We start from the raw sequence: 57,671 nt of genomic DNA, 5'->3' as shown, positions 1-57,671 counted from the left end.
TGCAAGCAAGGGCATAAGCGGGTATCGGCAAACGACGGTAATGCGTCGCGCACCGCGCGCTTTGAGCATGGGAAGATAGCGGCAGAAGTGAATGGCATCGCCAAAGCCTTGCTCGCACCAGATCAGTATGGCCTTACCCGTTACATCGTCACCCTGCCAGGACGTTACGCGACCCGTCATCATACTTAAGGCCGGATGCGGAGCATTCCCCGCCCACCGAGCTTCATGCAAGCGCCAGCCCTCTGCATAGCGCCCCTGGCTCAGGTAGAGCTGTCCAAGGTTATTTCGAGCGGATGGATAATCGGGTTGAAGACTCAGCGCCCGTAGAAAACACGCTTCTGCGGCAGCAAGTTGCAGCAAATCGGCGTATAGGACACCCAGATTGGAATGAATCGCCGCGCAATCGGGCTGCAACTCGCGTGCATGCTGGTAACACGCCATTGCTTCCGAGGTGTGTCCGAGCTTGACCAGCACGCCCGCCAGATTACTGAGTGCATCGCCATTGTCGGGCAAAAGCTGGACAGTCAGCCGATGCCAATACACGGACTCATCGAGTCGCCCCAGCTTCTGCAGTACGAGTGCCAGATTTCCTGCCGCCAGAGGGTGTCCCGTATCGCGATATACATCACGAAAGCACTGCTCTGCTTCGACCAGGCGACCCGTCTGCATCCAGTCGATGCCCTGAGCGATCTCCCCTACAGGTTCCGGTGCAGGTTTGTTTGCGGTTTCCAGACTATCCATCAACCCATCCTGTCATCAGCACACCGGACTCATCCTAGCATCACGGAAAGCGGGGAATGCAGGCTCGGCAATGGCTGTCGCATTTATGCTTTGATACTGACCATGAAAAAGGGCAGTCCGCTTACGCGGCTGCCCTTGGCAAACTGCCTGTTCGAGAGACGTTTTTGTATTAGAACTTGGTACCGATACCCACACCGATCAGGGTCGGGTTGATAGTCAGGGTACCCAGATTGGCACCAGCTGCCTTCACATCAGTCTTCAGCCAGACCTTCTTGACGTCGAAGTTAACAAACCAGTCCTTGTTGATAGCGACGTCGAAACCGGCTTGCAGAGCGCCACCGAAGCTGTTCTTGTCGATATCGAGAGGGGTCGAACCAGCCTTCAGATCATTGCTGTAGAAGCGGGTGTAGTTCACACCGACACCCACGTAAGGACGGAAGTCAGCCTTCGGGCTGAAGTGGTATTGTGCAGTCACGGTCGGAGGCAGCACGCTCACCTTACCCAGGCTTGCACCACCAGCGGTCACTTCGTGACGCGAAGTACCCAGAATCAGTTCAGCACCGATGTTTTCTGTGACCATGTAGGTGAAGTCGAGTTCAGGAATGGTGTCCTTCTTCACATCGACATTCAGGGTCGACAGGGTGTCAGAGGTGCTTACGCTCGGGCCAACATTGACCACACGGCCACGGACCAGCAGGTCACCGGCATCAGCCATGGCAGCGGACATGGCAACAGTAGCGATCAGGGAAGCAAGGAATTTGGCCTTCATGTTTTTCTCCAGTAGGTTCGCTTTCCGTTTCGGTCAGCGCATGAGTGCACAATACGCCTTACCTGACCATACAACTTTGAGATAAATCAGATTCCTGCAAAATTGACTGTTTGTTCACTAACAATTCTGACCCGAGGTGAATGATCTCGTCGTCATGCGTTGCAGCCAGCACGATTGCGCGTCTGGCCACGTGCTGGATGTCTTCTATTAATACCGTGCGCGCAGCATGATCGAGCGCAATACTGGGTTCGTCCAGCAAGAGCACTGCGGGTTCTCCTGCCCATGCGGATACCAGAACAGCTTTTTTCCGTGTACCCAGCGATAACCCTGACCACGTAGAATTGAGATGATCAGACAATCCGTACCGGTCGGCGTGATCCAGCACAGACACAAGCGATGTACGTTTGAAACCCGCGATCAGTTCAAAGAAATCTGCTAACCGCATAGAAGGCCATGCATCCGGTTTGTCTGACGCGTACCCAATCCGTTGCTTCCAGTCATCTTGATCCGGTGTATACAGTAAGCCGTCCAGGCTCATTCGGCCTTCATGCATGGGCTGCAGACCCGCCAGCATCCGCAAACAACTAGATTTGCCCGCCCCATTTGCGCCGGTCAGCGCGTAGACACCGGCAGGTAAAGTCAGGCTCACCTGTCGGAAAAGCCAGCGATTATTGTAACGAGTGCCAACCGCATCAAGCCGAAGGATGGGGTGCTCAGAGGGCGTGTTCATACAGTCACTTTATAAAAATGCCGTGGCCGCCGCCCAGGCAAGCGCAATCTGCGGCGCAAAAAACGGGGCGTGGCTGGTGTGGCGTTCGTTCAGGTTGATCATGCCCCAAATCAGCAGCACATGCCCGGCAAGCATCCAGAGCGGTAGATGTACGCCCGACTGTTGCGAGGCCTGAATCACCACGGGCAACACTAATCCAACGGTAAGCCACGCCACAATCAGATGATCGTAGCGACGAATCGACCGCCAACCGCCGGGTAAAGCCTTCAACCAGTCCACGGCCAACGCCCTGTTGCGAGCCAGTGGAATCACCATCAGTGAGCAGACCCAGATCAAGAGTGCGATCAGGAGGCAGGTCAGTCCATGCACGCGCCCGGCAAAAGGGGTATGAATGACCATCCGAATCGCCATCGTACTCAGCGCACTCGCGATGAGACATAGATAGAGTGCTCCGCGTGAGTCGTGTAGCAGGGGCGCAAGACTAATGCGAATGCGAACAGAAGGTAGTTTGCTCAAACAAGCGAATGTCTCTGCCTCGAGGCTTGCAGGCGGAGCAGTCAGCATGGCCACCATGAGCGCAGCACCCATGGCTGGGATCACCAAAATTGAAAATGGACAAAACATGACTGTAGCCGATATCAGCGTCCATGCGGGCACATGCATGAGCATCCAGTGAATGCTGCCGATCAGCTTCGCCTCCTGTCGTCCAACAGGCAGTACGCTCATCCAGATATGAGTATTGATCCAAACGCGCTTCATGATCCCGCCCCAAGCCAGACAGGAAGCACAATAGATCAGCCAGCCTTTTGCCACACCCAGCCAGTCCAGAGTGAGCAATGCACCGACAGGCGTCGCCAGAATCTCAGGCGTCTGGATCAGCATGGATCCGAGAAAATCCGAACAAAAAATTGCACATATCAGCAAGATACGTGAATGCGTCTGTAAGGCTTCGCGCATCAGAGGCGCGGTTTGCCGCAATCGGAAGCGCAGTAACAGCCATCCGGATGCATAATTAAATTCTTTAAAAATCATTATGTTGTGAAAAATCAAATTGCATCTATCTGAGTAGATGATTATCCTAGCATTTTGGTCGGATTATTTCGGACGCCCGCATGTCCATTGTTATCAAGAACACTACTGATATTGAAAAGATGCGCATCGCCGGCCGACTGGCCAGCGAAGTGCTGGATTACATCACACCGCACGTCGTGCCGGGTGTCACCACCGAACACTTGGACAAGCTGTGCCACGACTATATGGTCAACGTACAGGGCTGCATCCCTGCTCCGCTGAACTACTGTCCGCCCGGCTACACCCCGTTTCCGAAGTCAATCTGTACCTCGGTCAATGCGGTGATTTGTCACGGTATTCCGGTCAACAAGCCCCTGAAGGACGGCGATATCGTCAATCTCGATATCACGGTGATCAAGGACGGCTATCACGGCGATACCAGCCGTACGTTCTGCGTGGGCAATGTCACGCCACAAGCCCGCCGCTTGGTGCAAAATACCTACGAATGCATGTGGATCGGCATCGACAAGGTCAAACCCGGCGCACGTCTGGGTGACATCGGTGCGGCGATTCAACAGCACGCCGAAAAGGCTGGCTATTCGGTGGTACGCGAATTCTGTGGCCACGGTATCGGTAAAAAGTTCCACGAAGAACCACAGGTGCTGCACTACGGTCGTCCGGGCACAGGTTTGGAACTGAAGGCTGGTATGATCTTCACCATTGAGCCGATGATCAATGCAGGCCGTAAGGACATCCGCGTCATGGCAGATGGCTGGACTGTGCTGACCAAGGATCGTTCTCTCTCTGCGCAGTTTGAGCATACGATTCTGGTAACCGATACAGGCTACGAAGTCCTGACCACCTCCGAAGGGGCACCTGCCCGTCCGGACTTTGGCGCACCAGCTGTAGCGGCCTAATCCGCGAACGCATGCCCGCACAAAAAGCCACCTCGCTGAGGTGGCTTTTTGCTTTGCAGGGAGTTCATCTCATCTGTTCTGTCCCATTTCCGGGACAGACGTTATCCCAGTTTCGAGACGGCAAGATCACATGCCGCCACGCATCAAGACCAATTCACATAAGAAACAATCACTTAACATCCTGGCACGCAAACTGCTGTATTCAGTCTGACTTGATACTTGCATACGCACACCATGGATATTCAACGCGCACCTGTTAAACGCCCGCTCTGGCGGCATCGTTCGTTTCAAATCGGCATCGCTGCGACCGCACTCGCCGGGGTGGTCATCGCGGGGTTGAATGCCAAGCCTGCCGGCATGTCTGTCGAGAAAGCATCCGTCAGTCTTAGTACCGTGGAACGCGGGCAGATGGTTGTGAACGTGCAGGGCAACGGATTATTGCGAGCACTCGATGTTCGCATGCTGGCTGCCCAGAGTGAAGCGCGGGTCGAGCGCGTGCTGGTGCAGCCCGGTACGCGCGTGGAAGCGGGACAACTGCTTGTTCAGCTGACCAACCCGGCGCTGAGCCAGCTGACAGAAGAAAATCGCTGGGCGCTGGAACAGGCTGAGGCTGAATTGCGCGCCACGCGTACCCAACTCGAAATGGAGCAGCTAAACCAGCAGTCCATGATCAAGACGGCAGAGTTCACCGAGGAAACCGCACGGCAAAAGCTCGCAGTACAGGCTGAGCTGATCAGACATGGCATGGTGTCCAAGCTCGATTATCAGGCCACCGAGCTCAACTTCAAGCAGCAGCACGAAAATCTGGCGCTGGCGCGCGAGCGCCTCAATCGCGGTGCGGCGAATCTCAAGGCACAGATCGAAGCACGCGAAGCCAATGTCGCCCGCCTGAAAAAGTCTTTGCAGCGCGCGCAGGACCTTCGCGATGCACTCTCAGTCAAGGCACCTGCAGATGGCATTGTGCAGGAGCTGAATCTGCAGCCCGGTCAGGCGGTTTTGGCAGGCATGGCACTCACCAAGCTGGTACGCCCCGGACAGCTCTACGCCGAATTGCAGATTCAGGAGGCGCAGGTACGGGACATTGCAGTCGGGCAAACCGGGCAAATCGATACCCGCGCAGGACTGATCGCAGCAGAAGTCATGCGGATTGCCCCAAGTGTTGCCAATGGCACGGTGAAGGTGGACATGCGCCTGACCGGAGCCCTGCCCCGCAGCGCCCGCCCGGATTTAAGTGTGGAAGGCAGCATTGATATCACCCGTATCAACGACACGATTCAGGTCGGTCGCCCTGTGTTTGCACAGGCAGACACACAGATGAATATCTATCGCGTAGATGCCTCCGGAATGGCCGAGCGCGTGCGAGTGTCCTTTGGAACCGCCGGCATCAATCGCATTGCCATCAAGCAGGGCTTACAGCCCGGCGACCGCATCGTGGTCTCCGACACAACCGCTTGGCGCGACTTTGACCGGGTCAAGCTCCGGTAAAGGAGCCGCGATGCTTAGCCCGCTTGCCTGGAGCCATCCCAGCCCCCAACCCGACACGTCGCCCGCGGGTCTTTCCGCTACCATGGCAACCGGCGCGCGTCTTTCGCAGTCTGAACATCCGCATTTTTGCGCAGGAGAAGAGACACCATGTCCAGCCACATCATTGAATTGTCAGGCGTCAGCAAATCCTTTCTGACCGATGAACTCGAAACACGCGCGCTCGATGACATTCATCTGAGCATCCTCAAGGGCGAATTTGTATCGATCAACGGCCCGTCAGGTTGCGGGAAATCCACGCTGCTCGGCATTCTGGGATTACTGGATGTCGCCACACAGGGCGCGTATTACCTGAACGAGCGCGACGTGCTGAAACTCAGCAATCGCGAGCGCGCACATGTCCGCAACCGGGAAATCGGCTTTGTATTTCAGGCGTTCAACCTGATTTCCGATCTGAATGTCGAAGAAAATGTGGGTGTACCCCTGCTGTACCGCGACGACCTGAGTCGCAAGGAATGCAAGGCGATGGTCGCAGAGGCGCTGGCCAAAGTAGATATGAGCCATCGTGCACGGCATTTCCCGTCGCAATTGTCGGGCGGTCAGCAACAGCGCGTAGCCGTTGCGCGCGCCATCGTCAACAAGCCGGGTTTGATTCTCGCAGATGAGCCGACCGGTAATCTGGATTCGCGCAATGCCGAACTGGTGATGAACCTGCTGCGGCAGATTCATGCAGATGGTGCCACGCTGTGCATGGTCACGCATGATCCTCGCTCGGCTGCGCTGGCCAAACGCCGCGTATCGCTATTCGATGGCCGACTGGTAGACGATCAAGTCGGTGAGTCGGGTATCGCCCCTGCGCACTCCTTGATTCTGGGGGTGTAAATATGTGGAATGATCTGCGCTATGCCTTGCGCCTGCAATTAAAGGCGCCCGGATTCTCCTTGCTGACCATTCTGACCTTGTCAGCCGGCATCGCCTTTGCAATTTATATGTATGCGGTCGCGCACGCGATCGGGTTTGCGCATCTTCCCTGGCCGAATTTCGAGCGGCTGGCAGCGATCAACGAATTATTCGATGGCCGCACCAATGGCGATCAAGTGCGCTACGCGGCCTTTGTCGAATTTCAGAAAAACCAGACGCACTTCGAGCAATTGCTGCCGGGGCAATCGCGCAATGCCTCAATCGGCACCGCACGGCTGGCGGAAAGCTTCCGGGTGTACTACACCTCGCCGGGCATGTGGGCGATCCACGGTGTGCAGCCGATCATGGGGCGCACCTTGCAAGGTGCAGACTCGGAAGCGGGCGCACCACTAGCCGTAGTCATCAACGCAGACATATGGAAAAAGCGGCTGGGTGGCGACGCATCGATCATCGGCAGCCACATCAAAGTCAATGGCGTAACCGGAACGATTGTCGGCATCATGCCTGCTGGCTTCCGTTTTCCTACGTCCGAACAGATATGGCTGCCATTCAAGCCGCCGGTTAAATACGCACCCGGTGACGATAACCGGGTGAGTGTGATGGGTTGGCTCAAACCCGACGCATCTCTGGATGATGCCAGCAATGAAATCGGCGTCATGGCCAAGCGGCAAGCTGCTGAATGGGGCAAAGCCAGCCAGAATCTCGGCGCGAAAATAGTTCCGTTTGTACATGGTAACTCACGCGCTGGCCTGGGCTTGTATCTGACATTAGGTGGTGCTGCCGGCTTGCTGCTGATGCTGACCTGGATCAATACCAGCAATCTCCTGCTGGCACGGAGCAACGAACGTCAGCAGGAAATCACCATTCGCGCAGCGCTGGGTGCGCCGCAGCACCGGCTGGTCCGGCAAATGGTCTGCGAGGGTCTGATTCTGTCACTGGTTGCTGCCGCCATTGCCATCTGCATTGCGGGCTGGACGCTGGACCTGAGCAGCAAGGCGCTGATGGATACACCCGGCGCACGCGATTTTCTGCCCTTCTGGTTCCAGTTTGGCATCGGCTGGCGGGAATCCATCGTGGCCATTCTGCTGGCTGTACTTACAACTGTCATGGTGGGACTGGTACCCGCGCGCAACGCCGTTAAGCTGGATGTCATGCAGGTACTGCGCGATGGCACACGGCACGGCCAGAGCAAATCCGGCAGCAAGTTCAGCAGCTTTCTGGTGATCGCCCAGATTGCCCTGAGCTGTACCTTGCTGGTGGCGGCATGTGTACTTCCGTGGAGCATTTACCAGATTGCCCGCGCCGACTACGGTTGCCGCACCCACGATATTGCGACGGCACGGTTGGCACTGAATGGCGTGGGCTCCACGTACACCACCGATGCCTTGCGCGCGCAATACTGGCAACGACTCGAACGTGGCCTGGCCGCGCAATCGGGGGGCCTGCGTCTGGCACTGGGTGACACCCTCCCCGGCGATGGCATGAGTATGGGTGCCCCCATGTACCCAGAAGCCATGGTGGTCAACAAGGGACATGAACCGGTTGCCGACCGCTATGTTGTGAACGGCGACTATTTCCGCACACTGGATATCAAACTGATTCAAGGCCGTACCTTTACCCAGGACGACCGTCTGGATACGCTGCCCGTTGCCGTTGTGGATTCCGCGCTGGCCACGTCCTTCTGGCCAAAGGCGTCGCCAATTGGTAAACGTGTATACGTGATGAATGACCCTGACAAGGCTGGTCACTGGGTCACAGTGGTAGGCGTGGTCACGCCCGTCCTGCACGGCGCGCCGAGTGGCACGAACGAGCGTGGATTGGGAACGCTTTTCCAGCCTATCTCACAATCTATCCCCACCGAGCTATCCATTGCCGTTGCAGGCCCGGACGTGCAAACCGCCATTCAGGGATTGTCGGCTGCCGTTCAACTGGCGGATAGTGCCATCGCCCCGTCCCGGCTGATGAGTTTTGACGAACTGCACGATGCCAACCAGGGCGGCTTCAATATTCTGGCGGCATGGTGCGTTGCGCTGGGTCTGATCAGTCTGTTACTTGCCACCAGCGGTATTTACGGCATGACTGCGCGTTCCGTCGCATTGCGTACCTGGGAAGTCGGTCTGCGTCGTTCGGTGGGCGCCAGCGATTCTGCCATCTTACGTATGCTGGTAAAACGTGGGGTGCGTCAGTTGCTGATTGGCCTGCCGACAGGCTTGCTGATGGGCTGGGGGGTCACCATTGCAATGCAGGAATTTCTCTATCGCAGCGAGCTGGCGATTCCACTGGCCATTGTGCTGATTGCCATGGTGATTTCCAGCGTACTGTTTATGGCCATCCTGATTCCTGCACGGCGAGCCATTGCACTCACACCCAACGCGGCACTGCGCTACGAGTAAGTCGGCCTATTTCGCCACAACGGCACCCGATCCCCAAGGAATCGGGTGCCTTTTGCCATCAAAATTTGTATGCTGGGACCATTGAAAGACATTTCATCAAACGTGACTGACCCCATCCTCATTTGCGACGACGACGTCGGCATTCGCGCCGCCCTCAAGCTGTTTTTCAAAAGCGAAAACTGGCCGTGCGAGGTCTGCGCCTCGCCAGATGCCCTGCTGGATGCCTTGCGCCAGCACGAAGCGTCGTTGGTGCTGGTCGATCTGAATTACACCCGCGATACAACTTCGGGACTGGAAGGACTTGACCTCATTCGCGAACTCCGGCGCGAGTGGCCTGATCTGCCCATCATTGCCATGACTGCATGGAGCACAGTGCAACTGGCAGTGGAGGCCATGCGTCTGGGCGCAAGCGACTTCATCGAGAAGCCTTGGGACAATCAGCGTCTGGGCAATATTGTCCGGCAACAGCTACGCATGCAGGCCTCACAGCATGAAAATATCCGGCTGAAGGCTGAAAATCGCGTGTTGCAATCAAGCAGCGGCGCACCCGACTGGATCGGGGAATCAACAGCCATGCAAGCTGTGATTTCACAGGCTTCCTCGGTTGCAGGCGCGGATGTCAATATCCTGATTACCGGCGAAAACGGCACAGGCAAATCGCAGCTGGCCGAATGGATACACGCCCATTCGCGTCGCGCCCAGGGCAGTCTGGTTCGCGTCAATATGGGTGCGATTCCGGACAGTCTGTTCGAGAGCGAATTATTCGGTCATAAGAAAGGTGCCTTTACCGATGCCAAAGAAGATCGCATGGGCCGATTCGAGCTGGCCGAAGGCGGTACGCTGTTTCTGGATGAAATTGGTAACCTGCCCCTCAACCAGCAAGCCAAGCTATTACAAGTGCTTGAAACCCGCCAGTTTGAACGACTGGGTAGCAGTCGCCCGCAACACGCCAATGTTCGCCTGATTACTGCCACAAATGCGGATCTGCCCGCACTCGTCACCCATGGACGATTCCGTCAGGATTTACTGTATCGACTGAACAGTATCGTGATTCACATGCCTCCCCTGCGCGAGCGTCACGAAGACATTCCCCTGCTGGCACGCCACTTCCTGCATCATCACGCCCGCCAGCATGGGAAACCCTTGCGCGAACTGGACGTACTCGCCATTCAGGTACTGCAATCGCACAGCTGGCCCGGCAATGTGCGGGAGTTATCTCATTGCATGGAGCGCGCCGCCCTGCTGGCAACTGGTGCAGTGATTCAAGCGGGGGATTTGGGCTTGGCGGTGCACGGTCCATCTACCACCACGCCAGCTGACGACGTGCTTGACTCGCTCTCGCTTGAAGATGCCGAAAAATGGCTCATCCGCATGGCGCTGAAGCGCCACGACGGCAATGCACAAGCGGCGGCAGAAGCACTGGGGCTGAGCCGGTCAGCCTTCTATCGTCGCCTACAGAAGTTCGGGCTCTGATCATGGCTCGCCGCCTGCGCACCGATACCCGCATCACCCTCCTGATGCTATGCGGCATGACCCTGCCGCTCGGGATCGCCTGCGTCAGCATCTGGACTCAGCCTTGGTCTGTTTATGCTCGACTGTTACTACTGGCGCTCCTTGTCAGCTTGTCTTTCATCAGTGTGTTTGCCGTTCGCCATCATTATGCATACCCGCTGCGGAATCTCGCCAATCTGGTCGAATCGATCCGGGTGGGTGATTATTCGATGCGCCTCAATCTCCCTCAGGAAGATGCGCTGGGCGAACTGGCTCGCGACATCAATGCTCTCGCCAGCACCCTGCAATCACAGCGCCTGCAGACCGACGCAGCCCATCGACTGGTGGATCGCATCGTGGCAGGCATGGATATCGCCATTCTCGCATTCAACCCGGATGGATGCCTGAAGCTTGCCAATCCCGCAGCGGCGCGTTTGATGAAGCTCCCGGACAATGCAAGTGCATTCACCGCCCGGGATCTGCAGGTATCCGACTGGATGGAGGATCAGCCCGAACGCATTGTAGAGCGCGCCTTTCCCGGCGGCTCCGGCAGCTGGCGGGTACGCCGGGATAGCTATCTGGTAGATGGAAGCACGCATACGCTATTACTGATTACTGATATGCGGGCGGTTTTGCGCGACGAAGAACAAAAGGCATGGCGACGCCTGATTCGTGTGTTCAGCCACGAGGTCAATAATTCGCTGGGGCCGATTGCCAGTGTCGGCAACACACTCAGCGCCCTGCTGAAAAGGGATGGGCTACACACCCATCAGGATGACATTGCGGAAGGATTGGCGATCATTGAAGATCGCGCCCGGCATCTCAGCGAGTTTGTACGACGCTATGCCGAACTCGCCAGACTGCCGGAGCCCGCCAAATGCATGTTCGATTTATCTGCACGCGTACGTCAGCTGCTGCCGCTGTTTACCGGTACAACACTGATCAGCGCACCGGATCAATGTCTCTTGTTTGGCGATCCGGCTCAGATTGAACAGGTATTGGTGAATCTATTCAAAAATGCGAGCGAAGCCGGCGCCAGTCAGATCGACATTCGCATTCAAACATCGCCACCCCGCATTCTGATTCAGGACAATGGTACCGGGATCGTTAATCCGCATAATCTTTTTGTGCCGTTCTACACGACCAAACCATCTGGTACGGGTATCGGACTGGTATTGTGCAGACAGATCATGGCCGCCCATCAAGGCGACCTCGTGCTGCGCAATCGAGAAGATCAGCCGGGCAGCGAGGCCATTCTCACGTTTCGACACCTGATTGATTTACCGCACGCTTGAACCACCCGCGCACGCCCTCATCTAAAGTGCTCGACTGATTGATCTGGATGCCACATGGCCAAGCCTCCGCGCAGTTCCCGTTTTATTGTCGCCGTCGTGGCACTGCTGCTCGGTTTGCACGCCTATATCGGCTGGCGCATCCTGCCCGTGCTGGCATTGCCGGATACGCTCAATGTGCTGGTGTGGATCGGACTGATGCTGTCGGCACTGGTGATTCCGCTAGGGCTGCTATCGCGCTTTATTGCCAAACCGCCCCTCTCCGACAAGCTGGCGTGGATCGGTCTGCTCCCCATGGGCTGGTTTTCTTCGGCCATTCTGCTGACATTTGTGCGCGATATCGTATTGCTAGGTGACGCGCTCTGGTCATCCCTCATGCGCACACCGACCTCGGCCACACTGCCGTACGACAGCGCAATCGGGGTGGTGGCGCTGGCTTTTATGGTTACCCTGATCGGCTATATCAACGCCCGCCGCGTCGCCACCGTCATCGACATTGTCGTGCCGATTGCCAATCTGCCCGAGGCCTTATCCGGATACACGCTGGTTCAACTCAGCGATATTCATGTCGGCCCCACCATCAAGCGCAACTACATCGAAAAGGTGGTCCGCCGGGTGAACAAACTGGACGCTGATGCCGTGGTGATTACCGGCGACGTGGTGGATGGCGATGTGGCGCACTTGCAGCCACATACTGCGCCACTTGCAGACTTGAAATCACGCGATGGCACCTTTGCAGTGACGGGCAATCATGAGTATTACTCGGGTGCACACCAGTGGATCGCGGAGTGGCAGCGGCTAGGCATACGGGTACTGATGAACGAGCATCAGCTCATCCGCCGGGGTGACGCAATCTTGGCGCTGGGTGGCGTACCCGACTACACCGCCCACCATTTCGACCGCAGCCACCAGAGCGATCCGGTGCGCGCCTTTTCAGACAGCCCAGACGGTGCGATTCGCGTACTGCTCGCGCATCAGCCGCGCACCATTCCCGCCGCCGAAGCAGCCGGTACCCATCTGCAGCTTTCCGGCCATACCCACGGCGGTCAGTTCTGGCCATGGAATCTGTTTGTGCCGCTACAGCAGCCCTATGTGGCCGGGCTGGTGAAGCACGGTTCGACATGGCTGTATATCAGCCGGGGGACCGGCTACTGGGGCCCGCCCAAGCGATTTGGTGCGCCGTCGGAGATTACGCGGATCAGGTTGGTGAGGGCTTAGCGTTACAGATCATCAATTACGATTCGCTCTCGCCGGCTCAATTACTCTCCATGTTATACTCTCCTTTAAACTATATAAAATGGCACTCATATTTTTTCGGGAGGCGCAGTGACTCGTTCGCGTAACACTTTACTCATTAAACTTTCCTTATCATCTTTCCTTTTCGTACTGTCTGCATGTGGAGGAGGAAATGGAAGTAACCCTACTTCATCTACTACTCCAAACACACCTACTTACTCAGTATCCATGACTATTCTTGGCTTAACAGAAAATAAAGCCATTACACTTTCACTAAATAATTTACCTTCCATCTCCATTAATAAAAATGGGAAATTCACATTTCCAACCTCACTTCCATCCGGCAGCAATTACTCCATTTCGATATTAACTCAACCAGACGAATTGCAATGCTCTATCCTAAAGGGCTCAGGAGCAATATCAACAACTGATATATCTAACATTACAATTGGCTGCACCCCGACACAACCGACCTTGGCTTTACTTGCAGGTGCAATTGGCGGCCCTGGATTGGCTGATGGAAAAGGCAGAGATGCGCGCCTTTTATCCCCATCATATGCAACAATGAGTCGAACTGGCTCCATTTTCCTGCGCGACTCCACATTACTTCGAAAAATCACATCGGATGGCCAAGTTTCGTACTATACAGGCTCACAGTACCCATTAGACTCCCTTGACTGCACTTTACCGCCACCGCCCACAGGAATGAATATTCCAAGTGGTGCGCCTCTCAAAGGAATGGCACCCTTCACTTATCACTATCAATCGCTCACCAGTCGACTTAAAGAAAGTGATACCACCGCAGCATACTGTGGTAGCCCGATAAACGGGCGAGGGATAGCCGCTCAGCTTGCTGCGTGGGGGAGCCTCGTTGTTGATAGTAAAGACAATGTCTACATAACCGATGCTTACAGCAATGCTATTCGTAGAGTTTCGTCAGATGGTTCAGTCACCACATATGCGGGGTCCATTACACAATCAGGCAATACAGATGGCTCCGCAGCAACTGCCAGATTTTCGAGCATCGGAAACTTGCACATAGATTCAAATGACAACATTTACTTAGAGAATGCAAATTGGAGCCTCAACGTCTCGCAAATGCGAAAAATATCCCCAAGCGGCGAAACCAGCACTCTCAATTTAAAACTTGATCGCAATTACTATCTCGCAGATGAAGATGGTACATTTTACTCATTCCAATTCAATAGCAAAGATGTCTATAAATTCGACAAAAATGGCAATTCAAATTTGTTCATCAAGAGCAACACCGACCCAACAAGCCCTCAAAGTTCATTTAGATTTACGCACGTAAAAAACGGGATCTTTTATGGCATTGAACACATAGATAGCACAGTCAATACCTCCAGTCTTGCCTCACGCAGCAGAATCCTAAAACTAGACTTAAATGGAAATTTGACCATTCTCGCTGGCTCCGACGCTCATTGGCCACCGACAACAAGCGATTTAAACTTTCCGGATGGTAAAAATGGAATAGCCCAGTTAGGTGAGATCAAGATCATCGCAATAGCTAACGGTGAGATTTACTTCACAGACTATTCTGCCGGTAGAATTCGCAAGCTTGATGCCTCTGGAAATATTGTAACCATTGCAGGCAGTACCATTGCTAGCGGGAGCCAAAATGGTCCTGGGATCAGCGCGCGATTCATGAAGGCATCGGGTGCTACCTATGACAGCAATGGCAATGCCTACATTTCCGATACTGATGATCATACTATTCGAAAAATAACACCGGATGGCATCGTATCAGTCTTTGCCGGTAAGGCCGGTGTTTCTGGCGCTGCAGATGGGGAAATTTCGCAAGCGTTGCTGAACTCCCCTGGAAAGATAGTGGCAGATCAATTTGACAATCTCTACTTCATAGATGCTGCCCCCATCAATTCCAACCTGCCCATCACATATCAAGGTGATGCAATTAGAAAAATTTCGCCTTCTGGCTCAGTTTCCACATTACTAAAAGGAAAGATCTGTACCCCAGAACAAAGCAAGTGCGAATATGATATATTCTCCACCATCGAAATAGCAAAAGACGGAACGCTTTTCTTGGGTGGGATAAGCTATCGCCCTTACACTTCAAACACACAACCATCCTTGACGGTTCTCAAGCTATCTCCCCAAGGGAATTCTTCAACATTATTTAAGAATAATTCACTAGGCTACGAAAATGGTTCTTTATCAACGGCAAAATTTAGATCTATTGTCTCGCTCGCCATTGGTTCTAATGGGACACTCTTTGTAGCAGATGCTTCAAATAACGTCATCAGAAAAATTTTGCCTGATGGCCAAGTCTACACACATGCAGGCAATGGTCCATTTAGGCAGGATTATCTTGGCAACAGCCTGCTGCGCCCCATTCAAGATGGGCAAGGATTGAATGCCATTTTCACAGGGATAACCAGCATGAAAATGGATGCAACTGGTACTTTATTTGTGTCTGATAGAGGTTCAATACGTAAAATTTCACCAGACGGATTGGTCAGTACCATTGCGGGGAATAAAGATACTATTGGCACTATACTGGGCAAACTACCCGCATCACTTGCTACTATCCAAGACATTGCCATCTCACCACTTGGACAACTCCTAATAGTCAGCGAAGGATCAATTCTCACGATCTCCGGTTTAGCGGTCAAACCAAAATAAAAAATCGGCCACCCCATTCGGAGTGGCCGCCAACAGACAAACATTTTTCCTTATGCAGTCAGGCGCTCAGCTTCCTGTGCACCCACCGCCTGACGCGCTGCAAATACATCGCCTACCAGCAAAATCGCCGGGCCGTCGAGCTGCCAGCTCGCGGCTTGCGGCAGTTCTGCCAGTGTCATGGTGAACTGGCGGGACGATTGCAGCGAGGCGCCTTCCACGATGCAGATAGTGGTCGACGCTTTCATGCCTGCTGCCAACAAAGCGGCAGCAATCAAATCAGCCTGTTTCACACCCATATAGAGCACGGCGGTATCCGCTGCGCGCACCACGTTGATCCAGTCGTTCGCGCCTTCGCCCTCGCCAATGCGCGCCGTGGCGAACACCACATTGCGCGACACGCCACGCGAGGTCAGCGAGATACCCAGATCGGCACTGGCAGCGAGCGCCGCCGTAATGCCGGGCACGACTTCATATTCGATACCGGCGGCATTGAGCGCGTCGATTTCTTCCTGGGCGCGGCCAAACAACATCGGGTCGCCACCCTTGAGCCGTACGACACGCTGATACTTGTGCGCGGCGTCAATGATGCGTTTATTGATGAATGACTGGCTGTGCGAGTGCTTGTGGCAGCGCTTGCCCACGGCAATCAATTCCGCCTGCGGACAGAATTCCAGCATCTCCGGCTGCACCAGCGCGTCGTATAGCACCACGTCGGCCTGTTGCAGCACACGCATGCCACGCACGGTAATCAGATCCGCTGCGCCGGGCCCTGCACCAATCAACCAGACTTTAGCCATCATGCGCTCCTGCGACGGAACAGCGGCAGCGGTTGCTCCGCGCTGGTCTGGTAGGCATCGCTGAAATCGTGCAGCCCCTTGGCGGCTTCGTGTACATCCTTGTCGGCGCGCACTTCAAAGGCATCAAAGCCGCAGCGGCGCAGGTAGAGCAAGGTGTCCTTGAACACATCGCCTACGGCACGCAACTCGCCTGCAAAGCCATAGCGTTCACGCAGCAAGCGTCCAATCGAGAAGCCGCGACCATCGGTAAAGGCCGGGAATTCCACGGCGATGATGGCGACGTTGGCTGCATCCGCACCAAGCGTTTCAGGCTCGTCATCCGGCTTGAACCAGATACCGACGTCGTCGCGACCAATCAACTCGTCCTTGCGCTCCAGCCATTCAGCCAAAGGCAGGAGGCTGTGGGCAGGCACTGGATCGTCACTGGCTTCCGCCAGACGCAGCCAGTGGTTGGCTGTGACTTCGATCTCGCCTGTCTGGCGATCCAGCTTGATCACATGTGGCGTCTTAACCATGGGCGCGCTCCTTCTGATACACGCGTGCCTTGAACGGCTCGATGCCGACGCGGTCGAACACATCAATAAATCGCTCGTCGCCTTCGCGCTGCTCTACGAACACATCAATCACCTGACGGATCACGCCCGGCACATCATCCTGCGCAAACGACGGGCCGATGACCTTACCCAGGCTGGCCTCGTAGCCCTGACGGCCACCCAGCGAAATCTGGTACCACTCGGAACCGTTCTTGTCGACGCCAAGAATCCCGATATTGCCGACATGATGATGGCCGCAGGAATTCATGCAGCCGGAAATATTGAGGTCCAGCTCGCCCAGATCGAACAGATCATCTAGGTTATCGAACAGCTTTTGCACGCCTTCGGCAATCGGAATGGACTTGGCATTGGCCAGATCGCAGAAATCGCCGCCCGGACAGGCAATGATGTCGGTCAACAGGCCGATATTCGGTGTAGCCAGCCCCAGCGCCTTGGCGGATTCCCACAGCGCAGCGACATCCGATTGTTTCACATCGGCCAGAATCAAATTCTGTTCGTGGCTCACGCGGAGTTCGCCATAGGCATATTGGTCGGCCAGATCGGCCACCGCATCGAGCTGATCCGCCGTTGCATCACCCGGCGCAACGCCAGTTTTCTTGAGCGAGAGCGTCACCGCCACATAACCCGGCTGCTTGTGCTTGAACACATTACGTTCGACAAAGCGCGCGAAGGCTTTGTTCTCGGCCTGCAACTGCACAAACCCTGCATCGTCGCCCGGCAGCGTTTCGTAGGCGGGCGCGGTGAAGAACTGCGATACGCGGTCGATTTCAGCTTGCGTCAGCGTGGCCGGGCCGTCCTTCAGGAAGGCCCATTCGGCTTCGACCTTGGCCGCAAACGATTCAGGCGTCATTGCCTTCACCAGAATCTTGATCCGTGCTTTGTACTTGTTATCGCGACGGCCATAGCGGTTGTACACACGCAGGATGGCGTCGAGATAGGTCAGCAGATGGTGTGGCTCAAGGAAGTCGCGGATCACGCTGCCGATAATCGGGGTACGACCCAGACCGCCGCCCACCAGCACCTTGAAGCCAACTTCACCGGCTGCATTGCGCACGGCATGCAGGCCAATATCATGTACCAATGTCGCGGCGCGATCTCCTACCGAACCTGATACGGCAATCTTGAACTTACGCGGCAAATGGGCGAATTCCGGATGAAAGGTCGACCACTGGCGAATGATTTCGCACCACGGACGCGGATCGACAATTTCATCAAACGCCACACCGGCAAATTGATCTGTGGTGGTGTTGCGGATGCAGTTGCCGGAGGTCTGGATGGCATGCATCTGCACAGTAGCCAGTTCGGCCAGAATCGCCGGCACATCTTCCAGCTTCGGCCAGTTGTACTGAATATTCTGGCGGGTGGTGAAGTGCGCATAGCTACGATCATAAGTACGCGCAATCGCCGCGAGCTTGCGTACCTGATCCGCGCGCAGATGGCCGTAGGGAATCGCCACCCGCAGCATCGGCGCATGGCGCTGAATGTAGAGGCCGTTCTGCAAGCGCAGCGGACGGAACTCCTCACCGGTCAGTTCGCCCGCCAGAAAGCGGTTGGTCTGGTCGGCGAACTGGGCGACACGCTGGTCAACCAGCGCCTGATCATAGTCGTCGTAGATATACATGAAACCCACCCTGAAAGATGGCGCAAAGCATAACAATGTCACCTTAGATCAAAAACGAATATTTCCTTCTATTCAAATACAGACTTTGACATGCTGCGCCGCAGCAGTGCTTGCAAGCCTGACTCGCACTACAATAGCGGGATTCCCAGCCCGCAATCAGCGCGGCCCTCATACGTTTCATACGGATGCCTCATGAGCCAGAACGACGTCAAGCAGCCCCAGCCAATCCATCTCAAGGATTACACACCTTCCGCCTTCCTGATCGAAAAGGTTGATCTGACCTTTGATATTGAAGACGAATCTACGCGCGTCACCTCGCGCATGGTGCTGCTGCGCAATCCGGCGCATCCGCATGCCAATGCCCCGCTGCGCCTGGATGGCCACGACATGGTGCTGGAATCAGTGAAGCTGGAGGGCGATGTGCTGGGCGCAGATGCCTACGTGCTCGATGATGCCTCGCTGACCATTCCGAACATGCCGGACACGGCGATTGTGGAAATCGTCACCACGCTGAGCCCGCATACCAATACCAGCCTGATGGGGCTGTATCGCTCCAATGGCAATTTCTTTACCCAATGCGAGGCCGAAGGCTTCCGCAAGATCACCTACTACATCGATCGTCCCGATGTGATGGCGCGTTTCACCACCACCATCATTGCCGACAAGCAAAGTTGCCCTGTGCTGCTATCCAACGGTAATCGCGTGGGCGAAGGCGTCAGCGACCGCAATCGTCACTGGGTGAAATGGGTCGATCCATTCAAGAAGCCGGCCTATCTGTTTGCACTGGTGGCGGGCAAGCTCTCCTGCGTGGCGGATCAGTTCACTACCCGTTCGGGTCGCAAGGTGGCGCTGGAAATTTATGTCGAGCATAGCGATCTCGACAAGTGCGCGCATGCCATGAATTCGGTTAAGAAATCGATGAAGTGGGACGAAGACACCTACGGCCTCGAATACGATCTCGATGCCTACATGATCGTGGCTGTGAGCGACTTCAATATGGGCGCCATGGAAAACAAGGGGCTGAACATCTTCAACACCAAGTACGTGCTGGCCCGCCCGGATACCGCGACCGATACTGATTTCGATGGCATTGAAGCCGTGATTGCCCACGAATACTTCCACAACTGGACCGGCAACCGTGTCACCTGCCGCGACTGGTTCCAGCTGTCGCTGAAGGAAGGCCTGACCGTCTTCCGTGATCAGGCTTTCTCTGCCGATATGGGTAGCCCGGCGGTGAAGCGCATCGAAGATGTGCGGGTGCTGCGCAATGCACAATTTGCCGAAGATGCCAGCCCGATGGCGCATCCGGTACGTCCCGAGTCCTATATCGAAATCAACAACTTCTACACCGTAACGATTTACGAAAAAGGTGCAGAAGTGGTGCGCATGTACCAGACCCTGTTCGGCAAGGAAGGCTTCCGCCGCGGCATGGACCTGTACTTCAAGCGCCATGATGGACAGGCAGTCACCTGTGACGACTTCCGCCGCGCCATGGCCGATGCCAACGGCGCCGACCTCAGTCAGTTTGAACGCTGGTACCAGCAAGCCGGTACGCCGGAGCTGCGCGTGACAGGCAACTGGAATGCGGCAAACCTGACCTATACGCTGGACGTGGCGCAATCCTGCCCGGACACCCCCGGCCAGACCAGCAAGCTCCCCTTCCATATTCCGTTGTCCGTCGGCCTGATCGATGCTGCAGGCAAGGATGTGCCGCTGGTGCTCCAAGCTAGCGATGCTGCGCCTGCCAGCACGCTGGTGCTGAATGTGACTGAGGCCTCGCAGCGTTTCGTCTTCAAGGATATCGCCAGCGAGCCGGTTCCATCCCTGTTGCGTGGTTTCTCCGCACCCGTGAAGCTGCATTTCCCGTACAGCCGCGCACAATTGGTACACCTGATGGCGCACGACAGCGATGCATTCTCGCGCTGGGAAGCCGGCCAGACCCTGATGATGCAGGATCTGCAGGAGTTGATCGAATCGGCCCGTTCGGGCAAGGAACTGGCCATCAAGGCCGACTTGCTGGACGCACTCAAGCGGATTCTCGACGATCAAAGCATCGACCCGGCATTGGTTGCACTGATGCTGAGCCTGCCGACCGAATCCTATCTGGCCGATCAACAAAGCGAAATCGACCCGGATGCGATTCATGCTGCTCGCCGCTTCATGCGCCAAGAAATTGCCCGCGCCCTGCACTACTCACTGCTGGCCGCCTGGGATCGACTCTCGGATAACGCACCTTATGCCTTCAATGCGGATGCCGTCGCCCGTCGCAGCCTGAAAAACACTGCTCTGGGCTTCCTGGCCGAACTCGACGATGTACAGGCGCGCGCCACCGTACGCAAGCAGTACGACGAAGCCAATAACATGACTGACACCCTGGCTGCCATCGTTGCACTGGCCGAGCTGGAGACCGGTGACGACGCGCTGGCGGCTTTTGCCGACAAATGGCAGCACGATGCACTGGTCATGGACAAATGGTTTGCCATTCAGGCTGGATCACGCCGGCTCGGTACCGTCGCACACACCCGCAAACTGATGTCCCACCCGGGCTTTGCGCTGTCGAACCCGAACAAGGTACGTTCGCTGATCGGCATGTTCCTGCACAACAATCTTGCAGGGTTCCACGCCAAGGATGGCTCAGGCTATGCATTTGCTGGCGATACCATTCTGGCGGTCGATGCCCTGAATCCGCAGGTAGCATCGCGTCTGGCGGGCTGTTTCAATCGCTGGAAGAAGATGGAACCGGCCCGCCGTGCCCTGATGCGCGCCCAGCTGGATCGACTGGCTGCGCACGAAGGACTGTCGCGTGACGTGTATGAAATTGTCTCGCGCAACCTCGCCTGACGTAATTTCCGCACATTCACGGCATTTTACCCACCACAGGGCGGCTCGAGGCTTGCCCTTGTGGCGTGGCTTGCCATAATGGATTATTCGCGTTCCCTGGCCAGGACAGCTACCATGCAGCTTCCGATTTTGCTGGTTGAAGATAATCCCGATGACGAAGCGCTCACCATTCGAGCGTTTTCCAAGAACGGCATCCAAAATCCCATTCATGTTGCCCGTGATGGGCAGGAAGCCCTGGACTATCTATTCGGCCCCGGCGCTCGCCATCCCAAGCATCCGGATGAAATGCCGGTGCTGATCCTGCTTGATATCAAGCTACCCAAATTGTCCGGCATTGAAGTTTTGCGGCAAATTCGCAATCACGAAGTCACCCGACTGATTCCTGTGGTGGTACTCACGACTTCGAAGGAAGAAGATGATCTCGTGCGCAGTTACAGCTTGGGTGCAAACAGCTATATCCGTAAACCCGTCGATTTCACCCAGTTCATGGAAGTGGTCCGTCAGGTTGGCATCTACTGGCTCATGCTGAACGAAGCGGTGCATAACTAAGCCCTGCATGCCATGAGCGAGTCGACAGTTCAGCACACCTTCCTGCATGTTCTAGTCATCGACGATTCCGATGATGATGCCCTGCTGAATATTCTCGCGCTCAGGCGAGAGGGCTTTGCGGTCAAACATATCCGGGTTGATACCGGCCCCGCCCTCATCTCCGCACTCGAATCCAGCGCTTGGGATGTGGTGCTGTCCGATTTTTCCATGCCCAATTTCAGCGCACATGAAGCACTGGCTATTTACCAGTCCTACCAGCTGAATGCCCCGTTTATTGTGGTCACAGGTACCATTGGTGAAGAGTCTGCCGTCGCCATGATGAAAGCGGGCGTAAACGACTTTGTCCTGAAAACCCACCTGAAACGTCTGCCCGGCGTGGTCGAACGGGAATTGCGCGAAGCCGAGAATCGCCGCGCAAAAAAGGAAACCGAACACGCGCTCCGTATCAGCCAGGAACGATATGAACTGGCGCTGCGCGGCGCCAACGATGGCCTGTGGGATTGGGATATACGCGCAGATCAGGTGTATTTCTCGCCACGCTGGCGCGATATGCTGGGCATCGCTGCCGACGAAGTGATGGAATCATTCCCGAATTGTTTCTACAACATGATTCATCCAGATGATGTGGCTCATCTTCAGGCCAGCCTGGATCAGCATCTCGAACACCAGTCACCCCATCTGGAAACCGAACATCGCATTATGCACCGCGATGGGCAGTGGCGCTGGATGCTGGTTCGCGGCATGGCCATGTTCGAAGAAAGCACGGGCGCACCGTATCGCATGGCAGGTTCGCTTACCGACATCACCGCCCGGAAACGTACCGAGGAACAGTTACTCTACGACGCCCTGCACGATGGTCTAACCGGACTGGCGAACCGCGCGCTGTTTACTGATTTTCTGGGATTCGCCTTAGGGCATGCAACGCGCGATGACGGCTACTTGTGTGCGGTGCTGTGTCTGAATCTGGAGCGTTTCCGTTATATCAATGACAGCTTTGGTCATCCGTTTGGAGACCATGTCTTGCGTGTGACGGGTGAACGTCTGATGCACGCCCGGCGCGGAGGCGATGTAGTGGCACGCTTCGGTGGCGACGAATTCGCGGTCTTGCTGGATAACATCCGCGACGTGCAAGATGCCGTGCAAATCACCGAAACCATGCTCACAGAGCTGGAAAAGCCGATCGCCATTGAGGGGCACGAAATCTACCCTGCGGCGCGCGTGGGCATATCCCTCTCGGATGCCGGCTATACGCATCCGGAGGAAATGATTCGAGATGCAGATACCGCCATGCACCGTGCAAAATCGCACAAGGCCAAAACCCGTACCCGCATCGAAATCTTTGATAGCGCCATGCATGGCATGATGCTCAAAGCGCTCAAGATGGAGCACGAAATCCGCCGTGCTATCGAGGCTGGCGAGTTTCGTGCTTACTATCAGCCCATCATCAATCTGAAAACTGGCCGGCTGTGTGCCTTTGAAGCCTTGGTACGCTGGGTCAAACCCGATGGCAGTATTGTGTCGCCACTTGATTTCATCCCGCTGTCAGAAGAGCTCGGCCTAGTGAATCAAATTGGTCAGCAGATGCTCATTCAGGCTACGGCACAGATTGGCGAGTGGGAAAAATCGTTCCCGGGTAATAAGTTGAAAGTAAGCGTCAACCTATCCAGCAAGCAGTTCAATCAACCCGACCTTATTCAGCAGATTGATGATGCAATTGCCCAGGCAGGTATCACGCCTGATCGTCTTGAACTGGAACTGACGGAGTCCACGCTGATCGAGCATGAGGATACCGCCTCCACCGTCGCCGTACTGGATGCGCTGCGTGGCCGGGGCATTCAAATCTTGCTGGATGACTTTGGTACAGGTTACTCATCACTCTCCTACCTGCACCGCTTTCCAACCAATTTTCTCAAAATCGACGGTTCATTCGTACAGCGCATCACTCAAACCGAAAGACACCGCAGTGGTGCGGTTGTCCGCACCATCGTCGTGCTCGGACACAGTCTTGGCATGTCACTGGTGGCTGAAGGCGTGGAAACGATCGAACAGCTTGCCACCCTGCGCGGAATGAACTGCGATTTTGCACAGGGATACCTGTTTGCCAAACCCCTCCCTGCTGACGAGGCCACCCGTCTGATCGCCTGCAACCCGGTTTGGTAAACGCGTTACACCTGGCCGAGAAACCAGTTCACGATGTAGTAGTGATCTTCGAAGAGCTGCTCTTCCATCCGCGTAAATTCTGAGAGCGGTACCCATTTGGCGCGATCGGCATCATCCGAGCCACGCACTTTTGGCAGGCCTTCTGACGTTGGCGCTAATTCAATCAAAAATGCATGGGTAATCGTTCGACCGCGCAGGCTGCGTAATGGATGATCAAACACCCGCGATGCCCGGATCGAGCCAGACAGCACTGGCGCGGGTACCTTGAGTCGCGTTTCCTCTTTCAGTTCGCGAATCACCGCATCGCGAATCCGCTCTTCGGGCTCTACAAATCCGCCGGGGAGCGCCCACAAACCTTTTCCGGGCGGTGAGCGGCGTCTGACGAGCAATACATGACCGGAATGAATGACGACTGCATCTACTGTAACCAGCGTGGGGGGAAATGGTGCCGCTGCCCAGCTTTGCTTATAACGCTTCACGAACAGATATTCGTTCTGCAGGTTGGCAAATGACTCTGATTGCCGGAATGTTTGCAGCCAGTCGAATACAGCCGATGGCAACAATGCCTTACAGGCCTCAAAATCATCGGCTCGATCCGGATCAAAGTAAGCATGACGAATGCGTGATGCCTGCAAATCCGGTACTTCGCTGGCCTCTACCCGCGCCCATTGCGGAAACAAATCAAGGTAATCGGTATAACTGCCACGGGGCGGTCCGACTAGCCCGATACGGAACTGCGTCAGACTGCTATCGAGCTTGGTGGTATCCACCGCAATGACACGATCAACTTGATTCTGCACTTCAGTCAGCCATTGCTGATCGTTGTACATCCGGTCGGATACACCCACTACAAACACACGTGATTGATCTTCCAGCGACAGCGAACTGCGAATGAGTTGCTCGCGCTCATCCAGCGTCCAAGGATTGCGCGGCGTGCGGGCCTGCCGGGCAGAACCGCACAGCACAATCACTTTGTCTGCCAGACGCAGCGCATGCTGTAGCGTCCACAAATGGCCGTTATGGAAGGGCTGGAATCGCCCGATAAACACCAGATAGTCAAAATCACGCTTCTCGGACATCGCCGGATATATCCATTCAGGTCAGTTGCGACAATCGTATTGCACATAAACAAACAGCGCAGACATGCTGCGCTGTTTCAAGCGATCACCTATCTTACGCAGTCACAGGTGCGGACTTGGCCGCCGCTGCCATTTGCGCCTGACTGAACGCCAGCATGCGCTCGATCGGCAGACGGGCTGCATCCATCTGTGCATCCGTCAGGTAATCGATCACAATACCACCGCCCTGTTGCGCCGCCTTGACAGCATCCACGGTGTTCATGCGCATATAGGGGCATTGATTGCACTGGCAACCTGCGTAGATTGGTGCCTGACGAATCTTCAGATCAGGACGAGCCAGACCCATGTTGTACAGGATGCCTTCTTCGGTGGCGACCAGAATCGTCGCATCCGGCTCGCGGTCGAATTGCTTCACCCAGTTGAGCATGCCCGAGGTAGAACCCACATAATCGGCGCGCTTCAGCACGGGCAGCGGGCTTTCCGGATGGGCGATCAGGTAGTAAGTGCCCTCGATACCTGCAAAGGCCTCGTTCAGCGCTGCTTCGTTGAACTTGTCATGCACTTCGCACACTGCACTCCACAGTGGCATATCGTAGCCGTACTGGTAGTTCAGGTAGGCGCCCATATTGCGATCCGGCGAAAAGCACACCTTCTTGCCTTCGGCATACAGCGACGCAATGATGTCGTCTACATTGCGACTGGTGACTATCCAGTCGGACAGCGCCTTATGTTCGGCGGACGAATTGATATAGGACACGTGCACATAATCAGCATGCTTCTCGCGCCATGCAGCCAGACGCTTGACATCCGTCTGGGTCACCAGCGAACAGGTCGAGTTTGTATCTGGCAGCACTACTTTGGCATGCGGATTGAGAATTTTGGCTGTTTCGGCCATGAAGCGAACACCGGCGAATACAATCACATCGGCTTCACATTCTTTGGCGAACAGGGAGAGTTCCAGGCTATCACCGACTTTGTCGGCCATTTGCTGGACTTCGGGCGCAGTATAGTAATGCGCAAGCGTAACCACACGCTGGCTCATGGGAGTTCCTCCACACAACAGATGCCGCTGCTCTCAGCGACTGACAGGGCCCGCAAACAACGCAAGCAAACTTTTCGTGTCGCAGGCGGAATCCCCGCCTGACTTCGCGACAAATGGAAAAATACCAAAAAAGCCTTGTTCTGACTAGTATTTACGCCAAACGGCCAGATGTTCGCGTAAAAAAATCATCACAAAACGCTTGACAGAAATTTTAGGCTCCCTATAATAGCCGCTCTTCGCAACGAAGACGACGCGAAAGCGGAATGCGGGATTAGCTCAGTTGGTAGAGCGATACCTTGCCAAGGTATAGGTCGAGAGTTCGAGCCTCTTATCCCGCTCCAAACCCTTTTAAGTCGTTTGATGTGCAAGATGAAGTAACGTGATGCGGGATTAGCTCAGTTGGTAGAGCGATACCTTGCCAAGGTATAGGTCGAGAGTTCGAGCCTCTTATCCCGCTCCATCACCCTGCTTTATCAAGCCATCGAATTCGTCGCCATGCGGGATTAGCTCAGTTGGTAGAGCGATACCTTGCCAAGGTATAGGTCGAGAGTTCGAGCCTCTTATCCCGCTCCATATTTTATCTGGTTGATGCGTCAACCAGACTCTCCGAACACAGCAATGTGGACGGGGCGCGATAGCAAAGCGGTTATGCACCGGATTGCAAATCCGTGTAGGTCGGTTCGACTCCGGCTCGCGCCTCCAAAGGTATATTGAAAGCCCGATCATCTGATCGGGCTTTTGTCATTTGACTCTACCTATCTTTCCTTGTCATTCGTCATCTGACAGATCACTTTACGCCGCGATGATCTATATCAGAATCGTTGCCATCCATTTCACCATTCGCGATGCAAGTCCCTACCCTGCCCGATAACGAAGCAGATCGACTGGCCTCCCTGCAACGGATGCAGTTACTGGCCTCGCCAGACGAGCCATGTTTTGATCGCATCACGCGTATCGCACAGAAGCTATTCAAAACCCCCATTGTACTGATTTCGCTAGTGGATACCGATCAGCAATGGTTTAAATCCTGCATTGGTCTGACCTGCAGGTCGACCTCCCGCGATATTTCTTTCTGCGGCCACGCCATTTTGAGCGACAGTTTGCTGGTGGTGCCCGATGCATTGCAGGATGCGCGCTTTCGCGATAACCCACTCGTACTTGGTGCACCTTTTATCCGTTTCTACGCAGGATGCCCGCTCAAAAATCACGAGGGTTACCGGATTGGCACTTTGTGTATTATCGATGATCAACCTCGGCAGCTCACACCAGACGAGTACCAGAGCCTGCAGGATTTGGGTGCCTGGGTTGAACTCGCCTTTCTGAACCGGGATTTGTCCGGGGTGCAGCAATCCCTGATTCAGGAACTGGATCAATCAAAACGGCTTACGCAGCTCGATCCACTCCTGAACATCTGGCACCGCGAGGCGATTCTTGAATTACTTAAACGCGAACTATCCCGAGCATTTCATAATAAATCTCGGATGGCTGTCGCCTTACTCGACATCGACCAGTTTGCACGGGTTAACCAGCAAGTGGGGCATCAGGCGAGCGATCTGGTACTGTTCGACTTTGTGCGGCGGGTCAAATCCTGTGTGCGCCAATTTGACACCATCGGACGCTATGGTAACGACGAATTTCTGATTATCCTGCCAGATATCGAGCGTGAAGGTGTGTGTATCCGGCTCTCCAAATTGATCAACGAGATCCGCGGCGCCCCTTTCACCAGTGATGCCACTTTGATTGATCTGCATGCCAGTGTCGGGTGCGTGACCATTGACTACACCCTGAGCACACCGAACGAGCAAGAAGTATTAGCATTCCTCGAACAGGCCTTAAGCGATGCCATGGCAACGGGGGGCAATAAATTGATCATGCGCGCCACTGAAAATATCCTGCAGAAATAAGGTCTTCGTCTGCCCCCTGCTCCCCCCTGTCTCGGGCTAAAATGTGCACTCGCACAGGAGCCCACATGCCCAATTTTGTCCTTTATCTAGCCTCAACACTGATTTGGGGCTCCACCTGGCTTGTCATTACCTTTCAATTTGGTGTGGTGTCAGTCACGGCATCCGTAGGCTACCGCTTTATTGTGGCCGGGTTGCTACTCGGAACCTGGTGCGTCTTCCGCGGACATTCCCTGAAACTGTCAGCGGATCACATCAAATGGAGTGTTATGCAGGGACTGCTGATGTTCATGACCAGCTATATGCTGATCTATGAAAGTGAACGGCACATTGCATCGGGATTAGTAGCGGTGCTCAATTCCGTGATGGTGATTTTTAACCTGATCGGGATGCGCCTATGTTTTGGCCGCCCGATCGAACTTCGCTCAATGCTTGGCGGCGCACTTGGTATTACGGGCATTGTGCTGGTCTTCATGCCCGAGCTCGCCACCGTTCGCGCTGACCGGGATGTGCTGTGGGGAGCCATGCTCGCAGTGCTGGCCGCGCTCGTGGCATCGTCGGCCAATATGCTGGCGCAGCGCAACCGCAATCATGGCATCCCGCTGCTGCCAAGTATGTCCATTGGTATGATCACGGGGGGCATTGGCGCCCTGATCATTTCAGTCGCCAAAGGCAATCCACTCGTCTTCGACTGGCGTCCGGAGTACATCGCCTCATTGCTCTACCTGGCAGTTTTCGGCTCGATTATCGCTTTTGCCGCCTACCTGACGCTGATGGGACGGATTGGTGCAGGCCAAGCCGTATATGTCTCCATCGTGATACCCATCATTGCCCTGATTTTGTCTGGCTTTTTTGAGGGCTTTCATTGGCAATGGAGTACAGTTGCAGGCATTGCACTGGCCGTCATTGGCAATATCGTCATGATGGGCGACCCGGTTTTACTGGCTCGCATCCCGCTGCTCGGCAAACACTTAACGTGGACACCAACGCATGAAAACCGGTGAGCTTGCCGCCGCCACGGGCGTAGATCGCGAGACCATCCGCTTTTATGAAACGGCAGGGTTGCTCCCGCCACCCAGTCGTTTGTCAAACGGCTACCGGATCTACGGGCAGCAGCATTTGGAAAGGCTGTCTTTCATTCGCCATTGCCGGTCGCTGGATATATCACTCGAAGACATTGGCAAACTGCTGACGACACTGGATGTCCCGTCACCAGATTTCAGTGATATCGATTCACTGATTGATGCGCATTTGGTAAGAGTTCGGGCGCGACTGGCCAGTATGCATGCACTGGAACAGCAACTGATTCGACTGCGATCACGATGCGACAGCAATCATGCCGATCACGCGTGCGGCATCATGGCCGAACTGGTGGCTGCGGCGCATGGTGAGGCGTGCGCTTGCCATGTCCATTCGCAGGGATAAATGTCGATTGGCACCGCATGCCGGTCTGGCGACAAAAGCGACTCAATAGGCGCGCTCACGCATCCATTTGGTCATGATCCACTTTTCACCGGCAACAACGGGTGCGCCACCATGCAGGGATAAGGGATCGAGCTGCCCCTGGCCGTTGAGATATCGAAAATAGACAGCACTGCCCTTGCGAGGCATGACGGAAAGACCGGCTTCAGGGAAAATCGTTGCGCCACCGGCTTCCACATCGTTCAGATAGAGCACCAGTGTCGCCACCCGCTGGCCGCCGTGCGCCAAATGGGTGGCACTGCCGGGATCGCTGGGCGGGAAGTAGTCGAAGTGAGGCTTATACTCTGCCCCCACACCATAGCGCAGGATTTGTAACCCTTCGCCATTCTCCAGGGGCCAGTGCATCAGCCGGGCAATACGCGTATCGATTCGCGTAATAAAGGCATCTTCGCAGCGATTGAAATAGGTGCCTTCACTACTGCGATCGTCAATGACCTCAAACGCACCAGTGGCCGGATCAACAATCGCCGAGCGCGTCAGCTTGGCACGCGAGCGGGCAATGATTTCATCGCACTCATCATCGGTCAGCACGCCATCGAATACAATAACCTGCGGTAATTCGCAGCGCATGGCCACAGAGACGGTACGATCCCCGACATCCAGCCGGTTTACATCAGGAATCGGCATCGGATCGTAACGATATTCAAGCGAATTTAGAGGATCAGGGGCAATGGAGGCCAGTATATCCAGATCCGGAATGGCGGACTGCATAAACTGACGGGCAGCCGATTCATCGACCCCAGCCCCGGTCATGGCTTTGAAAATTGCCTGATGCGTGCATCCCCGGTTCAGGTTGTCCTGCAACCAGACCTGCCATTCTTCACCCAGTTTCATTGATCGCCTCCGCTTGCGTTCTCGTGATTGCGGCAACAGACTAACGCCGTCACCGCCTCACGCGCAATGGGCGATCAGTGGTCTGCTGCGACTACACCACCATCCAGCGTTTGAGTGCGTCGTGATAGGTATCAATCAACGAATCACGGCTCTCCATGGATACCTGCAGATCTTGCAGCAGGCCATTTTGCAAGCTGTACACCCATCCATGCACGGTCACGGCCTGACCGCGCGCCCACGCATCTTCCACCACGGTGGTACGGCTGGCATTCACCACCTGTTCAATCACGTTCAGCTCACACAGCTTATCCGCACGAATCTCTGGCGGCATTTGCTCGATTTTGCGGAAATGTGCGCGATGAATATCCTGTATATGGCGCAGCCAGTTATCGGCCAGTCCCACACGGGTTTCGGTCAGCGCTGCGCGCACACCGCCACAGCCATAATGGCCGCAGACAATCACATGCTTGACCTTCAGCATATCAACGGCAAACTGCAACGTAGACAGACAGTTCAGATCCGAGTGAACAATCAGATTGGCCACATTGCGATGCACGAACACTTCGCCCGGCATCAGATTGATCAGCTCGTTTGCAGGTACTCGACTGTCGGCACAGCCGATCCACATATATTCAGGCGCTTGTTGCTGAGCGAGTTGCTCGAAGAAAACCGGGTCCCGTTCGTTGACTTTGCGAGCCCACTCACGATTATTCGCCAACAGATGGTCCAATGGCATGCACGTGCTCCGGATAATCAAGACGGCGCGAGTGTACCTTCATCCTGATGGGATGCAAGTCCGTTTACGCATTTCAACATACTCAAATCTTGCATTGTTTTATACAACACTCGCCCAAAACCCTTACGCCGTCACTGTTCCACCCTCAACCCACTCGGCTAGACTGCTGCGCCTGCTTGTATCGGCTCACGCGTCTATCAAAAGGAAAAGCACCATGCGCCGCGCTCTGATCCACTTTGCGCCTTTCGCCCTCATCACAAGCCTGTTTGCGGCAGACTTATCTACCCATGCTGAACGTAGCGGATTTGTTCAGACTGGCCGCTATCAGGAGGTGATTGATCTCTGTTCGGCATTTCCGACCCATTATTCCGGCAAAGTGAAATGCATCGAGTTTGGCAAAACGCCCGAAGGTAGACCCATGAAGGCCTTAGTCGCCTCGGCGCGCGGGGTACTAACCCCTGAAGCGGCCAAGCAACAGGGCATCCCCGTGGTGTTGCTGCAAGGTGGCATCCATGCGGGCGAAATCGATGGCAAGGATGCCGGCTTCTATGCCTTGCGCGAGATGCTGGACGGCACTGCCGCGCGGGGTGCGCTCGACAAGGCTGTCGTCGTGTTTGTGCCGGTATTCAATATCGATGGGCATGAGCGCTTTGGTCGCTGGAATCGCCCCAATCAGGTCGGCCCCGAGGAAATGGGCTGGCGCACTACGGCACAGAATTTCAACCTGAACCGCGATTACCTGAAAGCCGATGCGCCGGAAATGCAGGCCATGCTGAAGCTGCTCAATGAATGGGATCCGCTGGTGTATGTGGATATGCATGTCACCGATGGTGCAAAATTCCAGCATGATGTCTCCATCCAGCTAGAGCCCTCGCATATGGGCGATGCGCTGATGCGGGCAAGTGGCACAACTCTTCGCGATAATGTCATCGGCCAACTGAACACACAGGGGTCAATGGCACTCCCCTTCTATATGTCCTTTCAAGATGAGGACAATCCGGCGTCAGGCTTTGCCGATGGCGTCCCGCCACCTCGCTTCTCGACCGGCTATATTCCCCTGCGCAACCGTTTTGCCATTCTGGTTGAAACACACTCCTGGAAAGACTATCGCACCCGCGTGCGCATCACCCGCAATACGATCCTGTCGGTGATGAGCCAAGTGGCAGAGCACGGTGATGCATGGCTTACTCAGGCGCATGCTGCCGATGAGCACAGCGCCAGCCTGGGTGGGCAGATGATGCCGCTCACTTACAAGACCACCGAACAGAGCAGAATGATCGACTTCAAGGGCTATGCCTACACGCGTACGCCGTCCGATATCTCCGGCCAGATCATGGTGCGCTACGATGATCGCAAACCGCAAATCTGGCACGTTCCGCTCCGTGACACCATTGTCCCCGATGTCTCCGTCCGCGTACCGGAGGGTGGTTATCTGGTGCCCCCCGCCTATGCGGCACGCGTTGCGGCACGGCTAAAAGCGCATGGCGTGCAGTTCCATGTAGTGAATCGGCCACTGGAGCTGATGGGTGAAGTCTGGCGTGCAAGCACAGTGAAGTTCACGCCCGAATCGTTTGAGGGTCATCAGCGCATCAGCACCACCGGTCGCTGGATCGCCGAACCACGGACACTGGCGATGGGTAGTCTGTTCGTGCCCATTCGCCAGCCGCTGGCACGCGTTGCCATCCACCTGCTGGAACCCGATGCACCGGACTCCTTGCTGCAATGGGGCGAGTTCAATACTGCTTTCGAGCGCAAGGAATACATGGAAAGCTATGTAGCCGAAGATGTAGCGCGCGAGATGCTGGCCAGCAATCCGGCGATTAAGACTGAATTCGAGAAGATGCTGGCAACGGATGCCGCATTTGCCAAAGACCCGGCAGCCCGCCTGAACTTTTTTGCGCGCCGCCATCCGTCCTGGGACGACCGCTTCAATGTCTATCCCGTCATCCGTGTCGATTCCTCTACGCTGACAAGTCCTGCCAAATCCTGAATGGCACGCCCACCCCGGCATCCAACCGGGGTGGGCAGCCGAGTCGCTTATGCCGCGACGGTTTCACGCAGCGTTTTAGCCGCATTCACCAGATTGGATAAGGCAGGAATCACCTCCTGCCACTGGCGGGTTTTCAGGCCACAATCCGGATTCACCCACAGCCGCTCAGCCGGAATGCGCTCGGCAGCCTTCTGCATCAACACCACAATTTCCGCCTCGGTCGGAATGTTCGGCGAGTGTATGTCGTAGACGCCCGGCCCAATCTCGTTGGGATAGTTGAAGCGATCGAAGGCATCCAGCAGCTCCATATCCGAGCGCGAGGTTTCGATTGTGATCACGTCGGCATCCATGCTGGCGATGGATTCGATGATGTCATTGAACTCCGAGTAACACATATGGGTATGAATCTGGGTTTCATCGCGTACACCATTGGCGGTGATGCGGAACGATTCGACCGCCCAGTCGAGATAGTCCTGCCACTGCGACTTGCGCAGCGGTAAACCTTCACGCAGCGCCGCTTCATCAATCTGGATCACACTGACTCCAGCCGCCTCGAGATCCAGCACCTCCTGCCGGATTGCCAGCGCCAGCTGTTTGCACGATACCGAGCGCGGCTGATCATCGCGGACAAAGGACCAGTTCAGAATCGTTACCGGGCCGGTCAGCATCCCCTTCATTGGCTTGTTCGTAAGCGATTGCGCATACTGTATCCACTCGACCGTCATGGCACGCGGGCGGCTGATATCGCCAAACAGAATCGGCGGCTTCACGCAACGCGAGCCATAGGACTGTACCCAGCCAAACTGGCTGAAGGCATAACCATCGAGCTGCTCGCCGAAATATTCCACCATATCGTTGCGCTCAGCTTCGCCATGCACCAGTACATCCAGTCCCAGCGCCTCTTGCTCTCGCACGCTGCGGGCGATTTCTGCGCGCATCGCGGTCCGATAGCTTGCCTCATCCAAACGCCCGGCCTTGAACTCGCTGCGTGCGTGACGAATTTCGGCAGTTTGCGGGAAGGAACCAATGGTGGTGGTTGGAAAGGCAGGCAATTTGAGGCGAGCCGCTTGCTCAACTGCGCGCTCGTGATAGGGGCGCGTGCGCTGGCCAAGATCAGATGAAATGGCATCCACCGCAGCCTTCACGGCTGGATTATGTACACGTGGAGAATTGCGGCGAGAGGCAATGGCGCCGGCGTTATCGTCCAACTGCGATTGCACTGCAGCACGTCCCCGATTCAGGGCAATGGCCAGTGTCTCGATTTCCACCAGCTTTTGTTGAGCAAATGCCAGCCACGAGACGATATCGGCATCCAGCTTTCGTTCACTGTCGAGATCGACGGGCACATGTAGCAAGGAGCACGATGGCGCCAACCACAGGCGCTCCCCCAGACGCTCGGCCAGCGGCTCCAGCCAGTTGAGGGTCGTCACCAGATCAGTCTTCCAGATATTGCGTCCGTTCACCACACCCAGCGAAATGACCTTGTGTGCTGCAATTAGATTCAGCAGCGGCAGCACTTCGCTTTGCGCATTTACTGCATCCAGGTGAATACCGGCCACTGGCAGGTTAGCAGCCAGATAGAGATTTTCGCGCAACTGGCCGAAGTACGTGGCCAGCAATATCTTCACGCGACAGGCCTTGAACTGATGGTAGGCCGTATTAAATGCATACTGCCAGTCGAGATCCAGCTCGGTGACCAGCAGGGGCTCATCCACTTGCACCCATTCAATGCCATGTTCGGCCAGTGTATTCAGTAGCTCGACATACACGGCTAATAGACGCGGCAGCAGATCTAGTTTGTTTGAATCATCCTTGGCCTTGCCCAAGGCAAGATAGGTCACCGGGCCAATGATCACGGGCTTGGCCCTCACACCCAGTGCCTGCGCTTCAGCCAATTGCGCCAGCAGCTGGCTGGCATCCAGCGTGAAGGTTGTACCTGCATGAAATTCCGGGACGATGTAGTGGTAGTTGGTGTCGAACCATTTGGTCATCTCGCCCGCCGCCACGCCACCGCAGCAGTGTGCATGCTCATGAGCGGATTGCGCTGACCGGCCACGGGCCACGCGAAAGTAGTTATCCAGCGGATCGCCATGAAAATCGCGGACTCGCTCCGGCAAATTGCCAAGCGTAAAGCTCATGTCCAGCACCTGATCGTAAAACGAGAAATCACCCACTGGCACCCAGTCCAGCTTAATCTGATCAGCCCAATGGCGCAGACGCAAATCTGCCCCCACCTGCTTCAGCTCGCTCAACGACGATTGCCCCTTCCAGTAGCTTTCCTGTGCAAATTTCAATTCGCGGCGGGCACCTATACGGGGAAAACCAAGATTATGCGTGCGTACCATGATGCAGAGACCTGTGTTTGCGTTGAAGTTGCGTCATAGTAGGATGGATTAATCATGAAATAAATTGACACTTATTCAAAAATGAATGAATTTCATTCACCATCCTATCCATTGCAGGCCTGCCCCAATTCGATACAAATGTGCTAAACATGCGTATCGTCTGATTTGATCTTGCTATGACATCCATACGCTTTACCTTCATTCTCGCCACAGGACTTGCGCTCCTCCTGACCAATACGGTTCATGCCGGGCCCGAAGCCATTCAATTTGGCCCACGACAGCATGGCAGGATCGCCGTCCCATCAGAAAACTCCTTGTCGCAAGCGACCACTCCGCCCTCGCGCGAACTCGCTCTGGGTAGTGAAATCATGGTGGTATCGGGCTACGAGCCCGGCGCATCTGGAACAGTGAAAGTGCATATTGATCGACCCGGTGCACGCGTTTTACTGGTGCTGACCGCTTACGAATCTGTTCGTTGGCAGATCAGTTCGACCCCGCGCACCTCCATCGCCGCCATCCTGACAGGTGGGTATTACGAGTCCAGTCTGGAAAGTGCATCCAAGGTACCTGCATATCGCATGGATCTGCCCTATAGCTACGAAAAGGACAATGCCAACTTTCATGAGTTGCTGAGCAAATTGCATGCACAGTTTGGCGTGGAGCGGGTACATGCTTTCCGTGGGCAGTATCGCCTGCCTGCGCAGGTCTCAATTGCGGAGGTCGATGCGCCTCACGCTGCCCTCACACTTGCGGGAACGCCAGCACGCCCAGCACCGGTCAAACTCGAATTCAAACTGCGCGACAGCAGCGGAGTGCCTGTTAGCTGGACGTTGTCCGGTCCTGTCAGTCCGAATGAGGCACATGGCTATTCCGATGCGCCAATCGCCTTTGCCGGTTCAACAGGGCAGCGCCAATATCTTCTGAAAAACGATAGCCTGACTCGAATTGATCATGACTCAGGGGAGGAAACACGGCTCGATCTGCCATCGGACTTTCCCCGGTTTTCGTGGGCAATGGATCTTGCACACGATAGCAAACGCAATCTGGTCACGGTCGTATCACTTGGGGGCGAGGGCTTTCTGTATCGCTACGATGCCACCCAGCGGAAATGGATGGATTACCGTTCGCTCAACAACATCGACCTGTATTCGCTCACTTACGATCGCTCGGCTGATCGTTATATCGCGTGGTCGGACAGGGGCGACCTGATCTTTATCAGCCCGACAGGCGATGTGCTGTTTTCCCGCAATGTACTGGCACAACTGGAAGGATTTGGTCGCCTGTATGATCGTGGCAACAGCCGCACACCACGGCTACGACTAGTTGGTGCAGGCAATGCCGTCGCACTGCTGTACCAGGCCAACCATCAGATTCTGCGCATCTGGCACTATGATGTCAGTCGCAATGTGGCGACGCTGACGTATTCAGCTTCCTAGGGTCTGACAGTTCATGAACATTCGAAGGTATGCAGCATTTTTCATGATTGCATCGGCAGCCTATGCTGCCCCCATCTCCGACATCGACCGCCTGCGCCAGTACGTACAGACCGCCTACCCTTCGCTCCTGTATGTGGATCGTTACCGGCAAGCCTTTCCTGACGATACGCAGGGTGGCGATGCGCTATGGCGCAGCAAGGATGCAATTGCACTCGACACCCCGTCGGATCTGACCGCCGCGCTGGCCGGGCTGAAAGATCAGCATGTATCGATTGCCGTTGCGGGTAGTACCACCGAAACACTGGGTGTGCTGTTCCGCACCTCGACCGGTGGCGGCCTGATGGTCTGGCGGATCGTCGATCCGGCAATCACGACCCTTGTTCCAGATGAAACCGTCCTGACAATTGATGGAGTGGATAGCACGGAATGGTTGCCGCGCATGGCCGAACGCACGTTTGGCGGCAATCAGCGCGCAAGGATGGCTGAAGCAGGATTGCAGCTGGCTTTGGGTTCGCGATTGCAGCATGAGGTGTATGGGCTTGGCCAAACGGTCACCCTCACCGTTCGAGGAGGCGATGGCGCAGTCCGTACGGTAGTCCTGCCTTATCAGCAAGCGGACAAGCATTTCGCGCGCCGCATCGCCGAAGCTGCCAATCAGCCGGACTTGCCGCCTACATTCAAAATTGGCCAGTACGGATTTGCGACGATCCGCTTTGGCGCATTTGCCCCGCAATTTGATCCGGAGTTTATTCAGGCGGCCGATGCCGCGTCCGATGCAGGCAAAGCGGATGAGGAAGCCATGCTGGCGGGCTTCTGCGCTGTGGTACAAAACCACATCGCACGCTACAACCGCAATTCAAAGCAGCGTGAATTGCTGGTGGTCGACTTACGCGGTAATTTTGGTGGATTCGGGCGTGAAGCCCGCTTACTGGCAGAAGCGATTAGTCCAACCCCGCTACCGCGCAGTCTGGATGTTCGCCGGAGTGACACTACCGGCACCCTCCAGATCATCGAACAGCCCTCTGACCCCAGCTGCGGCCATATCGACGGCAAGCCGAAAATCATCGTCTGGGTCGATGCCGGTACACGTTCCAGTGGTGAATTAATGGCAGCCTGGCTATGGAGCGCAGGCGCGCTGATCGTGGGCGAACGCACGATTGGCGCAGGTGGTGGACGGGATGCTGCCTCGCAAGGCATTACTCTGCCCGAGCATGGCTACCGTGTGCTGACCAGCGAAAATTTTACGGTATTCGAACAGGGCAGCACACTTAACGCGGGCGACATGAATGAGCGCGAACTGGTCGATCTGGTCAGTCAGGATCAATTTGCCCCTAGCCGCATTCGCCCGTTTGCCATCCAGTCAGTTGGCATCCGGCCAGATATCGTGCAGCGCACCCATCTGGCCGATATCAAGGATGGCGGACTCAAAGGCCTGATCAATACCTTGATGCAGAATATGCCAGTCTTTGAGAAGTGGCTGCGTCTGAAATGATCCGGGCGATTACTCCACCACCTTGAAATCAGTCACAAAATACTCCGACTCGCCAAAACAGGTACTCGGTACGCCCAGATGCTGTTCATACTGCAGCGACATGCGCTTGCCGAGATTGGCGTTGATACGCTGAGCCAGCGCATCATCGGGCACGGTAAAGAAGAACTTTTCGGTGAGCGATCCCGGCACATTGACCATTGCTAGCTCGCCTTCCCAGGTCTTGCACACCCAGCCCTTGCGCGACAGCTTCTGCACATAGCCTGCACGATCGCCATTGGAATAGCTCCAGTGCAGCGTCAGCCACGTCCAGGCGGCGGCCAGAGCCACAAGGGTCGCAATCATAATCGACAACCAGCGTTTCCAGCGAAAAGAACGGATGGCGCTCAGCATGGGGGCTCCTTTAAATGGGCCGTTTAATCAGGCCTCGGTAATATCTTCCACACGTATCAGCGGTGGCAAATGATTGGTGCGGCACCATACCACTGCGAAGTCACGAACGTCATCTAACGTTTCATTTGGGTGCGCTGAAGTCACTGTCAAAGGTGCTTCAAATGTCTCAAGCAGCGCATCATCCATTGCATCCTCCCATTCTCGGGCAAATGTCCCAGTACATGCGACCCAAGCAGGGGACTGCTTTGCCAGTTGTTGCAGAAACGCGGCGTCCGTTATTTTCCATGGACGAAACGCATTCAGGATGACAAAGTACTTTTCATTCATTGCGAGTGGCCCAAACGATCTGGCCGCAGGCTAGCACATCTCAACCTGTACTTCTGTAGACATTTCCATGGATCAATCAGCTTCAGCGCGTCATTTTAAAATCGCCATCTACGGCGCAGGTTCCCTTGGAACGGTCTTAGGGGCTTATCTAGCTCAAGCCGGGCTGGATGTGCTGCTGGTTAACCGCAATACGGCGCATGTTGAAGGCCTGCGCGCGCAGGGTGCGCAGATCAGGGGCACCGTGAACATGACGGTGCCAGTCAAAGCGTGCCTGCCCGACGAGATGACAGGCGAGTTTGACTTGATCTTCCTGCTCACCAAACAGCTCGATAATCCACGTATCATCCCAACGATTGCGCCGTTACTGGGTCAAGCCGGTGTACTGTGCACCTTGCAGAATGGATTCCCGGAAGCGGCCATCGCCGAGATACTGGGCGCAGAACGCACGTTTGGCTGCGCGGTCTCCTGGGGGGCGACGCTACTGGGCGGTGGCAAGGCCGAACTCACCTCTGATCCGGCGCATGTATCGTTCAGTATCGGCGCAATAGCGGATGGGCAAACAACCACCTTGAATGCCATTCGAGATGTGCTGCAATACATGGGCGAAGTGGAGATCGAGCATGATTTTCGCGGTGCACGCTGGTCCAAGCTGCTGGTGAACTGCAGTTTCAGCGGTATGTCTGCCGTGCTGGGCGCCACCTTCGGCGAAGTTGCGGACAACAAAATCGCCCGTCGCTGCGCGCAAGCCATTATGAAAGAATGTCTGGACGTCGCCCGTGCGGCTCATATTCAGCCACAACCCATACAGGGCAAGGATATTGCCAAACTGTTCGACTACCACGGCCCGATCAAGCAGTGGCTGTCTTTCCAGCTGATTCCCTTCGCGATCCGCAAACATCGCTCGCTCAAGGCCAGCATGCTGCAGGATCTGGAAAAAGGCCGTCTCACCGAAGTCGATTCCATCAATGGCATGGTGAGCGCCTACGGCAGGCAATTCGGTGTGCCCACGCCATTTAACGACCATGTGGTCAAAATCGTACATCAGATCGAAGCGGGTCAGATGTCACCCGTGATGGCCAATCTGGGCGAATTCGCCCATTTGCTGGCGTGCCGATCCTGAAGCGCACCGTGTTGTGAGTGTAAAGTTCACACAAATCAATCTGTAGGCGACAGCCTCGGTACTCGCCTGTGGCACAATCGCGCGCCTGAAACAGGCAAATCGTTACACATACTGGAGCATGGCGTGCAGCACCTCACAGATGAACAAATCCGCGACTGGAGTCGTGAACAGAAAGACCGCTGGTGGCTGGAAAACGTCTACCGTGGCGACATGCCCCAGCTCACCTGGCGTGCAGCGCTGACCGGCTTCATGTTTGGCGCAATCCTCTCAGGCGTGGCGCTGTATATCGATGCCAAGGCGGGCGTGATCATCGGTGCAGGCCTGACGGCTACCTTGCTGGCCTTCTCGCTGTTCCGTGCGCTGAATCAGGCAGGCATCACCCGCGACCTGACCATGCTGGAAAACAACTGTGCGCAGTCTGTCTCGCTGGCTGCGGGCTATATGGTGCTGCCGCTGACCTCCAGTCTGTCTGCCTACATGATCGTCACCGATACCATCATCCCGGCCTGGCAGATGATCATCTGGACAGTCACCACCTCGCTCCTGGGCGTACTGATTGCCTTCCCGCTCAAGCGCCGATTTATCAACGAAGAGCAGCTTCCCTTCCCCGAAGGCCGCGCCTGCGGGGTGGTACTGCATTCGCTGTATCAGGGCGATGCTGCTACGGGAGATATTCATAGCAAGATTCTGGTGCGTGCAGGGCTGCTGTCCGCCGGCATCCAGTTCCTGTGCAGCGATGCGCTGATGAAGATCGTGCAGTTCAAGCTGCTGATGCTGGATCGCTGGGCTGGCCTGACCGAGGTGATTCATCTGCGCGAACGTCTGGATGATTACTATTATCTGGCAGCAGCCAAATACGAATGGTGGATTCCCAAGATTCTCGGCACGGACTTCCGGCAACTGGGTCTGCGGGTATCGGTCGATCTGGCACTGTTTGGCGTAGGGGGTCTGATTGGCTGGCGCATTACCTTGAGCCTGTTGATCGGCGCCGTGGTCAACTACGTGCTGCTCGCGCCCTGGATGATCCAGATTGGCGACATCGTTGCGCGCACATCACCTTCGGGCAAAGTCACGCCTATCAGTCGCATCGAGATTCTCAATCAGTGGTCGCTGTGGTGGGGTGTCAGCCTCATGGTGGTCGGCGCGATTGTCGGCTTGTTGGCCAAGCCCGAACTCTTCAAGGGCATGTTGAATATTTTCCGCAAGAAGCCTGCGCAAAGCGCTCGCACCGATGTGCTGAAAGACATCGAAGTCCCGCTGTGGCTGAGCTGGGTGGGCGTACCGGTTCTGGCCGTCGTCGGCGTATGGATGAACCACGCCTTTTTTGGTGTATCGTGGTGGCTGGGTTTCCTGTCGCTGCCGCTGATTGTGGTACTGGCACTCATCAGCATCAATGCCATGGCGTTGACGTCGTGGATGCCCACCACCGCGCTGTCCAAAATTACCCAGTTCAGCATCGGCGCACTGGATCGTACCAACCCGGCCAGCAATCTGGTGTGCGGGGCGCTGTCCGCCGAAGTGACGTCGAACGCATCGCACCTGCTCTCCGACATCAAATCCGGCAATATCCTCGGTGCCAAACCGCGCCTGCAGGCATGGAGCCATATCATCGGGATTCTGGCCGGCACCCTGTCCACCGTGCCGCTGTTTTTCCTGCTGTTCCTGCCTGCTGATGCCGATGGTGTCCGCCACACCAGCACGATCATCTCCGATCACTTCCCGATGCCGAAGGTACTGCAGTGGAAGGGTGTATCCGACCTGATCGCCAATGGCATGAGTACGCTGCCGCTGAGCGCCATGATTGCCATGGCCTTCGGCGCACTGATTGCCATCGTGGTAGAAGTACTGCGTATCCGTACCAACGGCAAATTCCCGCTCAATTCCGTCTCCATTGGCCTGGGCGTGGTACTGCCACCGGATAGCGTGCTGCTGATGTTCCTGGGCTCCCTGTTCTTCTGGTGGATGGGCCGTAAACAATCACTTGGCACCCGTGGTCATACCATCTGGAGCGAGGGGGTGGAGCCCATCTGCGCAGGTCTGATTGCCGGCGGCGCGCTGGTAGGGATTGCCAATGCGGGCGCTCGGGTGATTATCGGGTAAACAGACTTTCACCTATTAAAATGGCCGTTGCAGTAATGCACCGGCCATTTTTCTTACCCATTCGATGTGTTTAGCTGCGAAATCGAGACCTACCAGTTCAGATTCAGCCCGGATGCAAATGTGCGCGACTCCCCCGTCACTGGATCAATAAACGCAATCGAGCGCGCCAGTAACTGTAGCGGGCGGCTGTAGTCTTCCTCGCCAGCGGGATGCGGCACAGGATAGAGCGCATCGTTTTCGATGGGTGCGCCAATGGCCATCATATGCACCCGCAATTGATGCTTTTTGCCACTACTGGGTGTGAGACGATACAGCGCACGGCCATCGCGGGTATCCAGTACCTCGATCAGCGATTCGGCATTGGGCTCGCCCGCTACCTCTTCACTCAGAAAAAACTGCTCGGCCTCGATGATGCGACTGCGCCTGATCAACGGAAAGGTCACATTGGGCAAGGCAGGCGCAACAGCTTCATACACTTTGTGTACTTCGCGACTCCGGAACAGCGCCGAGTAGGCATTGCGATCCTCGGGACGACGCGACACCACGATCACACCCGCCGTATCGCGATCCAGACGGTGCAGCAATTGCAGGCCGGGCTCGTCAAAATCCCTGCGCAGCCGCGCCATCAGGGTTTCACGGGCGTAGCGGCCAGATGGAATACACGGCAGAAAATGCGGCTTGTCGACCACCAGCAGATAGTCGTCCTCGAAGCGCAACTGGTAATCAAAGGGAATCGGCGGCTCGAACGCAGGCTCGCGGAAATAATAGACAGGTTGATTGGGCAGAAATGCAGTCTCTACGCCCAGTGTCTGTCCAGTCTGATCCAGCACATCCCCATCACGCAAACGCGCCGCCCACACCTCGCGCCCCAGCGCCGCAAAACGCGCATCCAGAAAATCCAGCAAGGTGGCCGGGCCGCGCGCTGGCAGCCAGACCACACTTGGCGTGAGTCCATCGCGGGTGAAATCAGCAGGGGAAAAATCAGACTTGGACACGAGCATGCAGGACAACGAAAACGCCATTATTGCATGCCCGCTTAGCACATACTTATTGGCGTGAACGCACCCACCCGATTGCGATTGCCAGTGATAGCACAGCAGCCATCAAACCCGTGATCGCAGTCTGGACATTGGCTGCGCCATTGACGGCCAGAAAGTCAATTTCGGCGACTCTGGGGGCATTGCTGGCAATGTACACCCAGAACAGAAAGAGTCCGAGGAAGAGCCGCGAGGTACGGGTAAGGCGACCAAACATCAGCATCAGCCCGCTCAACCCGAGTATACCGGCCAGCAACATCCCCGCTCTACCCGGATCGAGCACCAGCCACTTCAGCAGCACGACCGCATTCATCGCCACAGCCAGCAATACAGCCGCCATCATCTGGCGCACCATGCCCGACAGCTGCCCGCCGGGTACAGCCGCGGTCATCGCCCCCAGATCCGCCTGATGATCGCGCACCGATAGATCAGCAATCAGCACACCCCAGCATGCACCTGCCACCAGCACGACCGCACCGATTGCAGACGCAGGACTCAGCGCGCCCGCCAGATTACAGCCAATCAGTGCCACCAGCCCCAGCGGGAAAAGCATGAGCGTGAGCGAGACATCGGCGAGTGTCTGACCTGCCCGCCCCGGCAAGCGGGTAGACAGCGCCAGTAACGGCCGAACGAATCTAGCAAGCGGCGCAGTCATTGCATTCAGCACGGCCAGCGGCGAGCGGCGCCGCGCTGCGTGCTTGGCTTTCACACGGTCTGGTGAAAATCGGTGGAACAGCACAATGGCCAAGGGGAGCGGCAGCAAGGCCAAACCCGCAGAAATCAAGCGCTCACAGATGACACTCCACGCCCAGGTATGGTGAGTCCAGTCCAGCAGCGGCAGGGATGCATCGAAGTCCGAAATGCCCAGTGCAAAATGATGATGTCCCACCAACCCGGCGATTTCCCGTCCAATGAGTCTAAATCCCGGAAAATCTATCCAGTCGCGTGGCAACCAGCCGCCAATCAACGTGGGTAAATTTTCGTCGATCTGCGCCACCATCCAGATCCACACAAAAAACCACAGCACATCCCCCAGCTTGCCCATCAGGCGCGGCACACTGTCAAACAGTAGTGCCATGCATGCCGTAAACAGTATCAGTGGCCCGATCATCAGCCCCCAGATCGACAGATAGGTCGTCATTTCAATCGGCGCTTCGCCGCGCATGATATGCAGCACCAGCGTGGTGGCCATGCAGCTCAGCGCCAGCGCCGACAGAAAGAGTACATTCCCCAGCCAGCGGCCAATCAAAAATCCCGTATTACTGACGGGCGTCGCTGCTATCACGCTGCCCATGCGGGTGCGGATATCGTCGGCGACCCGGCCACGCACCAGATAGAATCCGGCCAGACTAAATAACAGCCCGATCAGAGTAGCAGCACCCAGTGCCAGCGTCATGCTGGAGTATTTCGCACGCGCCGCTTTAACCACCAGCAAGGCCGTGCCGCTCGCCGGATCGGGAATCATCGCCCAGACAATGGCTGCACCCGCCAGAATCACCATCAGGCTACCAATCCGGCGCGCGCGCACCTTGGATTCTGTTAGGGCGATGCGGTAAATCGTGGAAAACAGATCGCGGATCATGCGGCCACCTCATCCGGTTGATGCAGGGCATAGCGCTGCGACATCAAGGCTTCTTCCAGACTCGGCTCGGCGGGGATGGCGTCAGCACAAGGCTGGCCCACGCTGGCGATTCGCACCTGATAATGCGACCCTTGACGTACCGCTTGCAGGACATTGACAGACTGGCGCAGCAGCTCTAGTTGTTCGGGCAACATGCGCGCGCTCCACACCGCATCGCGTGCACGCGCCAGCATCGCATCCGGCGTCTCGAACGCCACCAGCCTGCCCTGCCGCATGATGGCCAACTGGCTCGCCACGCTTTCCACGTCGGACACGATATGGGTAGACAGGATCACCAGCTTGTCCTGCCCCAGCTCCCCCAGTAGATTGCGAAAACGCAGACGCTCTTCCGGATCGAGACCGGCCGTGGGTTCGTCGACAATCAGCACATCCGGATCATTGAGCAGCGCCTGCGCAATCCCCAGTCGCCGCCGCATACCCCCGGAAAAACTCGCGGCCTGACGGTTGGCATGTGCATGCAGATTCACCAGTTCCAGCAGATGCTGAATTCGCCTGGCATCGCGCACGCCTTTCAGCGCGGCAAAATATTGCATGAATTCCAGTGCAGTGAGATTGGGATATACACCGAAGTCCTGCGGCAGAAAACCCAGCCGTGTACGAATAGCGTCGGGATGACGCACGATATCGATCCCGTTAAACAGTATCGTGCCGCTGATGGGACGGGTAAGCGTGGCAATCATCTGCATCAATGTGGTTTTACCCGCGCCATTGTGGCCGATCAGCCCGACAACTCCCGCTTGCAGATGCATCGATACCGAGTCGACGGCAGTGAATTGACGCCCAAATGATTTGGTGACCTTGTCCAGTGTCAGCATGATGTAGCCCGCTCCAGTTTGATATGGCCGGAGTATTGCGAATCGGCGGATGGAACGCGCGGTCAATCGGATAGTTTGCAAGAATCAACGCATGAAGCGTTCAGTTTGCGGAACGGACGTCTGCGCCACAGAAAATCAGTACGTTAGTGCATATAAAGCCTGATTATGTCCGGCAGTGCTAAGTACATGCCCGTCCATCGGCTTTGAATCATATGTCGTGCTGCATTGCGGAACAGACCGCGTTACAATGGTCGTTTCCCCCACCGCATCAGAGAACTCACCATGACGCTGTTTGCTTCGGTCGAACTGGCCCCGCGCGATCCCATCCTTGGTCTGAATGAAGCTTTTAATGCCGACACCCGCACCGACAAGGTGAATCTGGGCGTGGGCGTGTACTTCACTGACGAAGGCAAACTGCCGCTGCTGCGCGCAGTGGTTGCAGCGGAAAAAGCCCGCCTCGAATCCCAGCCTGCACGTGGCTACCTGCCGATCGAAGGCATCGCCACTTACAATACCGGCGTGCAAAACCTGCTGTTCGGTGCTGAATCGGCGCTGATCAAGGATGGCCGCGTGGTGACCGCGCAAGCCCTGGGTGGTACCGGCGCGCTGAAGATTGGTGCAGATTTCATCAAGCGTCTGGAACCGAATGGCATCGTTGCCATTTCCGATCCGAGCTGGGAAAACCACCGCGCCCTGTTCGAAGCTGCTGGCTTCAAAGTGGTGAACTACCGTTATTACGATGCAGCCAAGCATGGTCTGGACTTTGCTGGTATGGTGGACTCGCTGTCCTCCCTGCCCGCCCGCTCCACCGTGGTGCTGCATGCCTGCTGCCACAACCCGACCGGTGCCGATCTGACCGTGGATCAGTGGAAGCAAGTGGTGGAACTGTGCCGCGAAAAGAGCCTGATTCCATTCCTCGACATGGCTTACCAAGGCTTTGCCGATGGCATCGAAGCGGATGGCGTGGCGGTGCGTCTGTTCGGTGAATCGGGTCTGGACTTTTTCGTATCCAGCTCCTTCTCCAAGTCCTTCTCGCTGTACGGCGAGCGCGTGGGCGCACTGAGCATCATCACCCAGAGCCGTGACGAATCCACCCGCGTGCTGTCGCAACTGAAGCGCGTGATCCGCACCAACTATTCCAACCCGCCCACACACGGCGGCGCCGTGGTGTCGGCCGTGCTGAACAACGCCGAACTGCGCGCACAATGGGAAACCGAACTGGGCGAGATGCGCGACCGCATCAAGTCCATGCGTCAGGCACTGGTGAGCCAGCTGGCCGCTCAAGTCCCGAACCGCGACTTCTCCTTCGTGCTGGCACAGCGCGGCATGTTCTCTTACTCCGGCCTTACCGCCGATCAAGTGGAGAAGCTGCGTGTGGATCATGGCATCTACGCTGTGTCCACCGGTCGCATCTGTGTAGCCGCGCTGAACAGCCGCAATGTCGAGCGCGTGGCAGGTGCAGTGGCTGCTGTGCTGAAGTAATCCGGACGATTGGTCTGAATGTGACAAAGCCACCTGTGAAGGTGGCTTTGTTGTATCCGTGCCGGCTTAAGATAAACTGGCTGCTACTCGGCTGCGGTAAACAAGCTCGGCGCTCGCCGGGCTTGTCTTGAACGTAAGGTGCTTACACTGTGAATTACATCGGTCAGCTGTACTGGATGACCTAATTTCACAGGTTATACATCGCTCATCGCTACTGGCGATGATCTCTGTCGATATTCGCTTCCATCAAAAGATTGTCAGCCCACGGAGCATCCATCTATCCGCGACGTGGCCGAGCTTGCTATCATCACTCCATCTGGAAGGTCATAACGGAGAAAACGGATGCATAGCTATTTCACGAAGGCAGACCTCAAAAGGACAGCTCGCTACAGCCTCCGCGCCTACTTCGCCCCAATCGTCGGCGCAGTACGAGGAATACTGCGCGAATACCGGCATATCGAACGAGATGCCCGTCTTGCCAGGATGCGCGACGCTCAAGGCTAAAGAACGATTCGGAGCAATCGTTTATATGGCAATGCATCGGCTTCACGTCAGACATTTCAAGTATCGCTTGGCCAAACTGGTTCCATGATATCGCCATGGATTGCCATTCCCTTTCGCAATTCGCTTAGCACACGCTGAACATGAACCACGTCGATTTCTGGCAACCTGCTCTCAGGTGAGACGTGATCAGTCATCAAGACTTCCGGCAAAGGCACATCGCCCACTGACAGGTCGGAAACCTGCTTGTTCGGCTGACTTTTTGCTTGATTCATCATTAACACCTATTGACGCCTGAATCACCACTCCTCAGAGTATGTGCCGTAGGATCGGTCGGCTGCAACTGCATCTTTGCAGCGCCGGCATTCGTTTTGAGCCAATCACATACGCTGACCAACCATGCCCGTTCGAAGAGTCCCCAAAAACTATCGCAACGTTACCGGCATTGCTGCGCATACAAAGGCAGAAGGCCAGGCCATGTATGAATCGACGCTTGAGCGTGACTTCATCACGCTGCTTGAGTTCAACCCTGCCGTCTTGGCATTCGAAGTTCAGCCGCTCACGATCAACTGGATAGATTCACAGGGAACATCCCGCAGTTATACGCCGGACGTATTGGCCAGGTTTCGGCAAACTGATGATGAAACCAATACTGTCCTGTACGAGGTCAAATACCGTAACGATTTGAAGAAAGACTGGCCAATCCTCAAGCCGAAATTCAAAGCGGCAATCAAGCGTGCGCGCCAACACCGGTGGCGGTTCAAGATCGTTACCGAACAGGAAATCCGCTCACCCTATCTTGATAATGCGACGTTCCTACTCCCATTTATCCGGCGGACACCGCCCACACCAGAGGTGATATCGCAGCTCTTAGGCCATCTCGATCTGGTTACCCAATCATCCCCGCAAGAGCTGCTGCACGCCTGCAGCCAGGATGAGTGGCAACAAGCCTATCTGATTCCGGCACTCTGGCACTTGATTGGTACACGGCAAATCTGCGCAGATTTAACCGAAAAATTGACGATGACCTCGAAGATTTGGAGTGCGCAGCATGGCAACCCCTGAAACACGTACTTATGTTCTAGGTGCAGAAGTACTTTTTGCAGGCAGAAGCCATCGTATCGTTCAACTGGTGGACTTTGATGAGGTAATCCTCCGCGATCTCGAAACCAAGGAGCTGATCCGTTCAACATTGGCAGAGCTGCAACCTGTGCAAGCACCAACCCCTGGTCCTTCGCCTGACCTATTGTCGATTGACGATGCTGATTGGGCGGAAGCGGAGAGGCGATTGGACATCATCCGTCCATTGCTTCATCTGGCCAAGCGCACCCGTAAGGACGTAGAGGCACGGGCACATGAGTTCAAGGTTCATACCAATACGCTCTATACGTGGTTAAAGGCCTACGAAGCCCAGGGCATCATGACAGCACTGCTTCCTAAAGCGCAAAGGAAAGATAAAGGCACGCAAAAACTCCAAGCGGAAATAGAGGCCATCATTCAGGATGTCATCCAAAAGGAATACCTGACATCACAACGAAAATCAAAGCAATGGATCTGCAACGAAGTTAAGCAGCGATGCGTGGCTGCAGGCATCGAACCACCACATGCCAATACGGTAAGAGGACGAATCAAAGCTGTTCCATCCGAGGTAGCGGTTTCAAAACGACAAGGACGCAAGACGGCAGAAAACCTGTACTCTCCCGTCGAGGGGAGCTTCCCAGGAGCCGACTGCCCTTATTCCGTCATCCAGATTGACCACACCAAGTTGGATATCATTCTGGTCGATGATGTTTATCGTCGCCCCATTGGCAGGCCATGGATTACGTTGGCAATCGACGTCTTTAGTCGGATGGTTGCTGGATTTTACGTATCCTTTGATCCACCCGGCGCATTATCCACGGGCCTATGTTTGGCCCATGCCATATTGGCAAAGGATCAGTGGCTCTCAAAACGAAGTATTGACGGCATTTGGCCCTGTTTCGGTCTTCCTCGCAAATTGCATATGGACAATGCGAAGGAATTCCGAGGACAAATGCTGGAGCGCGCTTGCCGCCAGTATGGAATAGACATTGAATGGCGACCGGTGGCAAGACCGCATTTTGGTGGCCACATCGAGCGACTGCTGGGTACCCTGGCAACCGAAATCAAGTCCTTGCCGGGCACTACCTTTTCCAATGTTTCAGAGCGTGGTGAATATGATTCGGAAGGCAAAGCAGCGCTCACATTGTCTGAATTCGAACAGTGGCTGACCACATATATCATCAAGATCTACCACCTTCGCATGCATTCTGGAATTGGCATGCCGCCGATCGCGCTATACAAGCGAGGAATTTTTGGTGATGAGAATCGACCAGGCGTCGGCTTGCCGGAGCGCATCCAAAATGAAGAGAAATTGCGTCTGGATCTGATGCCGTTTGAAGAGCGCACCGTTCAGGACTACGGCATCGTGATTGATGATATCCATTACTACAGCGATGTACTGCGGCGCTGGATTAATGCACGCGATCCAGAGAAACCCAAATACAAACGCAAATTCATGTTTCGGCGGGACCCACGGGATCTCAGTACAGTGCAATTCTACGATCCAGAGCTTTCGCAGTACTTCGCCATACCATATCGAGACACCTCACACCCTGTCATTAGTATTTGGGAGCTACGCGAAGCAAAGAAGCGCTTGGAGGCACAGGGGCGTCAATCCGTCGATGAGCGTGCAATATTTGAAGCTTACGAGCAAATGCGCGAAATCGAACGATCCGCACAAGGCAAGACGGCAGCCACCCGTAGAGCGGAGCAGCGGCGCAAACTGACATTTGGATCGGGAGCAAAAAACAAATCATCAGTACCAGCAAGCCAGGTAACCGCTCCATCTCGTTCGACCCCACCGGCCATTCTGCCATTCGATGACTTGGATGATATGGCATGAATACGGAACACCTCGCAGAGTCCGCTATCAAGCTGTTAGATCTGGATGACGTTGCCCGCATCGAGCGTATTCGGTCCCCCCGCTGGATTGGCTACCCAAAGGCCAAAGAAATACTGACCAAGCTGGACGAGTTACTCACCTACCCAAAGTCACACCGCATGCCCAACTTGCTCATTGTCGGCGACACCAACAATGGCAAAACCATGCTCATACAGCGTTTTTGCAACCAGCACCCAGCTGATGACAATCCAAATGGTGATGGTGTGCATGTGCCCGTTTTGTACATTCAGGCACCGCCAGTTCCGGATGAAGGTCGCTTTTACAATGCCATTCTCGAATTGCTTTTTGCCCCGTACAAGCCAAATGATCGGGTTGATAAAAAGCAGCTGCAGGTCATCAAGCTACTTCGTTACGTGGGACTCAAAATGCTTGTCATCGACGAAATTCACCACGTCCTCGCAGGTAACCTGAACAAGCAACGCGCCTTCCTGAATGTCCTTAAATTTCTGGGAAATGAGCTTCAGGTTCCGATTGTGGCGGTGGGTACCAGAGATGCGTTCCGGGCCCTGCAGACCGATCCACAACTGGCCAATCGTTTTGAGCCCGCCATGCTGCCTCGCTGGGAGATGGGCACTGACTTTCTGCGCTTACTAGTGAGCTTCGAGCGAATGCTGCCGTTGCGCAAGGCGTCAAACCTGCACTCGCCTGAACTGGCTAATCGTTTGTTTTCAATGAGCGAAGGCTATATCGGCGAGCTGGCGCAGCTACTGACAAAGGCTGCGGTCCTGGCGGTGGAAAGTAAGGAGGAGCGCATTAACGAAAACGTACTCGACAAAGTCAGCTGGGTATCACCGACAGATCGTAAACGCCAGGTTGATAGAGCAATGTAACATGACTGAGATGCACCTTTGGCCAGCGCATCCCCATCCCTATCGTGGTGAACTCTTGTCATCCTGGTTGGTGCGCTTAGCTCATGCCAACGGCCTGAAGGTACAAACTTTTTGCCGACTCTCTTTCGGCAATGAATTCCAAGTCTGGAACCGGGACATAGACAGGCTGGCACCCGCTTGGCTGCTGGACACCATGAGCAAGAAAACGGGAACGCCGCTGAGCCGCGTAGAATCCGCAACCTTGCACATATACAAGGGCAAGCTTTTCGAGCATGAGAAGGCATCCGGGCAATTGCCATGGATATTGCCGTTACAGATTTACCATCGGAAACGTATGGGCTTCGGACTACAGTTTTGCCCGCAATGCTTGGCTGAAGATACTGAACCCTATTTCCGCCTGGCTTGGCGGGTAGCACCGTTTACATTCTGCCCAACACATCAGTGCATGCTGCATGATCAATGCCCACGATGCAGCCAAGGCGTCGCTTTTCACCGCATCGAGCTTGGTCACCCAGAACTCAACAGCACAAACCCGCTCTGCATTTGCTGGTCATGTGGCTATGACCTGCGAGATAGTGAGCGAGCGCCGGTGCATAACTGGAGTTCACACGCGTTCCAGTCATGGGCAAAAGCCTTGAGGCTCGTCGAAAATGGAGCACCGATCAACTCGCGGTTTGACTACAGTAAGCTTTCGGTTCTGCATCAAATGACAAAACTTGTTCTGTCAGATGGGATACGTGGCAGACTGGCTGAGTTCATTGCCACGGAAACCGGGCAGCCTAAACCCAAAAAACTGCCGGGCAGGTTTCCCGTTGAGAGTTACCGGCTACCTGAGCGGCATCAAGCGGTCGGGTTTGCTTGGTGGTTGTTGGGTAGGTGGCCAAGCCGGGTGAAAAGGGCTTGGCATGCCAAATCCTTAAGATTCAATTGGTTGCTACGAGATTACGCGGAAGCACCCGTGTGGTATCGCACATTCGCCAAAAATATTAGAACTGCATTCCTGGAAATATCGCATCAGTAGCGCCCTGTGTCGCGTATCATTAAAATTTTGAGCGATAACATTGCACGCCGACGAGATTTTCAACATTCAAAAGAGCATTTCAGAACGTACACTGCACCTGTTGAGACGTTTTTTGCCTCTGATGGCTCCTGTCGCTAAGTACGCTCAATGGCAGAATGAAGACGTGCATACTGTCGGCTGTCTCGCCTCGGCTGCAGCACGAAGCTCGGAAAGCACTTTACTTCTTTGTGCATATGGTCAGGTATGGGATGCAGAAGTGCCAGCACGGTCAACATTCGAAGCAACCCTAAAATTTGCCTACATGCTGCAGGCACCAGAAACATTTGCAGCTCGGCATAGGGAGTACGCATGCGAGCTATTCGAAATCGGACAGATAAAGAATCACCAAAAGGCATACGATTTTCTTTCGACCGTTTCCAACCCCGATGCGATTGAATGGGAACCTATTCGTCAAGTAGTTATGCCGAAAGCTCAGGCGGCGGAGTTAAGAGCCAAATACCCAAAGACTTATAGGCAAACGTTGGAACAAAAATGGGGTTTCACTGGACTCATTCAGTCGCTATCGTCCTCTGGGGACCCAGTTTTCGAGGGATTCCGTGGGTTGGCCTATGGATACTCGACGTCGAGTCATATTGCTCACGCAGACTACGCAGGGGTAACCATGCCTCTTGAGCGTGACGAAAGACATAAGGCGGATAGCGATGCGATTCATCTTGCGCATCTCGTTAGGCTCGTCTCAGATATCTGCACTTGCCAATTTCTTCGACTGCTCGTGGCCTATCGCTTTATTGGGGAAGATCCGGCACCAGTGTTCGAGGCCCGGCACCAAATGGATGAATTGCAAACGTCATTTGGTCCAATCTACCATCAATGGCTCGCAGCAGAATATGAACGCAAACGATGAACACATGGTTGTTGTAGCTTTTGCAAAGATTGTTGGCGCACCTGGAGAGAATTCGCAATTTGTGCCAGAATTCGAGCAAAACGTAATGCTTAGAAGGATTTACATTTCATGGGCACACCACAGAAGCTGAGATTTATCGACCTATTTGCCGGATGTGGCGGACTTTCTCTAGGCTTACTTCAGACAGGATTTAAAGGGGTTTTCGCCATTGAAAAGAGTCCACTTGCTTTCTCGACATTGCAACATAACTTAATCGATGGGTCGAATTACAGGTTTGATTGGCCTACCTGGCTCCCAAAGGAAGCTATGACATGCGAGGACATGATAGCCAAACATGCTGATCAACTTAAAGAGTTACGAGGCAGCATTGATGTGATCGTTGGTGGCCCGCCCTGCCAGGGCTTTTCGACAGCCGGACGCCGAAACCCTGCAGACCCAAGAAACAAAATGACCGAGCAGTATCTGGCTATCGTTGGGCTCGTTCAGCCACGTTTTATCGTGATTGAAAACGTGGCTGGGTTTGATATGCGCTTTGAAAATGAAGAGGGCCTAGCAGACCTTATCGCAGACTCCGAAAAGTCGTCTTATGCAAAATATATCGCGAAGAAATTAGGCAAGCTTGGATACCATGTTTCTTCAGGCTTGGTAAATTGCGCAGATTTCGGTGTCCCACAAAATAGGCATCGTTACTTAATGATTTGCGAAAGAAAAAACACTAAATATCCACCTCAGAACCTTTACAAGAGTCTTCTCGAAAGTAAAAAAATCTTCTTAAAAAAGAAGAATCTTCCCGAAGATCGTTTTGTAACAACCAAGGATGCAATAGCTGATCTGGAGACTAAGGGAAAAGAGTTAGTAAAAAACCAAGATGCAGGTATCGGAAGCTTTTATGAAGCTCCCTATAACCAACCTAGTGAGATGAATCCATATTTGGAACTCATGCGAAGGGAAGCAGGCAACAATGCGCCAAACAGTCGTCGGCTAGCAAGGCATCGCGCTAGTACGGTTCTATACTTCCTAGATGTACAGCGTATATGCCGCCCTGGAATTTGCCTTTCCAAAACCGAGCGAGAACAAGTCGGAACAAGAAAACATGCAACTACCGTTTTATCTGCAAACTCTCCAGCCCCAACAATTACCACCTTACCTGATGACATATTGCATTACGATGAACCTCGCATTCTAACCGCACGCGAAAATGCGCGCCTACAATCATTTCCGGACTGGTTTGCTTTTCAAGGTAAATATACTACAGGTGGTAAGCAACGGAAATTTGAATGTCCTCGTTACACCCAAATTGGCAATGCAGTTCCACCTTTATTGGCAGAAGCAATTGGAGAGATGATAACTCAGAGGACCATCGATACGCTGCTGGACATTCAAGTCCAAACTACCATTATCAAAGACGACATTTCCGCATAGAAATAGAGCGGCTGACTAAAATCCAACAGATCCAATATCAGTCTCCCCGTATAGATTCCGAACCATTCTTAATCATTTAATATTCCAGAATCAATTGCATCTTTAATATCATTGAGAGCATCTCCATGAGCCAATAAATCCTGTCGAAGCTTTCTAAAAGCTTCGTCATCAAACTCAATGCTCCTACCCTTGAACGTAATTTTTCCACCTTGCTCGACAGGTCGCGCATGAGCAAGGGCATTCCTAGGATCAATCACTTCGTTATCGTACTTGCCGAGTGTTGCAAGCAAAGCACGAATCGTCCTGTCTTCCGCTTTCTTTCCAAGCAAGCTACTCAAAACTTGGTATTTCAAGGAACTGCTAAATGCTCGATGCTCGGTTAGTTCCTCAATGCTATTTTTTTCCTCAAGTTTTTCAACCTGCTTCGCATTACTATTACAGACACTGATTATTTTTCCTCGGATATGGTTAAGCAGCTCCAACTTACCCTCTTCTCCAAGCTGGCAATATCGAAGCCTGATACACTCATCAATCAGGTTGTCGAAATCACTAACCGTAGCCATCACCAAGCCGCGCATATGGTTCAAATCAAGAACCTTCTTCACGGTTGTATTGATAACAGCCATTGCTTCTGCAGTAAGATTATCCCGCCTAGTGCAATACACACCATCGATATCTTGCTCATAGATAGCTTTTCGTAGCTCCTTTGGAGTTGCAGAGCTATAGAAGACTATTTCTGTGTGTGTATTACTACGCACTCGTTTCGCAAGGATGGCCCCATTTTCTCGATTTTCTCCCAGGTTCCAATCCATAAGAACCAAGTCAAAATCATCTTTCTGGCGAAGCTGAGCAATAAATGAGCCTACATCACCTACATTTTCTACCCATTCAATAGAAAGCTTGAATCCCATCCGAGATAAGCGGTCCCGCAAGCCATCCGCTGCGCCAGAAACGTTATGCGGTTGATCTTCGAACCATAGTATTTTATATTCGAGTTTCATTCCACGATTCTCATGACAAATTGTGTTCCATTTTCGTAGCTTGGATTCAGGCCTATATCCCCGCCCATCTGATCTAGAATATATGAAACATGATAGAGACCTAAGCCAGATCCATCTGTTGTACTAAAGCCTTTCTCGAAAACTCTGTCAGGTTCCATAATGCGCCCATCCAGCCCTCTCCCATCATCAGTGACAGTTATTTCTATTTGCTTACTTGACGGCTGAGTAATGTCAAAAAATACGCTTGATGCACCAGCCTTTTCTGCATTATTAACAAGGTTATCAATTAGTATTGATATCTCAATAGGCTTAAATTTTCGGATAAGCCCTTTTGCAGATGATCTGACCTGCACATTAAGTCCATCGCCATTATAGAAAGAGCAGACTTGATCTACGTATTGACTGACAAATGTTACCAAATCAGCTTCGATTTGTTCAGAGTCAAGACGAAAATTCGCTTTAGTAGCGAATCTAGATACAGCCAATATTTGTTGATTTTTGAAACTTAGCTGTTCAAGTAGATTCAGTAGATCATCATCCTCTATCCGCTCACCATGTTTCAGTTTATCTACCTGGTTGGCGAGCAGATGATGAATATCCGCAGAGTAAATACCGATTTGGTGATGCAAGTTAACGATCGTATCATGGTCAACGGATGTCACAGAGGTCAGGAATAGGTTTCTCTTTTTCTCTTCCGCATAAGCAATTTCTGCTTGACGCTTTTCCTCCTCCGCCTTCCTCTTATCTCGCTGCGCCTCGCCTTTTTCTTTCTCGGCTTCTCGCGCCCTTCGTTCAGCCTCCTCGCGGGCCTTACGTTCTTTCTCGGCCTGAGCTCGAGCCAACTGCTCGGCTTGTTTCAGCTCCTGATACCTGAGTTCAGCTTTACGAATTTGCGAAAAAAGGTCCTCACTCCCAGATTTATCAGCGAGAAGTTTTAGACCTTCAATAGAGCGCTCAAAATCTTCTGATTTTTCATTTAGAATACTTACAAGATTTCTACTGTAATAGAGCAGATCCACATCTCTACCATTAGCCACCTTTGACACTAGCTCAATAATCCTTGCCCGAGCTTTATCGCCGGTCAGCCGAGAGATATCTTCTTTATCTGCATCAAGGCTATCTTGCCACGTAACGCCAACCACATAATTTTCTAATCGCTTAAGGCATTTCTCCCAGAAACAGTCAATTAACTCTAGATAGGCTGGAGTTTCTATCAACCCTTGATCTCTGCTCGTTGATTCCCGAAAATACCTTTCACTTCCTTTCACATCTATTCGCCCTACAATGTCACGAGAACCTAGGTAGCGTGCATAGCCCTGCTGCTTTCGACGATCAATTCCAAATGTATCATTCCCCTCGTCACCAACAGGGAATACTCTGAACCCATTTCTAAATAAAAAAACTGAACCAAATTTTACAGAGGAAATACCCATTCTCCTTCTGAACGTTGTTTTGGCAGCCCTATTCAGATAAAAGAGATTGCAACTAAAATCTGCGCCACCAAGCAAGCCATAATTGTTTGGCTCACTAATCTGGTAAATTATTTCCCCTCTATCCGAAAGTTCAGAGAGAATCTTCTCGCCATCTTCAGAT

46 protein-coding genes and 4 tRNA genes (2 of these 50 cut by a window edge) are annotated in these 57,671 nt (G+C 54.6%); 30 read left to right on the top strand and 20 right to left on the bottom strand.

The annotated features are described in order from the left end of the window. From KSF73_05275 to KSF73_05260, 4 genes are all read right to left on the bottom strand, one after another. A protein-coding gene (locus KSF73_05275; protein MBV1775120.1) for a tetratricopeptide repeat protein crosses the window boundary here: on the bottom strand, positions 1-741 show its 5' portion. The gene continues 645 nt to the left of window position 1, outside the view; only the first 741 of its 1,386 coding nucleotides appear in the window; it begins with the start codon at positions 739-741; the stop codon falls past the left edge of the window. A gap of 169 nt (positions 742-910) precedes the next feature. Then, entirely contained in the window at positions 911-1,510 is a 600-nt protein-coding gene (locus tag KSF73_05270) for an outer membrane beta-barrel protein (GenBank protein MBV1775119.1), read from the bottom strand. 58 nt (positions 1,511-1,568) lie between these two features. Next, positions 1,569-2,240, bottom strand: coding sequence for an ATP-binding cassette domain-containing protein (locus KSF73_05265; GenBank protein ID MBV1775118.1), 672 nt, complete (start codon positions 2,238-2,240; stop codon positions 1,569-1,571). 9 nt (positions 2,241-2,249) lie between these two features. Beyond that, the gene (locus tag KSF73_05260) at positions 2,250-3,122 is read right to left on the bottom strand and encodes a hypothetical protein (GenBank protein MBV1775117.1); all 873 of its coding nucleotides are present in this window, start codon (positions 3,120-3,122) and stop codon (positions 2,250-2,252) included. A 230-nt stretch (positions 3,123-3,352) separates the two neighbouring features. Here KSF73_05260 and map point away from each other — a divergent pair, with 230 nt between their 5' ends. The 8 genes from map (at position 3,353) to KSF73_05220 (ending at position 15,644) form a co-directional block, all read left to right on the top strand. Further along, positions 3,353-4,168 carry a type I methionyl aminopeptidase gene (gene map, locus KSF73_05255; GenBank protein MBV1775116.1) on the top strand — a complete coding sequence of 272 codons (816 nt, stop codon included), beginning with the start codon at positions 3,353-3,355 and terminating at the stop codon, positions 4,166-4,168. A 234-nt stretch (positions 4,169-4,402) separates the two neighbouring features. Next, entirely contained in the window at positions 4,403-5,653 is a 1,251-nt protein-coding gene (locus KSF73_05250) for an efflux RND transporter periplasmic adaptor subunit (GenBank protein MBV1775115.1), read from the top strand. A gap of 159 nt (positions 5,654-5,812) precedes the next feature. Further along, a complete protein-coding gene (locus KSF73_05245; protein MBV1775114.1) occupies positions 5,813-6,532 on the top strand; it encodes an ABC transporter ATP-binding protein in 720 nt (239 codons plus the stop codon). 2 nt (positions 6,533-6,534) lie between these two features. Beyond that, on the top strand, positions 6,535-8,964 hold the full coding sequence (locus KSF73_05240) for an ABC transporter permease (GenBank protein ID MBV1775113.1): 2,430 nt from the start codon (positions 6,535-6,537) through the stop codon (positions 8,962-8,964). Positions 8,965-9,066: 102 nt separating this feature from the next. Beyond that, positions 9,067-10,437, top strand: a complete 1,371-nt coding sequence (locus KSF73_05235) for a sigma-54 dependent transcriptional regulator (GenBank protein MBV1775112.1) — start codon at positions 9,067-9,069, stop codon at positions 10,435-10,437. Between the two features lie 2 nt (positions 10,438-10,439). Next, on the top strand, positions 10,440-11,750 hold the full coding sequence (locus KSF73_05230; GenBank protein MBV1775111.1) for a hypothetical protein: 1,311 nt from the start codon (positions 10,440-10,442) through the stop codon (positions 11,748-11,750). Positions 11,751-11,804: 54 nt separating this feature from the next. Then, positions 11,805-12,965: a metallophosphoesterase gene (locus tag KSF73_05225; GenBank protein ID MBV1775110.1), complete on the top strand. Its 1,161-nt coding sequence runs from the start codon at positions 11,805-11,807 to the stop codon at positions 12,963-12,965. Positions 12,966-13,211: 246 nt separating this feature from the next. Then, positions 13,212-15,644 carry a hypothetical protein gene (locus tag KSF73_05220; protein ID MBV1775109.1) on the top strand — a complete coding sequence of 811 codons (2,433 nt, stop codon included), beginning with the start codon at positions 13,212-13,214 and terminating at the stop codon, positions 15,642-15,644. A 50-nt stretch (positions 15,645-15,694) separates the two neighbouring features. Here KSF73_05220 and cobA read toward each other — a convergent pair whose 3' ends face one another. The 3 genes from cobA to KSF73_05205 are packed head-to-tail and all read right to left on the bottom strand — an operon-like array spanning position 15,695 to position 18,616. After that, the gene (gene cobA / locus KSF73_05215) at positions 15,695-16,441 is read right to left on the bottom strand and encodes a uroporphyrinogen-III C-methyltransferase (GenBank protein ID MBV1775108.1); all 747 of its coding nucleotides are present in this window, start codon (positions 16,439-16,441) and stop codon (positions 15,695-15,697) included. Then, positions 16,441-16,956 carry a DUF934 domain-containing protein gene (locus tag KSF73_05210; GenBank protein ID MBV1775107.1) on the bottom strand — a complete coding sequence of 172 codons (516 nt, stop codon included), beginning with the start codon at positions 16,954-16,956 and terminating at the stop codon, positions 16,441-16,443. The genes cobA and KSF73_05210 overlap by 1 nt, the downstream gene beginning before the upstream one ends. Beyond that, the gene (locus KSF73_05205) at positions 16,949-18,616 is read right to left on the bottom strand and encodes a nitrite/sulfite reductase (protein MBV1775106.1); all 1,668 of its coding nucleotides are present in this window, start codon (positions 18,614-18,616) and stop codon (positions 16,949-16,951) included. Before KSF73_05205 ends, KSF73_05210 begins: the two co-directional genes overlap by 8 nt. Positions 18,617-18,808: 192 nt before the next feature. Here KSF73_05205 and pepN point away from each other — a divergent pair, with 192 nt between their 5' ends. The 3 genes from pepN to KSF73_05190 all read left to right on the top strand — a co-directional run bounded on the left by pepN (position 18,809) and on the right by KSF73_05190 (position 24,166). Then, positions 18,809-21,457 (top strand): aminopeptidase N, encoded by a 2,649-nt coding sequence (gene pepN, locus KSF73_05200; GenBank protein ID MBV1775105.1) that lies wholly within the window; start codon positions 18,809-18,811, stop codon positions 21,455-21,457. Positions 21,458-21,571: 114 nt separating this feature from the next. After that, on the top strand, positions 21,572-22,006 hold the full coding sequence (locus KSF73_05195) for a response regulator (protein ID MBV1775104.1): 435 nt from the start codon (positions 21,572-21,574) through the stop codon (positions 22,004-22,006). Positions 22,007-22,018: 12 nt separating this feature from the next. Then, positions 22,019-24,166, top strand: coding sequence for an EAL domain-containing protein (locus KSF73_05190; GenBank protein MBV1775103.1), 2,148 nt, complete (start codon positions 22,019-22,021; stop codon positions 24,164-24,166). A gap of 5 nt (positions 24,167-24,171) precedes the next feature. On the opposite strand, the gene KSF73_05185 is transcribed toward KSF73_05190, so the two are convergent. Together KSF73_05185 and nadA are read right to left on the bottom strand one after the other, a co-directional pair. After that, entirely contained in the window at positions 24,172-25,245 is a 1,074-nt protein-coding gene (locus KSF73_05185) for a bifunctional nicotinamide-nucleotide adenylyltransferase/Nudix hydroxylase (GenBank protein MBV1775102.1), read from the bottom strand. A gap of 94 nt (positions 25,246-25,339) precedes the next feature. Then, positions 25,340-26,287 carry a quinolinate synthase NadA gene (gene nadA / locus KSF73_05180; GenBank protein MBV1775101.1) on the bottom strand — a complete coding sequence of 316 codons (948 nt, stop codon included), beginning with the start codon at positions 26,285-26,287 and terminating at the stop codon, positions 25,340-25,342. A gap of 265 nt (positions 26,288-26,552) precedes the next feature. Between nadA and KSF73_05175 the strand changes: the two genes are divergently transcribed. The 7 genes from KSF73_05175 (at position 26,553) to KSF73_05145 (ending at position 29,613) form a co-directional block, all read left to right on the top strand. Continuing rightward, positions 26,553-26,628, top strand: a tRNA-Gly gene (locus KSF73_05175). A 43-nt stretch (positions 26,629-26,671) separates the two neighbouring features. Next, positions 26,672-26,747 (top strand) — tRNA-Gly (locus tag KSF73_05170). Positions 26,748-26,784: 37 nt separating this feature from the next. Next, positions 26,785-26,860 (top strand) — tRNA-Gly (locus KSF73_05165). Between the two features lie 55 nt (positions 26,861-26,915). Next, positions 26,916-26,989, top strand: a tRNA-Cys gene (locus KSF73_05160). Between the two features lie 143 nt (positions 26,990-27,132). Then, positions 27,133-28,191 (top strand): diguanylate cyclase, encoded by a 1,059-nt coding sequence (locus KSF73_05155; GenBank protein ID MBV1775100.1) that lies wholly within the window; start codon positions 27,133-27,135, stop codon positions 28,189-28,191. A gap of 65 nt (positions 28,192-28,256) precedes the next feature. Continuing rightward, complete coding sequence (locus KSF73_05150; protein ID MBV1775099.1) at positions 28,257-29,192, top strand: EamA family transporter; 936 nt, start codon at positions 28,257-28,259, stop codon at positions 29,190-29,192. Further along, complete coding sequence (locus KSF73_05145; protein ID MBV1775098.1) at positions 29,179-29,613, top strand: Cd(II)/Pb(II)-responsive transcriptional regulator; 435 nt, start codon at positions 29,179-29,181, stop codon at positions 29,611-29,613. Before KSF73_05150 ends, KSF73_05145 begins: the two co-directional genes overlap by 14 nt. Positions 29,614-29,655: 42 nt before the next feature. Here KSF73_05145 and KSF73_05140 read toward each other — a convergent pair whose 3' ends face one another. Together KSF73_05140 and can are read right to left on the bottom strand one after the other, a co-directional pair. Then, positions 29,656-30,504, bottom strand: a complete 849-nt coding sequence (locus tag KSF73_05140; protein MBV1775097.1) for a 2OG-Fe(II) oxygenase — start codon at positions 30,502-30,504, stop codon at positions 29,656-29,658. Positions 30,505-30,595: 91 nt separating this feature from the next. Next, entirely contained in the window at positions 30,596-31,240 is a 645-nt protein-coding gene (gene can, locus KSF73_05135; protein MBV1775096.1) for a carbonate dehydratase, read from the bottom strand. A gap of 214 nt (positions 31,241-31,454) precedes the next feature. Here can and KSF73_05130 point away from each other — a divergent pair, with 214 nt between their 5' ends. Continuing rightward, a complete protein-coding gene (locus KSF73_05130; protein MBV1775095.1) occupies positions 31,455-33,230 on the top strand; it encodes a M14 family metallopeptidase in 1,776 nt (591 codons plus the stop codon). A 47-nt stretch (positions 33,231-33,277) separates the two neighbouring features. Here KSF73_05130 and metE read toward each other — a convergent pair whose 3' ends face one another. Beyond that, positions 33,278-35,575, bottom strand: coding sequence for a 5-methyltetrahydropteroyltriglutamate--homocysteine S-methyltransferase (gene metE, locus KSF73_05125; GenBank protein MBV1775094.1), 2,298 nt, complete (start codon positions 35,573-35,575; stop codon positions 33,278-33,280). Between the two features lie 176 nt (positions 35,576-35,751). Here metE and KSF73_05120 point away from each other — a divergent pair, with 176 nt between their 5' ends. Then, positions 35,752-37,011, top strand: a complete 1,260-nt coding sequence (locus KSF73_05120; GenBank protein ID MBV1775093.1) for a hypothetical protein — start codon at positions 35,752-35,754, stop codon at positions 37,009-37,011. A 13-nt stretch (positions 37,012-37,024) separates the two neighbouring features. Then, positions 37,025-38,503, top strand: coding sequence for a hypothetical protein (locus tag KSF73_05115; protein ID MBV1775092.1), 1,479 nt, complete (start codon positions 37,025-37,027; stop codon positions 38,501-38,503). Positions 38,504-38,512: 9 nt separating this feature from the next. Here KSF73_05115 and KSF73_05110 read toward each other — a convergent pair whose 3' ends face one another. Both KSF73_05110 and KSF73_05105 read right to left on the bottom strand, forming a co-directional pair. After that, positions 38,513-38,845 carry a hypothetical protein gene (locus KSF73_05110; protein ID MBV1775091.1) on the bottom strand — a complete coding sequence of 111 codons (333 nt, stop codon included), beginning with the start codon at positions 38,843-38,845 and terminating at the stop codon, positions 38,513-38,515. 75 nt (positions 38,846-38,920) lie between these two features. Next, positions 38,921-39,220: a hypothetical protein gene (locus KSF73_05105; GenBank protein MBV1775090.1), complete on the bottom strand. Its 300-nt coding sequence runs from the start codon at positions 39,218-39,220 to the stop codon at positions 38,921-38,923. A gap of 67 nt (positions 39,221-39,287) precedes the next feature. On the opposite strand from KSF73_05105, the gene KSF73_05100 reads away from it, so the two are divergent. Then, complete coding sequence (locus tag KSF73_05100; GenBank protein MBV1775089.1) at positions 39,288-40,340, top strand: 2-dehydropantoate 2-reductase; 1,053 nt, start codon at positions 39,288-39,290, stop codon at positions 40,338-40,340. Between the two features lie 123 nt (positions 40,341-40,463). Further along, positions 40,464-42,440 carry an OPT/YSL family transporter gene (locus KSF73_05095; GenBank protein MBV1775088.1) on the top strand — a complete coding sequence of 659 codons (1,977 nt, stop codon included), beginning with the start codon at positions 40,464-40,466 and terminating at the stop codon, positions 42,438-42,440. 89 nt (positions 42,441-42,529) lie between these two features. Here KSF73_05095 and KSF73_05090 read toward each other — a convergent pair whose 3' ends face one another. Genes KSF73_05090 through KSF73_05080 form a run of 3 tightly spaced genes read right to left on the bottom strand, consistent with a single transcriptional unit; the run spans position 42,530 to position 45,868 of the window. Beyond that, on the bottom strand, positions 42,530-43,441 hold the full coding sequence (locus KSF73_05090; GenBank protein ID MBV1775087.1) for a pseudouridine synthase: 912 nt from the start codon (positions 43,439-43,441) through the stop codon (positions 42,530-42,532). A 46-nt stretch (positions 43,442-43,487) separates the two neighbouring features. Next, positions 43,488-45,059, bottom strand: coding sequence for a hypothetical protein (locus KSF73_05085; protein MBV1775086.1), 1,572 nt, complete (start codon positions 45,057-45,059; stop codon positions 43,488-43,490). Continuing rightward, positions 45,056-45,868, bottom strand: a complete 813-nt coding sequence (locus KSF73_05080; GenBank protein MBV1775085.1) for an ABC transporter ATP-binding protein — start codon at positions 45,866-45,868, stop codon at positions 45,056-45,058. Before KSF73_05080 ends, KSF73_05085 begins: the two co-directional genes overlap by 4 nt. Before the next feature lie 348 nt (positions 45,869-46,216). Between KSF73_05080 and KSF73_05075 the strand changes: the two genes are divergently transcribed. Then, the gene (locus tag KSF73_05075) at positions 46,217-47,416 is read left to right on the top strand and encodes an aspartate/tyrosine/aromatic aminotransferase (protein ID MBV1775084.1); all 1,200 of its coding nucleotides are present in this window, start codon (positions 46,217-46,219) and stop codon (positions 47,414-47,416) included. Positions 47,417-47,976: 560 nt separating this feature from the next. On the opposite strand, the gene KSF73_05070 is transcribed toward KSF73_05075, so the two are convergent. Continuing rightward, complete coding sequence (locus tag KSF73_05070; protein MBV1775083.1) at positions 47,977-48,192, bottom strand: hypothetical protein; 216 nt, start codon at positions 48,190-48,192, stop codon at positions 47,977-47,979. Positions 48,193-48,316: 124 nt separating this feature from the next. Here KSF73_05070 and KSF73_05065 point away from each other — a divergent pair, with 124 nt between their 5' ends. The 6 genes from KSF73_05065 to KSF73_05040 all read left to right on the top strand — a co-directional run bounded on the left by KSF73_05065 (position 48,317) and on the right by KSF73_05040 (position 55,077). Continuing rightward, positions 48,317-48,982, top strand: a complete 666-nt coding sequence (locus tag KSF73_05065) for a TnsA endonuclease N-terminal domain-containing protein (protein ID MBV1775082.1) — start codon at positions 48,317-48,319, stop codon at positions 48,980-48,982. Next, positions 48,969-50,840 (top strand): DDE-type integrase/transposase/recombinase, encoded by a 1,872-nt coding sequence (locus tag KSF73_05060; GenBank protein MBV1775081.1) that lies wholly within the window; start codon positions 48,969-48,971, stop codon positions 50,838-50,840. Before KSF73_05065 ends, KSF73_05060 begins: the two co-directional genes overlap by 14 nt. Then, a complete protein-coding gene (locus KSF73_05055) occupies positions 50,837-51,730 on the top strand; it encodes a TniB family NTP-binding protein (GenBank protein ID MBV1775080.1) in 894 nt (297 codons plus the stop codon). The genes KSF73_05060 and KSF73_05055 overlap by 4 nt, the downstream gene beginning before the upstream one ends. A 1-nt stretch (position 51,731) precedes the next feature. Continuing rightward, positions 51,732-52,751 carry a TniQ family protein gene (locus KSF73_05050; GenBank protein ID MBV1775079.1) on the top strand — a complete coding sequence of 340 codons (1,020 nt, stop codon included), beginning with the start codon at positions 51,732-51,734 and terminating at the stop codon, positions 52,749-52,751. A gap of 40 nt (positions 52,752-52,791) precedes the next feature. Further along, positions 52,792-53,655 (top strand): hypothetical protein, encoded by an 864-nt coding sequence (locus tag KSF73_05045; GenBank protein ID MBV1775078.1) that lies wholly within the window; start codon positions 52,792-52,794, stop codon positions 53,653-53,655. A gap of 108 nt (positions 53,656-53,763) precedes the next feature. Next, positions 53,764-55,077: a DNA cytosine methyltransferase gene (locus KSF73_05040; GenBank protein MBV1775077.1), complete on the top strand. Its 1,314-nt coding sequence runs from the start codon at positions 53,764-53,766 to the stop codon at positions 55,075-55,077. Between the two features lie 68 nt (positions 55,078-55,145). Here KSF73_05040 and KSF73_05035 read toward each other — a convergent pair whose 3' ends face one another. Both KSF73_05035 and KSF73_05030 read right to left on the bottom strand, forming a co-directional pair. Beyond that, positions 55,146-56,078, bottom strand: a complete 933-nt coding sequence (locus KSF73_05035; GenBank protein MBV1775076.1) for a response regulator — start codon at positions 56,076-56,078, stop codon at positions 55,146-55,148. Next, positions 56,075-57,671, bottom strand: partial view of an ATP-binding protein gene (locus KSF73_05030; GenBank protein MBV1775075.1) — the 3' portion only. 836 nt of this gene lie beyond the right edge of the window; 1,597 of the gene's 2,433 nt are visible here — the last part of the coding sequence; the start codon falls outside the window, past its right edge; its stop codon occupies positions 56,075-56,077. The genes KSF73_05035 and KSF73_05030 overlap by 4 nt, the downstream gene beginning before the upstream one ends.

Source organism: Burkholderiaceae bacterium DAT-1, from assembly GCA_019084025.1.
GTDB lineage: Bacteria > Pseudomonadota > Gammaproteobacteria > Burkholderiales > Chitinimonadaceae > DAT-1.
This window is presented reverse-complemented; position numbering and strand designations above follow the sequence as displayed.

Coding starts and splice junctions, on each gene's coding strand:
- KSF73_05270 (MBV1775119.1), bottom strand. CDS start 1,510: ATGAAGGCCAAATTCCTTGCTTCCCTGATCGCTACTGTTGCCATGTCC.
- KSF73_05265 (MBV1775118.1), bottom strand. CDS start 2,240: ATGAACACGCCCTCTGAGCACCCCATCCTTCGGCTTGATGCGGTTGGC.
- KSF73_05260 (MBV1775117.1), bottom strand. CDS start 3,122: ATGCTGATCCAGACGCCTGAGATTCTGGCGACGCCTGTCGGTGCATTG.
- map (MBV1775116.1), top strand. CDS start 3,353: ATGTCCATTGTTATCAAGAACACTACTGATATTGAAAAGATGCGCATC.
- KSF73_05250 (MBV1775115.1), top strand. CDS start 4,403: ATGGATATTCAACGCGCACCTGTTAAACGCCCGCTCTGGCGGCATCGT.
- KSF73_05240 (MBV1775113.1), top strand. CDS start 6,535: ATGTGGAATGATCTGCGCTATGCCTTGCGCCTGCAATTAAAGGCGCCC.
- KSF73_05230 (MBV1775111.1), top strand. CDS start 10,440: ATGGCTCGCCGCCTGCGCACCGATACCCGCATCACCCTCCTGATGCTA.
- KSF73_05225 (MBV1775110.1), top strand. CDS start 11,805: ATGGCCAAGCCTCCGCGCAGTTCCCGTTTTATTGTCGCCGTCGTGGCA.
- KSF73_05220 (MBV1775109.1), top strand. CDS start 13,212: ATGACTATTCTTGGCTTAACAGAAAATAAAGCCATTACACTTTCACTA.
- cobA (MBV1775108.1), bottom strand. CDS start 16,441: ATGGCTAAAGTCTGGTTGATTGGTGCAGGGCCCGGCGCAGCGGATCTG.
- KSF73_05210 (MBV1775107.1), bottom strand. CDS start 16,956: ATGGTTAAGACGCCACATGTGATCAAGCTGGATCGCCAGACAGGCGAG.
- KSF73_05205 (MBV1775106.1), bottom strand. CDS start 18,616: ATGTATATCTACGACGACTATGATCAGGCGCTGGTTGACCAGCGTGTC.
- pepN (MBV1775105.1), top strand. CDS start 18,809: ATGAGCCAGAACGACGTCAAGCAGCCCCAGCCAATCCATCTCAAGGAT.
- KSF73_05195 (MBV1775104.1), top strand. CDS start 21,572: ATGCAGCTTCCGATTTTGCTGGTTGAAGATAATCCCGATGACGAAGCG.
- KSF73_05190 (MBV1775103.1), top strand. CDS start 22,019: ATGAGCGAGTCGACAGTTCAGCACACCTTCCTGCATGTTCTAGTCATC.
- KSF73_05185 (MBV1775102.1), bottom strand. CDS start 25,245: ATGTCCGAGAAGCGTGATTTTGACTATCTGGTGTTTATCGGGCGATTC.
- nadA (MBV1775101.1), bottom strand. CDS start 26,287: ATGAGCCAGCGTGTGGTTACGCTTGCGCATTACTATACTGCGCCCGAA.
- KSF73_05155 (MBV1775100.1), top strand. CDS start 27,133: ATGCAAGTCCCTACCCTGCCCGATAACGAAGCAGATCGACTGGCCTCC.
- KSF73_05150 (MBV1775099.1), top strand. CDS start 28,257: ATGCCCAATTTTGTCCTTTATCTAGCCTCAACACTGATTTGGGGCTCC.
- KSF73_05145 (MBV1775098.1), top strand. CDS start 29,179: ATGAAAACCGGTGAGCTTGCCGCCGCCACGGGCGTAGATCGCGAGACC.
- KSF73_05140 (MBV1775097.1), bottom strand. CDS start 30,504: ATGAAACTGGGTGAAGAATGGCAGGTCTGGTTGCAGGACAACCTGAAC.
- can (MBV1775096.1), bottom strand. CDS start 31,240: ATGCCATTGGACCATCTGTTGGCGAATAATCGTGAGTGGGCTCGCAAA.
- KSF73_05130 (MBV1775095.1), top strand. CDS start 31,455: ATGCGCCGCGCTCTGATCCACTTTGCGCCTTTCGCCCTCATCACAAGC.
- metE (MBV1775094.1), bottom strand. CDS start 35,575: ATGGTACGCACGCATAATCTTGGTTTTCCCCGTATAGGTGCCCGCCGC.
- KSF73_05120 (MBV1775093.1), top strand. CDS start 35,752: ATGACATCCATACGCTTTACCTTCATTCTCGCCACAGGACTTGCGCTC.
- KSF73_05115 (MBV1775092.1), top strand. CDS start 37,025: ATGAACATTCGAAGGTATGCAGCATTTTTCATGATTGCATCGGCAGCC.
- KSF73_05110 (MBV1775091.1), bottom strand. CDS start 38,845: ATGATTGCGACCCTTGTGGCTCTGGCCGCCGCCTGGACGTGGCTGACG.
- KSF73_05105 (MBV1775090.1), bottom strand. CDS start 39,220: ATGAATGAAAAGTACTTTGTCATCCTGAATGCGTTTCGTCCATGGAAA.
- KSF73_05100 (MBV1775089.1), top strand. CDS start 39,288: ATGGATCAATCAGCTTCAGCGCGTCATTTTAAAATCGCCATCTACGGC.
- KSF73_05090 (MBV1775087.1), bottom strand. CDS start 43,441: ATGCTCGTGTCCAAGTCTGATTTTTCCCCTGCTGATTTCACCCGCGAT.
- KSF73_05085 (MBV1775086.1), bottom strand. CDS start 45,059: ATGATCCGCGATCTGTTTTCCACGATTTACCGCATCGCCCTAACAGAA.
- KSF73_05080 (MBV1775085.1), bottom strand. CDS start 45,868: ATGCATCTGCAAGCGGGAGTTGTCGGGCTGATCGGCCACAATGGCGCG.
- KSF73_05075 (MBV1775084.1), top strand. CDS start 46,217: ATGACGCTGTTTGCTTCGGTCGAACTGGCCCCGCGCGATCCCATCCTT.
- KSF73_05070 (MBV1775083.1), bottom strand. CDS start 48,192: ATGAATCAAGCAAAAAGTCAGCCGAACAAGCAGGTTTCCGACCTGTCA.
- KSF73_05065 (MBV1775082.1), top strand. CDS start 48,317: ATGCCCGTTCGAAGAGTCCCCAAAAACTATCGCAACGTTACCGGCATT.
- KSF73_05060 (MBV1775081.1), top strand. CDS start 48,969: ATGGCAACCCCTGAAACACGTACTTATGTTCTAGGTGCAGAAGTACTT.
- KSF73_05055 (MBV1775080.1), top strand. CDS start 50,837: ATGAATACGGAACACCTCGCAGAGTCCGCTATCAAGCTGTTAGATCTG.
- KSF73_05050 (MBV1775079.1), top strand. CDS start 51,732: ATGACTGAGATGCACCTTTGGCCAGCGCATCCCCATCCCTATCGTGGT.
- KSF73_05040 (MBV1775077.1), top strand. CDS start 53,764: ATGGGCACACCACAGAAGCTGAGATTTATCGACCTATTTGCCGGATGT.
- KSF73_05035 (MBV1775076.1), bottom strand. CDS start 56,078: ATGAAACTCGAATATAAAATACTATGGTTCGAAGATCAACCGCATAAC.